The organism is Terriglobus roseus (assembly GCF_900105625.1).
Classification (GTDB): Bacteria; Acidobacteriota; Terriglobia; order Terriglobales; family Acidobacteriaceae; genus Terriglobus; species Terriglobus roseus_B.
In genome coordinates this window covers 1-55,991 of the sequence record NZ_FNSD01000002.1, presented here as the reverse complement: position 1 = coordinate 55,991, position 55,991 = coordinate 1, and the positions used below count along the sequence as shown (strand labels likewise).

General features: G+C 56.1%; 57 protein-coding genes and 3 pseudogenes (1 of these 60 running past the window's edge). 37 read left to right on the top strand and 23 right to left on the bottom strand.

The window, feature by feature from the left end; translation table 11 throughout:
• Both BLW03_RS20000 and mobF read left to right on the top strand, forming a co-directional pair.
• Window positions 1–472 carry the 3' end of a type IV secretion system DNA-binding domain-containing protein gene (locus BLW03_RS20000; protein WP_074656233.1) on the top strand. 1,640 nt of this gene lie to the left of the window's left edge, so 472 of the gene's 2,112 nt are visible here — the last part of the coding sequence; its start codon lies beyond the left edge, outside the window; it ends in the stop codon at window positions 470–472.
• A 6-nt stretch (window positions 473–478) separates the two neighbouring features.
• Complete coding sequence (gene mobF / locus BLW03_RS19995) at window positions 479–4,036, top strand: MobF family relaxase (protein ID WP_074656232.1); 3,558 nt, start codon at window positions 479–481, stop codon at window positions 4,034–4,036.
• Between the two features lie 1,123 nt (window positions 4,037–5,159).
• On the opposite strand, the gene arsB (BLW03_RS19985) is transcribed toward mobF, so the two are convergent.
• Together arsB (BLW03_RS19985) and BLW03_RS19980 are read right to left on the bottom strand one after the other, a co-directional pair.
• Complete coding sequence (arsB, locus tag BLW03_RS19985) at window positions 5,160–6,281, bottom strand: ACR3 family arsenite efflux transporter (RefSeq protein ID WP_074656230.1); 1,122 nt, start codon at window positions 6,279–6,281, stop codon at window positions 5,160–5,162.
• The gene (locus BLW03_RS19980) at window positions 6,281–6,694 is read right to left on the bottom strand and encodes an ArsR/SmtB family transcription factor (protein WP_074656229.1); all 414 of its coding nucleotides are present in this window, start codon (window positions 6,692–6,694) and stop codon (window positions 6,281–6,283) included. Before BLW03_RS19980 ends, arsB (BLW03_RS19985) begins: the two co-directional genes overlap by 1 nt.
• A 72-nt stretch (window positions 6,695–6,766) precedes the next feature.
• Between BLW03_RS19980 and arsM (BLW03_RS19975) the strand changes: the two genes are divergently transcribed.
• The 8 genes from arsM (BLW03_RS19975) (at window position 6,767) to merP (ending at window position 11,380) form a co-directional block, all read left to right on the top strand.
• Window positions 6,767–7,654 carry an arsenite methyltransferase gene (gene arsM, locus BLW03_RS19975; protein ID WP_074656228.1) on the top strand — a complete coding sequence of 296 codons (888 nt, stop codon included), beginning with the start codon at window positions 6,767–6,769 and terminating at the stop codon, window positions 7,652–7,654.
• 12 nt (window positions 7,655–7,666) lie between these two features.
• Window positions 7,667–8,161, top strand: a complete 495-nt coding sequence (locus BLW03_RS19970) for an arsenate reductase ArsC (RefSeq protein ID WP_074656227.1) — start codon at window positions 7,667–7,669, stop codon at window positions 8,159–8,161.
• Window positions 8,158–9,534: an FAD-dependent oxidoreductase gene (locus tag BLW03_RS19965; RefSeq protein WP_074656226.1), complete on the top strand. Its 1,377-nt coding sequence runs from the start codon at window positions 8,158–8,160 to the stop codon at window positions 9,532–9,534. The genes BLW03_RS19970 and BLW03_RS19965 overlap by 4 nt, the downstream gene beginning before the upstream one ends.
• Entirely contained in the window at window positions 9,522–9,923 is a 402-nt protein-coding gene (locus BLW03_RS19960; protein ID WP_074656225.1) for an arsenate reductase ArsC, read from the top strand. The genes BLW03_RS19965 and BLW03_RS19960 overlap by 13 nt, the downstream gene beginning before the upstream one ends.
• 64 nt (window positions 9,924–9,987) lie before the next feature.
• Complete coding sequence (locus BLW03_RS19955; RefSeq protein ID WP_074656224.1) at window positions 9,988–10,407, top strand: heavy metal-responsive transcriptional regulator; 420 nt, start codon at window positions 9,988–9,990, stop codon at window positions 10,405–10,407.
• Window positions 10,404–10,724: a DF family (seleno)protein gene (locus BLW03_RS19950; protein ID WP_074656223.1), complete on the top strand. Its 321-nt coding sequence runs from the start codon at window positions 10,404–10,406 to the stop codon at window positions 10,722–10,724. Before BLW03_RS19955 ends, BLW03_RS19950 begins: the two co-directional genes overlap by 4 nt.
• On the top strand, window positions 10,721–11,074 hold the full coding sequence (locus BLW03_RS19945) for a mercuric transporter MerT family protein (protein ID WP_074656222.1): 354 nt from the start codon (window positions 10,721–10,723) through the stop codon (window positions 11,072–11,074). Before BLW03_RS19950 ends, BLW03_RS19945 begins: the two co-directional genes overlap by 4 nt.
• 15 nt (window positions 11,075–11,089) lie before the next feature.
• Window positions 11,090–11,380, top strand: a complete 291-nt coding sequence (gene merP, locus BLW03_RS19940; protein ID WP_074656221.1) for a mercury resistance system periplasmic binding protein MerP — start codon at window positions 11,090–11,092, stop codon at window positions 11,378–11,380.
• Between the two features lie 3 nt (window positions 11,381–11,383).
• Here merP and BLW03_RS21235 read toward each other — a convergent pair whose 3' ends face one another.
• Window positions 11,384–11,797, bottom strand: a complete 414-nt coding sequence (locus BLW03_RS21235; RefSeq protein ID WP_212733259.1) for a MerR family transcriptional regulator — start codon at window positions 11,795–11,797, stop codon at window positions 11,384–11,386.
• A 43-nt stretch (window positions 11,798–11,840) separates the two neighbouring features.
• On the opposite strand from BLW03_RS21235, the gene BLW03_RS19930 reads away from it, so the two are divergent.
• The 4 genes from BLW03_RS19930 to BLW03_RS19910 all read left to right on the top strand — a co-directional run bounded on the left by BLW03_RS19930 (window position 11,841) and on the right by BLW03_RS19910 (window position 16,411).
• Window positions 11,841–13,985, top strand: a complete 2,145-nt coding sequence (locus tag BLW03_RS19930; RefSeq protein ID WP_074656220.1) for a TonB-dependent receptor plug domain-containing protein — start codon at window positions 11,841–11,843, stop codon at window positions 13,983–13,985.
• A gap of 65 nt (window positions 13,986–14,050) precedes the next feature.
• Window positions 14,051–14,608 (top strand): cation efflux transmembrane domain-containing protein, encoded by a 558-nt coding sequence (locus BLW03_RS19925; RefSeq protein WP_074656219.1) that lies wholly within the window; start codon window positions 14,051–14,053, stop codon window positions 14,606–14,608.
• 450 nt (window positions 14,609–15,058) lie between these two features.
• A complete protein-coding gene (locus tag BLW03_RS19915) occupies window positions 15,059–15,916 on the top strand; it encodes a hypothetical protein (protein ID WP_074656217.1) in 858 nt (285 codons plus the stop codon).
• A gap of 9 nt (window positions 15,917–15,925) precedes the next feature.
• Window positions 15,926–16,411 (top strand): heavy-metal-associated domain-containing protein, encoded by a 486-nt coding sequence (locus tag BLW03_RS19910; protein ID WP_074656216.1) that lies wholly within the window; start codon window positions 15,926–15,928, stop codon window positions 16,409–16,411.
• A gap of 521 nt (window positions 16,412–16,932) precedes the next feature.
• Here the strand turns inward: BLW03_RS19910 and BLW03_RS19900 are convergent.
• Together BLW03_RS19900 and BLW03_RS19895 are read right to left on the bottom strand one after the other, a co-directional pair.
• Window positions 16,933–17,400, bottom strand: a complete 468-nt coding sequence (locus BLW03_RS19900) for an HNH endonuclease signature motif containing protein (RefSeq protein WP_074656214.1) — start codon at window positions 17,398–17,400, stop codon at window positions 16,933–16,935.
• The gene (locus tag BLW03_RS19895) at window positions 17,397–17,942 is read right to left on the bottom strand and encodes a recombinase family protein (protein ID WP_244502226.1); all 546 of its coding nucleotides are present in this window, start codon (window positions 17,940–17,942) and stop codon (window positions 17,397–17,399) included. The genes BLW03_RS19900 and BLW03_RS19895 overlap by 4 nt, the downstream gene beginning before the upstream one ends.
• A gap of 301 nt (window positions 17,943–18,243) precedes the next feature.
• On the opposite strand from BLW03_RS19895, the gene BLW03_RS19890 reads away from it, so the two are divergent.
• The 3 genes from BLW03_RS19890 to BLW03_RS19880 are packed head-to-tail and all read left to right on the top strand — an operon-like array spanning window position 18,244 to window position 22,145.
• The gene (locus BLW03_RS19890; protein ID WP_074656213.1) at window positions 18,244–19,470 is read left to right on the top strand and encodes an N-6 DNA methylase; all 1,227 of its coding nucleotides are present in this window, start codon (window positions 18,244–18,246) and stop codon (window positions 19,468–19,470) included.
• A gap of 9 nt (window positions 19,471–19,479) precedes the next feature.
• The gene (locus BLW03_RS19885; protein WP_074656212.1) at window positions 19,480–21,240 is read left to right on the top strand and encodes an ORC-CDC6 family AAA ATPase; all 1,761 of its coding nucleotides are present in this window, start codon (window positions 19,480–19,482) and stop codon (window positions 21,238–21,240) included.
• Complete coding sequence (locus BLW03_RS19880; RefSeq protein ID WP_074656211.1) at window positions 21,237–22,145, top strand: hypothetical protein; 909 nt, start codon at window positions 21,237–21,239, stop codon at window positions 22,143–22,145. The genes BLW03_RS19885 and BLW03_RS19880 overlap by 4 nt, the downstream gene beginning before the upstream one ends.
• A 10-nt stretch (window positions 22,146–22,155) precedes the next feature.
• Here BLW03_RS19880 and BLW03_RS19875 read toward each other — a convergent pair whose 3' ends face one another.
• The 5 genes and pseudogenes from BLW03_RS19875 to BLW03_RS21090 all read right to left on the bottom strand — a co-directional run.
• Entirely contained in the window at window positions 22,156–22,851 is a 696-nt protein-coding gene (locus tag BLW03_RS19875; RefSeq protein WP_212733258.1) for a GIY-YIG nuclease family protein, read from the bottom strand.
• Window positions 22,852–23,464: 613 nt separating this feature from the next.
• On the bottom strand, window positions 23,465–24,160 hold the full coding sequence (locus tag BLW03_RS19870; protein WP_212733257.1) for a VIT1/CCC1 transporter family protein: 696 nt from the start codon (window positions 24,158–24,160) through the stop codon (window positions 23,465–23,467).
• A gap of 42 nt (window positions 24,161–24,202) precedes the next feature.
• A complete protein-coding gene (locus BLW03_RS19865; protein ID WP_074656208.1) occupies window positions 24,203–24,571 on the bottom strand; it encodes a sulfite exporter TauE/SafE family protein in 369 nt (122 codons plus the stop codon).
• Window positions 24,568–24,795, bottom strand: a complete 228-nt coding sequence (locus tag BLW03_RS21095; RefSeq protein ID WP_244502228.1) for a YgaP family membrane protein — start codon at window positions 24,793–24,795, stop codon at window positions 24,568–24,570. Before BLW03_RS21095 ends, BLW03_RS19865 begins: the two co-directional genes overlap by 4 nt.
• Before the next feature lie 27 nt (window positions 24,796–24,822).
• A pseudogene (locus BLW03_RS21090) lies at window positions 24,823–25,044 on the bottom strand (rhodanese-like domain-containing protein); the annotation flags it as partial.
• 66 nt (window positions 25,045–25,110) lie between these two features.
• On the opposite strand from BLW03_RS21090, the gene BLW03_RS19855 reads away from it, so the two are divergent.
• The 5 genes from BLW03_RS19855 (at window position 25,111) to BLW03_RS19835 (ending at window position 29,440) form a co-directional block, all read left to right on the top strand.
• Entirely contained in the window at window positions 25,111–25,449 is a 339-nt protein-coding gene (locus BLW03_RS19855) for an ArsR/SmtB family transcription factor (RefSeq protein WP_139285299.1), read from the top strand.
• On the top strand, window positions 25,446–26,831 hold the full coding sequence (locus BLW03_RS19850; protein ID WP_074656205.1) for an MBL fold metallo-hydrolase: 1,386 nt from the start codon (window positions 25,446–25,448) through the stop codon (window positions 26,829–26,831). The genes BLW03_RS19855 and BLW03_RS19850 overlap by 4 nt, the downstream gene beginning before the upstream one ends.
• 105 nt (window positions 26,832–26,936) lie before the next feature.
• Window positions 26,937–27,860: a YeiH family protein gene (locus tag BLW03_RS19845; RefSeq protein WP_139285298.1), complete on the top strand. Its 924-nt coding sequence runs from the start codon at window positions 26,937–26,939 to the stop codon at window positions 27,858–27,860.
• A gap of 93 nt (window positions 27,861–27,953) precedes the next feature.
• Window positions 27,954–28,907, top strand: coding sequence for a LysR family transcriptional regulator (locus tag BLW03_RS19840; protein WP_074656245.1), 954 nt, complete (start codon window positions 27,954–27,956; stop codon window positions 28,905–28,907).
• Complete coding sequence (locus BLW03_RS19835) at window positions 28,904–29,440, top strand: phosphate-starvation-inducible PsiE family protein (RefSeq protein WP_074656203.1); 537 nt, start codon at window positions 28,904–28,906, stop codon at window positions 29,438–29,440. Before BLW03_RS19840 ends, BLW03_RS19835 begins: the two co-directional genes overlap by 4 nt.
• Before the next feature lie 16 nt (window positions 29,441–29,456).
• On the opposite strand, the gene BLW03_RS19830 is transcribed toward BLW03_RS19835, so the two are convergent.
• The 7 genes from BLW03_RS19830 to BLW03_RS19800 form a co-directional block, all read right to left on the bottom strand.
• The gene (locus BLW03_RS19830) at window positions 29,457–30,215 is read right to left on the bottom strand and encodes a DUF2490 domain-containing protein (protein ID WP_074656202.1); all 759 of its coding nucleotides are present in this window, start codon (window positions 30,213–30,215) and stop codon (window positions 29,457–29,459) included.
• Entirely contained in the window at window positions 30,212–30,376 is a 165-nt protein-coding gene (locus BLW03_RS20750; RefSeq protein WP_170835115.1) for a hypothetical protein, read from the bottom strand. Before BLW03_RS20750 ends, BLW03_RS19830 begins: the two co-directional genes overlap by 4 nt.
• Window positions 30,373–33,078: a cbb3-type cytochrome c oxidase subunit I gene (locus BLW03_RS20745; RefSeq protein ID WP_083350771.1), complete on the bottom strand. Its 2,706-nt coding sequence runs from the start codon at window positions 33,076–33,078 to the stop codon at window positions 30,373–30,375. Before BLW03_RS20745 ends, BLW03_RS20750 begins: the two co-directional genes overlap by 4 nt.
• A 30-nt stretch (window positions 33,079–33,108) precedes the next feature.
• Entirely contained in the window at window positions 33,109–33,537 is a 429-nt protein-coding gene (locus tag BLW03_RS19815; protein WP_139285297.1) for a hypothetical protein, read from the bottom strand.
• Window positions 33,537–34,781: a molybdopterin-dependent oxidoreductase gene (locus BLW03_RS19810; RefSeq protein WP_074656201.1), complete on the bottom strand. Its 1,245-nt coding sequence runs from the start codon at window positions 34,779–34,781 to the stop codon at window positions 33,537–33,539. The genes BLW03_RS19815 and BLW03_RS19810 overlap by 1 nt, the downstream gene beginning before the upstream one ends.
• 84 nt (window positions 34,782–34,865) lie before the next feature.
• Window positions 34,866–35,270 carry a nuclear transport factor 2 family protein gene (locus BLW03_RS19805; protein ID WP_074656200.1) on the bottom strand — a complete coding sequence of 135 codons (405 nt, stop codon included), beginning with the start codon at window positions 35,268–35,270 and terminating at the stop codon, window positions 34,866–34,868.
• Between the two features lie 27 nt (window positions 35,271–35,297).
• Complete coding sequence (locus tag BLW03_RS19800) at window positions 35,298–35,522, bottom strand: hypothetical protein (RefSeq protein ID WP_074656199.1); 225 nt, start codon at window positions 35,520–35,522, stop codon at window positions 35,298–35,300.
• A gap of 180 nt (window positions 35,523–35,702) precedes the next feature.
• Between BLW03_RS19800 and BLW03_RS19795 the strand changes: the two genes are divergently transcribed.
• The gene (locus tag BLW03_RS19795; protein WP_074656198.1) at window positions 35,703–36,410 is read left to right on the top strand and encodes an LVIVD repeat-containing protein; all 708 of its coding nucleotides are present in this window, start codon (window positions 35,703–35,705) and stop codon (window positions 36,408–36,410) included.
• A gap of 17 nt (window positions 36,411–36,427) precedes the next feature.
• Here BLW03_RS19795 and BLW03_RS19790 read toward each other — a convergent pair whose 3' ends face one another.
• On the bottom strand, window positions 36,428–36,829 hold the full coding sequence (locus BLW03_RS19790) for an arsenate-mycothiol transferase ArsC (RefSeq protein WP_244502225.1): 402 nt from the start codon (window positions 36,827–36,829) through the stop codon (window positions 36,428–36,430).
• 16 nt (window positions 36,830–36,845) lie between these two features.
• Window positions 36,846–37,640: pseudogene (arsM, locus tag BLW03_RS19785) on the bottom strand (arsenite methyltransferase); the annotation flags it as partial.
• Between the two features lie 179 nt (window positions 37,641–37,819).
• Here arsM (BLW03_RS19785) and BLW03_RS19780 point away from each other — a divergent pair.
• From BLW03_RS19780 to BLW03_RS19725, 11 genes are all read left to right on the top strand, one after another.
• Window positions 37,820–38,230 carry an ArsR/SmtB family transcription factor gene (locus tag BLW03_RS19780; protein ID WP_074656197.1) on the top strand — a complete coding sequence of 137 codons (411 nt, stop codon included), beginning with the start codon at window positions 37,820–37,822 and terminating at the stop codon, window positions 38,228–38,230.
• Window positions 38,227–39,303 carry an ACR3 family arsenite efflux transporter gene (arsB, locus tag BLW03_RS19775; protein WP_074656196.1) on the top strand — a complete coding sequence of 359 codons (1,077 nt, stop codon included), beginning with the start codon at window positions 38,227–38,229 and terminating at the stop codon, window positions 39,301–39,303. The genes BLW03_RS19780 and arsB (BLW03_RS19775) overlap by 4 nt, the downstream gene beginning before the upstream one ends.
• A 22-nt stretch (window positions 39,304–39,325) precedes the next feature.
• Window positions 39,326–40,654 carry a transposase gene (locus BLW03_RS19770; protein WP_074656195.1) on the top strand — a complete coding sequence of 443 codons (1,329 nt, stop codon included), beginning with the start codon at window positions 39,326–39,328 and terminating at the stop codon, window positions 40,652–40,654.
• A gap of 352 nt (window positions 40,655–41,006) precedes the next feature.
• The gene (locus BLW03_RS19765; RefSeq protein ID WP_244502222.1) at window positions 41,007–41,459 is read left to right on the top strand and encodes a DUF6908 domain-containing protein; all 453 of its coding nucleotides are present in this window, start codon (window positions 41,007–41,009) and stop codon (window positions 41,457–41,459) included.
• Between the two features lie 134 nt (window positions 41,460–41,593).
• Window positions 41,594–41,935, top strand: coding sequence for a single-stranded DNA-binding protein (locus tag BLW03_RS19760; protein WP_074656193.1), 342 nt, complete (start codon window positions 41,594–41,596; stop codon window positions 41,933–41,935).
• 81 nt (window positions 41,936–42,016) lie between these two features.
• Entirely contained in the window at window positions 42,017–43,567 is a 1,551-nt protein-coding gene (locus tag BLW03_RS19755; RefSeq protein WP_074656192.1) for a ParB/RepB/Spo0J family partition protein, read from the top strand.
• Between the two features lie 833 nt (window positions 43,568–44,400).
• Entirely contained in the window at window positions 44,401–45,375 is a 975-nt protein-coding gene (locus BLW03_RS19745; RefSeq protein WP_074656190.1) for an ArdC family protein, read from the top strand.
• A gap of 131 nt (window positions 45,376–45,506) precedes the next feature.
• Window positions 45,507–46,136, top strand: coding sequence for a ParA family protein (locus tag BLW03_RS19740; protein ID WP_244502221.1), 630 nt, complete (start codon window positions 45,507–45,509; stop codon window positions 46,134–46,136).
• Window positions 46,120–46,401, top strand: coding sequence for a hypothetical protein (locus BLW03_RS19735; protein WP_074656188.1), 282 nt, complete (start codon window positions 46,120–46,122; stop codon window positions 46,399–46,401). Before BLW03_RS19740 ends, BLW03_RS19735 begins: the two co-directional genes overlap by 17 nt.
• Window positions 46,402–46,511: 110 nt before the next feature.
• On the top strand, window positions 46,512–47,489 hold the full coding sequence (trfA, locus tag BLW03_RS19730) for a plasmid replication initiator TrfA (RefSeq protein ID WP_074656187.1): 978 nt from the start codon (window positions 46,512–46,514) through the stop codon (window positions 47,487–47,489).
• 1,012 nt (window positions 47,490–48,501) lie between these two features.
• Entirely contained in the window at window positions 48,502–51,096 is a 2,595-nt protein-coding gene (locus tag BLW03_RS19725) for a CHAT domain-containing protein (protein ID WP_074656186.1), read from the top strand.
• 4 nt (window positions 51,097–51,100) lie between these two features.
• Here BLW03_RS19725 and BLW03_RS19720 read toward each other — a convergent pair whose 3' ends face one another.
• From BLW03_RS19720 to BLW03_RS19705, 4 genes are all read right to left on the bottom strand, one after another.
• Window positions 51,101–52,360, bottom strand: a complete 1,260-nt coding sequence (locus tag BLW03_RS19720; protein WP_074656185.1) for a S41 family peptidase — start codon at window positions 52,358–52,360, stop codon at window positions 51,101–51,103.
• Window positions 52,361–52,362: 2 nt separating this feature from the next.
• A complete protein-coding gene (locus BLW03_RS19715) occupies window positions 52,363–53,106 on the bottom strand; it encodes a hypothetical protein (RefSeq protein ID WP_074656184.1) in 744 nt (247 codons plus the stop codon).
• Between the two features lie 3 nt (window positions 53,107–53,109).
• Window positions 53,110–53,685: a sigma-70 family RNA polymerase sigma factor gene (locus tag BLW03_RS19710; RefSeq protein WP_212733256.1), complete on the bottom strand. Its 576-nt coding sequence runs from the start codon at window positions 53,683–53,685 to the stop codon at window positions 53,110–53,112.
• Window positions 53,686–53,810: 125 nt separating this feature from the next.
• Complete coding sequence (locus BLW03_RS19705; RefSeq protein WP_074656182.1) at window positions 53,811–54,089, bottom strand: helix-turn-helix domain-containing protein; 279 nt, start codon at window positions 54,087–54,089, stop codon at window positions 53,811–53,813.
• Between the two features lie 370 nt (window positions 54,090–54,459).
• Between BLW03_RS19705 and BLW03_RS19700 the strand changes: the two genes are divergently transcribed.
• The 3 genes and pseudogenes from BLW03_RS19700 to BLW03_RS19690 all read left to right on the top strand — a co-directional run.
• Entirely contained in the window at window positions 54,460–54,843 is a 384-nt protein-coding gene (locus tag BLW03_RS19700; protein ID WP_074656181.1) for a TrbC/VirB2 family protein, read from the top strand.
• A gap of 12 nt (window positions 54,844–54,855) precedes the next feature.
• Window positions 54,856–55,119 carry a VirB3 family type IV secretion system protein gene (locus BLW03_RS19695; protein WP_074656180.1) on the top strand — a complete coding sequence of 88 codons (264 nt, stop codon included), beginning with the start codon at window positions 54,856–54,858 and terminating at the stop codon, window positions 55,117–55,119.
• Window positions 55,100–55,991, top strand: a pseudogene (locus BLW03_RS19690) (VirB4 family type IV secretion system protein); the annotation flags it as partial. The gene BLW03_RS19695 and the pseudogene BLW03_RS19690, both read left to right, overlap by 20 nt.

The following is a 55,991-nucleotide window of genomic DNA, read 5'->3' as shown; positions in this document are numbered from 1 at the left end:
CGACGGCAAGCGTCAGGGTAAGAGCTTTACGCTTGACCGGCAGATCGAGCCGCTGGTGATGAAGTCCGAGATTGAAGGCTTGCCCGATCTTCACACCTTTGTGAAGCACAACAACTATGTCTCCCGCTTTGCCTTTCCGCACATGACGCTGCCCATCATCGCGGACGCGCTTCTTCCTCGCGCGATTCCGGAAAGCAAGATGTGGTTCGATCCACTCGCCCCCGCCGACAAGAAACCCCAACCATCAGCTCCCGACACTACTTCCACAAAGGCTGACGCTGATGAGGAAGAGGAGTGGCTGACCAACCCGGAAGAGAAGCCCAAGCCAAAGCGGAACGCGAAGCCGAAAACCAGCGCGGGCGCTCCCTTGAAGGAAGCCGAAGCCCTCGTGCCGCAGCTAGTCCCCGAGGCACCGAAGACCGTCGTTTCCACGCTGCAGGTCGAGTCAGCTCCACTCTCGCACAACCTCTAGGCCGCCATGCTCACCATCTCCAAAGCGATAAGCCCAGCTCAGGCGCAGACGTATCACAAGCTGGAATACACCAGCGATGCGCAGAGCTATTACAAGCAAGACGACACCGTGAAAGGGGAGTGGCAGGGCAAACTTGCCGCTTCCCTTGGCTTATCGGGTGAGGTATCTCCGCTGGAGTTCGCGCGGCTCACAGAAGGCCAGCATCCCCAGACTGAAGAACAGATGGTGAAGCACCGGGAAGGGAAGGAGTACACCAACCCAGACGGCAGCGTGACGAAGCCGGTCGAGCATCGCGCCGGATGGGACGCTACCTTTTCCGCGCCCAAGTCCGTCTCGTTGACAGCGCTCGTGGGTGGGGACGAGCGGGTTAAAGAGGCTCACCGCGCCGCCGTGACGACCGCACTCAACGAATTGGAGCGGTACACACACGCGCGGATCGGCGGCAACAACCCCGCCGAGCAGACCGGCAGTTTCATCGCAGCGAAGTTCGAACATGACACCGCTAGGCCGGTGAACGGCTACGCCGCGCCCCAGCTCCACACGCATGCCGTCATCTTCAATGTCACCGAGCGCGAGGACGGTTCGACGCGCGCCATCCAGGAGCGGACATTGTTTGAGTCGCAGAACTATGCGACCGCCGTCTATCAATCGGTGCTGACCCATAACCTTCGCAAGCTGGGCTACGAGATCGAGCCAGGGCAGAGCGGCGCACCGGAAATCAAGGGCTACTCGCAGGCGTACCTTGATGCGTCCAGCCCACGTTCGCAGCAGATCAAAGAGCAGATGGAGCGCGCCGGTTTCCAAGGACCAGAGGCCGCGCAGATCGCCGCACATGCGACGCGCGATCGTAAGCAGACCCTCACGCCCGCCGAGGTGTTGGCAGCGCATAAAGAGATGGCCGCGGAGTTCGGCAACCAGCCCGAACGAGTGATCGCGGAAGCGCGCGAACGCTCCTTGAGTCAGGCGAGGGGAGCAGGTCTACAGTCCGATGCGCGTGGAGCCGTGGCCTTCGCGAAGGACAAGGTGTTTGAGCGTGAGGCCGTCGCGGACGAGCGCATCATCATGCGAGAGGCATTACGCCGAGGCATGGGCGAAGTCAGCTTCATCGACGTGCAGAGTGAGTTCCAGCGCCGCCGCGAAGAGGGCGAATTTCGTTTGGTGCAGGGCCAAAAGCACAGTTCCGGCCGCAGCTTTACAACACCGGAAACGATCGCCGCCGAGCGGGCGAACGTGCAGCACGTCTTGAATGGACGCGGCGCAACGTCGCCCATGCTGAGTGAGGGCGCCGCCGAGCACCAGGCGCAATCACGGGTTTTTCTAAACGAGGGGCAGCGCACAGCTATCCGCGAAGTGCTCACCAGCACCGACCGCGTACATGGTTTTCAGGGGCTTGCAGGCACCGGAAAGACGACGACGCTTGAGGCCATTCGAGAAGGCGCGGAGCAGGGCGGCTACAAGGTCGAGGGCTTCGCCCCAACCTCGAAGGCGGCGGGCCAGCTCCGCGAGGCAGGGATCGAGGCGAATACGCTTCAAAGCTTCCTGGCGCGACAGAAAGACCCCGAGCCTGCCAGCAAACATCTCTACATGCTGGATGAATCCAGCCTTGCCAGCACGCAGCAGATGCGGGCTTTCCTCAATAAGATACGCCCGGAAGATCGCGTCCTTGTCATCGGTGACACCCGCCAGCATCAGGGCGTGGACGCCGGACGGCCGTTCCAGCAGATGCAAGAAGCGGGCATGCAAACTTCCAAGCTGGACACGATCATGCGGCAGAAAGACCCGGAGCTGCTTCGCGCAGTGCAGCATCTTGCGACGCACGAAACAGAGAAGGGAATTGCTCTACTTTCCGAACAAGGCCGTGTGACTGAGCTTGCCAGTGCGCCTGAGCGCATCGCGGCCATCGCGCGGGACTATGCTGCACGTCCAGAGAACACGATTATCGTTTCTCCAGACAATCGCAGCCGCCAGCAGATCAATGAGGCCGTGCGTTCCGAGTTGCTGAAAGCCGGCACGCTGGCCGACGATGGCAAGCAGTACCTCACACTATCGCACCGTTCCGATATGACCGGACCGGATCGCACATGGGCGGCCATGTACCGCCCCGGCGATGTCGTCCAGTACGAGCGCGGCAGCAAGGCCGAAGGTATCGAGCGCAACAGCTTTGTCGTGGTGCGGTCAAACGATGTTGCCAACAACCGGGTGACGGTCGAGCTTTCGAACGGGTCCAGCGTCGAGTACGACCCTCGCCGCGTCTACGGCGTAAACGTCTATCGCGACGTAAGCCGGGAGTTTGCGACAGGCGACCGCCTGCAGTTCTCCGCGCTGAACAAAGATCTGGGGATCTCGAATCGCGACATGGGCACCATCACGAAGATCGAGGCAGACCGTCTCACGGTCCTGATGGACGGCAAAGAGAAGCGTTCCATCAGATTCGATCCTGCAGCGTTCCGGCAGTTCGACCACGGCTACGCGGTCACGTCCCACAGCTCCCAGGGACTCACAGCAGATCGCGTCATAGCCAACATCGACACCGATTCATCGCGCAGCCTCATCAACAACCGGCTTGCTTATGTCGCCATCTCTCGCGCGTCAGAGGACGCAAGGATTTACACGAACAACGCCGAAACCCTCGGCTCACGACTGGCTACGGACGTGACCAAGACCGCTGCCCTGGACTTTACAGTGACCAGCGAGCAGCCCTCGTCTTCCCCAACGAAAGTTGCGAAGCCCGTCGCCATTTACGAATACAACAACGCAGATTCGCGGCTTGCCGCCGTCGCCCAAGAGTACGTCAGCAGACCACAGCAGAGCGTCATCGTTGCGCCCGATCGCGCGGAGCGAGAGGAGCTGACCCAGCTCATCCGGGCCGACCTTCACGTGCAAGGCAAACTCGGCCGCGACGCCCGAGCTGTGCCGGTGTTGATTGAAAAAGAGACCGGCAGCAAGATGCGCGTAGAGAGCTATCAGCCCGGTGACAAGATCCACTACAAGACCGGCAGCCCAAGCCTTGACGGGATTCCTAACGACAGTCAGGCCACCGTCGTTGGTATGAAGCCCCGAGGCAATGTGCTCATCGTCAAGGTCGATTCAACCCGCGAAGAGGTCTCCTACAACCCCGCCCAGCTTCGGCCGCAAACGCGAGAAAGTCGAGTCTTTCAGGAAGAAACCCGCGAGATTGCGGACGGTGAGCGCATCCGGTTCACGACCAACGATAGGGATATTGGCGTGCGTTCCGGCGATCTCGGCACTGTGACTCGGATCGGCCATGACAACTCCATGACCGTGAAGCTCGATTCCGGTAAGACCGCGGAGGTCTCTCCAGAGAAGGCCCGGCACATCGAATACGGCTACGCCGTCGATGGCATGAAGAATCTCCGCGCGGAACGGGTGATCGCAACGGGCGATGGCCTTTCCCAACAGACCTTCCAAGGCGTTTCTCCGAAAACGGATCTCGCTTTGTACACCAACCAGCCGCAGCAGGATTTCTCTGCCTCCAAAGAGATTGCGGCGCCTGAACTCGCACAGCCTGCAAGGCAGCAGCATGATTTCGGCATCGGCTTTTAGCCCCGACGCCTTTATGTCTTTGTGTCTTTACATAAATCACCCGTCGTCGAGGGCTGGGGTCCGGCATTTCCACGGCCCCTACTATGCGTTGTTCGTAACGGCTGCCTTTGGTAGGTAAAGGTGACCAACGGACTATGAGGGTGCATTGTAGAGGCCCTTTATGATCGAAGAGATAGCGCGGCGCGATTCGTCCCCACCCAAACCGTCAACTGATTGCCCCGCATTGTGCGGTTTAGCAGCTTGCCCTACAGCGGCAGTAGCAGAAAAGGAGACTCTGAGGTTGGCTTGGACTTCTCACATCTATGAGGGCAAGACGTACAAATTCGCTCATCTTGAGCCTCATACCGAGACGTTCGTACGGCCAGCCGACGGAGAACTGCCTTCGGAAAGCTTTACAGTGGACGTTCGATATACAGATCACTGTTTCACCCGGAAGCCAAAACCAGGAGAGGTCTACGACCCTAGCCTTGTCTACGCGAACGGTGAAAAGAAGATCCGGCTTTTCTGCCCGCGTCGTAACGAATTGTCGAAGCTCTTGCCTGAACTCATTCGCAGCCTTCCAAACAATAAGCCCCAGCACAACGGCGTCAACGGCAATTTCTTCACACGCGACCTCTTGGATCTACAAGGCAATCCTGTGAAGTACGTAATCATCTTCAGCGTTAGGAAGTCTGGAAAGGGTCGGATGGAGCTGCTGGTCGAGACGGCATACATTGAGGAGCCCGACTATCGATCGACGCCCTTGAACGGTAGGCGCGTCAGGTTTTGGATCATCCTCAACAACACGTACAAAGGACTGCGAATTCCACGCTAACGTGACAAAGCCCCCAAACATCGGGGGCTTTGTCAGACTTTCGCGCGCCTCTTGGATATGACCACACTCGTGGAAGCCATTGCTGGCGGGAACGACATCACGGCTTGAGCCGATGCACATAAATGTCGCTTTCAATATGATGCTCCTCTTTGAGGCAGAGTGCAACCCCCCCAACCTATTCTCCAAGCTCACGTCTGTTGTACCATTCCCAAAACGGCAAGTCCGACCCATCCTATTCATTCTAAAACGTTTACGTCTGATAAGGATAGTTCTGTATAGTCGAAGCGCCTAAGGCATTGTTGAACGCGGTTATGGCGCGTCTTCCGCTGGATGAACCTGAAAGCTCTTGGCTTCGGAACTGAAGTAGCGGCGACGCATCCAGAACGCTACGTTGACGAGACCGATCAGTGCTGGCACCTCGATCAGTGGTCCTACGACGCCTACGAAAGCCTCTCCAGAGTTGAGACCGAACACGGCAACAGCGACAGCAATAGCCAGCTCGAAATTGTTGCCCGCTGCGGTGAACGAAAGCGTTGCGGACTGCGCGTAGTCCGCACCCAACTTCTTGCCCATCCAGAAACTGACCAGGAACATGATGAGGAAGTAGATAACGAGTGGAATCGCGATCTTCACCACATCGAGTGGAAGCCGCACAATCAAATCGCCCTTGAGCGAGAACATCACGAGGATCGTGAATAGCAGTGCCACCAGGGTAAGAGGGCTGATGCGCGGTACGAAGCGGGTTCGGTACCATTCTTCACCTTTGGCGCGGATCAGGACAAAGCGAGTCAGGAACCCAGCGACGAACGGGACGCCCAGGTAAAGGCCTACGCTCTTCGCGATTTGGGCGATTCCGATAGGCACGACACTTCCCTGCAGCCCAAAATACCTTGGCAAGATAGTCAGGAAGAGCCAAGCGTAGAGGCTATAGAAGAGCACTTGGAAAACGCTATTGATAGCGACGAGGCCGGCAACATAGTCGGTATCACCTTCAGCCAGTTCGTTCCAGACCAGCACCATCGCGATGCACCGCGCGATGCCGATCAATATCAGACCGCGCATGTAGGCTGGCTCACTACGCAGACAGAGGATCGCCAAGAAGAACATCAGGACGGGTCCAATAAGCCAATTCTGTACAAGTGAGAGCCCGAGGACGCGCTTGTTGCGGAATACTTCGCCCAGCTTCTCATAACGAACCTTCGCAAGCGGCGGGAACATCATGATGATGAGGCCAATGGCGATAGGGATGTTCGTTGTTCCGCTCTGAAAGCGGTTCACGAAGTCGGCAGAGGATGGAACGAAGTGGCCGATGGCGACGCCGATCGCCATCGCCAGGAAGATCCAGAGCGTCAGGAATCGGTCCAGAAACGAGAGTTTCTTCCGTGCAGCAGGCGCACAGACTTGGCCGTGAGTAACAGGGGCGGTAGACACTAGCAGGCCTCGCAGGAAGCATCGTTGACTGGCGTGGGAAGCGGAGCCCCCTCAAGAAGGGCGTATTTCGACGGTGAGCAGCAAGCCTTGGTGAGTTTCGCCTTATCCGCCTGCATGGTTTTCTCGTCCTTGAGCCATGCAAGAGTTTGCCGGAGAACCTGTGTCGCTCCGATATGGGGTGGCATGACGATGCGGTAGTGCATCCACTTGCTCTCTCGTCTGGCCTCAACAATGCCTGCGCTCCGAAGGTACGCAAGATGCCGGGAAATCTTCGGCTGCGGACCGCCGAGGATTTCCACGAAGTAGCAAACACAAATTTCTTGATCGCCCATGAGGTTCAGCAGTCTGAGCCGGGTATTGTCTCCCAGCGCCTGAAAGAACCGCTCGATGTCATACGCCTTCTTTGCAGCCATGTTTTTATGTATACGCCTTGACGTATGCAAAGGCAAGCCATATAGTCGCCTAAGCGAATGTTTGGAGGCGGTATGTCAGAACAGCTATTGGATTCGGTGAAGTCGAAGTATGGAGCTGTCGCAGAAAGCAGCCTGTCGAGCGATCATGCAGGAGTAAAGGCCGTAGCGGAGGCCTTCGGGTACAGCGCCGAGGAACTGACGTCCATACCTGCAGAGGCCAACATGGGACTTTCCTGCGGTAATCCGACAGCGACAGCCCATCTCCGTTCCGGTGAGGTCGTCGTGGACCTGGGATCAGGTGGCGGGTTGGATGTGTTCCTCGCAGCGCGAATGGTTGGCCCTGAAGGCCGTGCCATTGGCATCGACATGACCACCGCAATGATTGAACGTGCAAGGGAAAACGCCGTCAAAGGCGGATACAGCAACGTTGAGTTCTACCAATCGACCATCGACCAAATTCCCTTGCCCGATGCCTCAGTCGATTGCGTCATCTCCAACTGCGTCATCAATCTTGCGCCCGACAAGCCAGCCGTTTTCCGCGAAATCGCACGTGTGCTCAAGCCGGGCGGCCGAGTGGCCTTGAGCGACATTGCCCTGAAACACGAACTGCCCGAGGCAGTAGCTCAAAGTATGGCAGCGTACGTGGGTTGCATCGCAGGTGCTGTCCTGATCGACGACTACCGCGCAGGTCTCGTTGAAGCTGGATTCCAACACGTTGAGATCGTGGACAGCGGAGCCGACCTCAACGCTTACGCCAAGGTCGAGAATCAGGCAGGTTGCTGCTCACCCAGCATGGACACCGGCAATCCGCTCCAGGTCCTTGAAGAGGCTTGCTGCACCCCAGCGTCCAGCGCGTCCCCTTCCCTGCACGAGGAACTAACGACCCTGCTCTCGCAGTACGACGTGAACGAAGCGGCCGCCAGCGTGAAGGTCTACGCTATCAAGCCCTCAGCGGTGTAGTAGAGGACGCGCATGCCACACTTCAACGTCTTGTTTCTTTGCACTGGCAATTCCAGCCGGTCCATCATGGCGGAAGCCATTATGAACCACCGAGGCGCACCGAACTTCACGGCGTTCAGTGCCGGAAGTCACCCATCAGGATCGGTGCGCCCGGAAGCTATCAGGCAAATCAAAGATGCCGGTCTCAACGCTGAAGGGCTTAGGAGCAAGTCGTGGGAAGAGTTCACCGGACCCCACGCTCCGCATCTCAGCTTCGTCTTCACCGTATGCGATAACGCCGCCAAGGAAGTCTGCCCGGTATGGCCGGGGCAGCCAATCACGGCTCACTGGGGCATACCCGATCCCGCCTGCGTTGAGGGCGATGCGGCGAACGTGGAGCGGGCTTACAAGCAGGCATTTGCCATGCTCTCCACCCGGCTCTCACTGCTGCTCGCCCTTCCTCTCGCAAGCATGGAAACCTTCGCCATCAAGAAGGAACTCGACAGCATCGGAAGGCTGCAGGGATGACGCCCCGGTTTCTCATCATTGGCGGCAGCGACGCGGGAATCAGCGCCGCCCTCCGTGCTCAGGAGATCAACCCAGAGGCCGAGATCGAAGTACTTCTGGAGGACGACTTCCCGAATTACAGCATCTGCGGTCTCCCCTTTTATCTGAGCGGGGAAACCCCCGACTGGCGCAGCCTTGCCCATCGAACGGAGTTCGCGGGCATCTCGGTTCGCCGAGGCCATCGCGCGACCAGGATCAATAGACACTCCAAAACCGTAGAGGTTGAGGCTGAGGTCAAGGGGCATCTTTCCCTTCCGTACGACAAGCTACTGATTGCGACGGGTGCAAGCCCCGTCGCGCCCCGGATTGATAGCTGGCAACTCCCGGGCATCTTCCTGCTCCATACGATGAAGGACAGCTTTGCGGTCCATGAATATTTGGACAGAGCGAAGCCACGCCGCGCGGTCATCGTTGGTGCCGGATACATCGGCTTGGAGATGGCGGACGCGCTCACGCATCGAGGGATTGAGGTGACCGTCGCCAGCCGCACAAAGACGGTCCTCGCAACTGTGGATTCTGAGTTTGGTGAGACGGTTCGCCAGGAGTTGGAACATCACGGCATAGCCGTCTCTACAAACGTCGAGGTGCAGCGCATCACCCAGGTCAGCGACCACCTCCACGTTTCCGGCAGTCAGGGCTTTGAGCAGGACTGCGAGCTGGTGTTGATTGCTGTGGGTGTAAAGCCCAATGCGACTCTTGGCATCGAGGCCGGCCTGCAGACTGGCGAGAAAGGTGCCCTGCTCACCAATCGCAAGATGGAAAGCGGTGCCCCTGATATCTACGTTGCAGGTGATTGTGCCGAGACCTGGCACCGTCTTCTCAAGCGCCACACCTATCTTCCGCTCGGAACCACGGCCCACAAGCAAGGTCGAACGGCTGGGGAGACTGCTCTGGGCCTTCACCGTGAATTCGCAGGCTCTCTGGGGACGCAGGTCGTCAAAATCTTCAACCGGGTGATCGCCCGGACAGGACTACGACAGGATGAGGCCCAGCGCGAAGGCTTCCGACCCTTTACCGTTGAGAGCACCCTGAACGACCACAAAGCTTACTACCCAGGAGCTACGCAGTTGCGCGCCCGCGTAACCGCGGATCTCACTACAGGTCGGCTCTTAGGTGCCCAGCTTATGGGTACATGGGGAGCGGAAGTCTCCAAGCGTATCGACATATTCGCAGCGGCACTCTTCCACGAGATGACGGTCGATGAGGTCTCCGATCTCGACCTAAGCTATACCCCACCACTCAGCAGCCCGTGGGACCCCGTTCAAATGGCAAGCCAGGCATGGAGCCTGCAATCCCAAAACCAACCAACAAAGGAATCTTCATGCGCAAGGTAATTTTCGCCTGCATCCACAACGCAGGCCGGTCTCAGATGGCAGCCGCATTCTTCAATCAGCTCGCAGATCCGACAAAGGCTCAGGCCGTTTCCGCCGGTACGGACCCCGGTGTGCGGGTGCATCCGGAAGTGTTGACGATCATGCAGGAGGTCGGCATTGATCTTTCCAATGCCAAGCCTCAGAAGCTCACCCAGGAGCTTGCGAATGACGCGAGTCTCCTCATCACCATGGGCTGCGGCGACAACTGCCCTTATGTCCCCGGCCTACGACGGGACGATTGGCCTCTGAAAGATCCGAAAGGTCTGCCTGTGGAGGAGGTTCGGGTCATCCGTGACGACATCCGGAAGAGAGTGCAGTCCCTGCTAGGCAAGGAAGGTCTTGCTCGCTAAAGCTATTGCACGCAGGCTTGACTCTGGAGTTGACTCCAGACTCTATGCTAATTGTGAGGCCGATATGCTGATCGGGGAAGTTGCGCAGAATACTGGTTTGAGCATCGACACGATCCGCTTCTACGAAAAGGAGAGCCTGATTGGGCCGCCACAGCGTAGCGCCGGAGGTTACCGGCTCTATGACGAGCATGCTGTGGACCGATTGCAGCTTATTGGCCGCGCACAACAATTAGGCTTCTCCCTTCAAGAGATCCGTGAGTTGCTGGTTATCGAAGACGGCGAGTCGGGTGAATGCTCGCATGTTCGTGACCTCATAGCCAGCAAGATTGAACAGGTTAAAGCGAAAATCGCCGGCCTCAAGTCGATCGAGAAGCGTCTAGCCAAGGCACAGCAGCAATGCAACGCAGCCCTCACCAATTCATGCGATGTGAAATGCCCGGTTTTACAGGAGCTGGAATCGGGGAAAGAGAAAGTGTCGAGATGACCGTAGAAGTTCTGTATTTCAAGGGTTGCCCAAATCATGAACCCGCTGTGGAGCAGGTCCGAAAAGCCTTGTCGATGGAAGGCCTCACATTGGCCGTGGAAGAAGTCGAAATTACCGATCCCGCAATGGCTCGGAAAATGAGCTTTCTCGGATCGCCAAGTGTTCGAGTAAACGGTCTGGACATCGAGCCTGAAGCGCGGGAGACGGTAACCTTCGGGTTTGGCTGCCGTACGTACGCCGATGCGGAAGGAAGACGTTCCGGCCTGCCTCCGCTTGAAGTCATAAGACAGGCCGCGCGTGAAAGTCAGAATGCATGAAGACAGAAGCTAAAGGCAGTTCGGGAGTCCTGGCGATGGGCGGCGTTGCCGCCTTGCTTGCATCATCCTGCTGTCTTGGACCGCTCGTGCTTGTGATGCTCGGGTTTAGCGGAGCATGGATCGGGAGTCTGTCTGCGCTGGAACCGTATCGGCCATTCTTCCTCGCTTTGAGTGTTCTTGCCCTGTGTCTGGCCTCGCTCCGCATCTTCCGAAAGCCCCCCGAATGCGGGGCCGACAACCCCTGTTTCACTCCGAAGGCCAAACGTTTCCAAATGATCTTCCTGGGTGTAATTGGTCTGCTGGCTCTCATCGGCTTCACATTCCCCTACATTGCTCCTTTCCTTTACTAACTCTTGAAAGGTTCTATGAAGATTGCTCCTTCCGCGCTCATCACTCTGCTCTTTGCTATGGCATCGCCTGTCTGGGCCGCACCTAGAACTGTGATCGTAAAAGTCCCAGGGATGAACTGTCCTACATGCCCTGTGACCATCAAGAAGGCTCTTCTGAAGGATAAAGGCGTGGAGAATGTTGCTGTCCGTTATGACAGCAAAGAGTTGGTTGTGTCCTTCGATGACGAAAGAACCACGCCCGACGCCATCATGAAATCGACGGCAGCCATAGGCTTTCCTTCTCAGATTGTGAATAGATCACGGTAACCCTCAAGTCCGAGCATCTTGAGTCAGAGCCTCAATAATCCGGCATTCGGACATAGGCAGGCATCCGCTACACGAAGCGCTAATCCTTCGCAGCTCTGCGGCGAGTCGTTCCAAGTCAGCTATCTTTTCTTCAATCGATTGCAGATGTGTTGCTGCCAAGCAGCAGACCTCCTCGCAAGAAGGCGCGTCTTCGGACGACAAGCGAAGGAGACCTCGTACCTGATCGAGCGTGAAACCGAGATCACGACCTCTACGGATGAATCCGAGCCGACTGGCGTGCTCTCGGTTATAAGCGCGGTAGTTCGCTTCCGTCCGTGCTGGAGCGGGCAGCAGCCCGATCTGCTCGTAATACCGAATCGTGACGACTTTTACGCCCGATTTCTTTGCTAGCTCACCAATACTCAGATGTTCCACCATAATCGCTTGACCCTATAGCGACTATAGGCTCTACGTTTAAACGATGAAAGCTGCCCTCGCGCTTCTGCTTCTGTGTGTCGCCACCACCGCTTCGGCGCAGTCGGCGGGCCCTACGATCCGCGTCGAGGTCAAGACTGACTTAGGCCCTGTAAACGATGCCGTCGTCACCACAAATGGCAAGAGTGTCAGTACGGGACCAGATGGAACGGCTGTACTGCCGAGTTCGCCGGGGCGGATAGCCATCGACGTGAGCAAGGACGGTTTCTTCCCTGTCCACACGATCGTCACCGTTACGGCCAATCAGCAGGCAGGAGTGGAGATCGAACTACAGCCTGCCAAGACCGAGGAAGAAGAAGTCACGGTGTACGCGACTCGTACGAACACCCGACTGCAGGATTCTCCGCTGCATGTTGAGGTCGTCGGCACCGATGAAATCAACGAAGAGCTGGCCATGAGACCTGGCGACATCAGCATGCTGCTAAACGAGATGGGTGGCATCCGTGTGCAGACCACCTCTCCAGGACTTGGAGCCTCCAGCGTTCGGGTTCAAGGTATGAGGGGCAGATATACCGCTTTCCTAACCGATGGCCTCCCTTTGTTCGGTCAGCAAGGAGCGGGACTAGGACTACTGCAAATTCCACCGATGGATCTAGCCCAGGTCGAGATCATCAAGGGCAACGCCTCTGCTCTTTACGGCAGCTCGGCAATGGCCGGCGTCGTCAACCTAATTTCACGCCGACCCGACAAAAAACCAACACGTGAATTCCTCTTCAACCGCTCGTCTCTCGGAGCAACTGACGGTTCCATGTTTCTCGGCTCCCAGCTCACGCCTCACTGGGGAGCGACCCTGCTTGCGGGAGGTTATGGTCAGGAACATCAGGACCTAAACGGCGACGGCTGGGCAGATGTCGCAGGCTACGGTCGCGGCGTGTTTCGGCCCCGATTCTTCTGGGATAACAAGAACGGCGGCACCGCTGTCCTAACAGCCGGAATCACGTATGAAGACCGCTCAGGCGGCACGATTGCCGGAGCGGTGCTGCCCGTGACCGGCCAGCCATACACCGAGGCGCTGAAGTCCGCTCGCTACGATCTAGGCGGGAATGCGCAAAGGATTCTCGATGGTCGTTATGTCCTTTCAACTCGCTTCGCAGCTTCCGATCAGGACCACCGTCACCAGTTCGGCGAGGATGTAGAGAAGGATCGTCACGGCCTAATCTTTGGCGAGGTGTCGCTGCGCGGATCGGCACGCAAGAACACATGGGTAGCGGGCGCTGCGGCTCAAAGGGATAGCTACCGGCCTCACGACGTTCCACGTTTTTCCTACACCTATGTTGTCCCAGGCATCTTCGGCCAGGACGACATCGAAGTAGCCCCGTGGATGAGCATTTCAGGCAGCGCCAGGGTCGATTTTCATAATGTGTACGGCACATTCTTCAGTCCCAGAATTTCGGTACTTCTAAGAAAGGCTGGGTGGACAAGCCGTCTCTCGGTTGGGCAGGGTTTCTTTGCGCCAACGCCACTCACCGAAGAGACCGAGGCGGCAGGGCTCGCCAAACTTCAACTGCTCGCGCCACTCAAAGCAGAACGCGGTCGCAATGCCTCTGTCGATCTATCGCGGAGCTTTGGGGCAATATCACTCAGCTCTACGTTCTTCGCTTCCAACATCGATCACCCGGTCTACACAGATCGCGGTGCAGTGTACGAGCTTCTCAATCTGACTGGGCCGACGAGGAATCGAGGCGTGGAGCTGCTGGCAACCTACCGGAAAGCGCCGTTTTCCGTGACCAGCACATATACCTACGTCCGGACCAGCGAACTTGAACCTGTAGGCGGCCGCGCCGATGTGGCCCTTACTCCGCGTCAGAACTTCGGCGTCGTAGGCACCTGGGAAAGGGAAGGCACAACCCGCATCGGGCTTGAGTGCTACTACACCGGAGAGCAGCGCTTGGAGTACAACCCTTACCGCGATGTATCCCGCCCCTACGTTCTGGTCGGTGCCATGGGAGAGCGCAAGGTTACCGCGCATGTGAAGCTCTTTCTCAACCTGGAGAATCTTACAAACGTTCGGCAGACGCGCTGGGATCCTCTGTTGCTACCGAGCCGGGAGTCGGACGGGCGCTGGACGGTTGACGCATGGGCTCCGCTGGACGGGCGGGTTGCTAATGGCGGCGCCAAATTCAGCTTCTAAAACGGGGACAACACTTGGAGCAGGTACTCACAAATACGTCGAAGCAGCAAGCCTCTACCGTGAGGATGCTCCAGCTCGTCACCATCGGATGGATGTGCGTCGAATTGAGCGTCGCACTCTTTGCTGGAATTCGGGCCCGCAGCGTTGCGCTGACTGCCTTCGGTGCGGATAGCGGGATTGAACTGCTTTCAGCTTTTGTCGTTCTCCAGCGTTTCGCCTCTGGATCGATTTCCGAACGCCTCGCTGCCCGAATCTCAGCGGCTCTTCTGTACGTTCTTGCAGCGTACATCGTGGTCACTTCGGCCCTAAGCCTTGTGAGTACCCCGCTCCAGCCGGAGCCTACAGTGCTGGGGATTGGGCTGCTTGTCGTCGCCGCGATCATCATGCCTCTGCTGGGACGGGCGAAGAAGAAGCTGGCAGCGGAGACGGGGAGCCGCGCTCTAAGTGCCGATGCAGCCCAGAGCAACATCTGCGCTTATATGTCGTGGATCGCTCTCGCTGGCCTTCTAGTCAACTTTTTCTTCAATCTCGCGTGGGCCGACTCCGTCGCCGCATTGCTTCTACTCCCCATCGTGCTGAAAGAGGCTAGCGAAGCCAGCAAGGGCGAGGTCTGCCATTGCTAGAGGCCAGAGGAATATAGTTAAGAGGTGCGCAGGCTTTCCAGCGTCGTGGCTGTTTTCATCATGCTCGTCATGATGATGCCGGTCCTTGCGTGCGCAGCGAGTCCGAAGATGACTCAGATGGAACAGGACTGCTGCCAGCAGATGCACGGCAAGTGCGGGGAAATGGCGAAGCAGGGATGCTGCCAGATCGAGGTCCGAAACGACCCTGGCCAGCTACCGGCTCATGTCGTGGCGGCTCCCGTCCTCCCTCTTGTTTTGGTAGCGCTCCTCTATCCTCTAGTGTTCGAACTGCCCGCCTCTGTCGGTCACTCCTGGCAGTTCCCGAGTCAGCATTCTCCTCCGGGTCTTTTGATCGCTTCGACCATCGTTCTCCGCATCTGATTCGCTCCCAGGCCAAATGACCTGCACGCTTCCGCGTGCCTGAAATTCATTTGCAACCAAGGAGTAACGATGAGACATCTCGCCACCCTGGCGGGTGTGTTGATGCTTTCTGCACCGCTCTGGGCCTCAGACCATGGCCCCGTATTCGGCTATGCAACGCCAGTCAATTCTCAAGGGGAGGTAAGCTGCGATGCCGGTATCTTCGGACGCAATGGGAGCCGGGGAACGCAGCTTTCCACCGGCACAGCATGTGGCTATGGCTTAACCCCACACCTCACTTTCACTGCCTTCCTTCCAGCCACCTTCGGTAGCGGATCACTGCCCGAGTCTCGCATCTTCCCGACAGGCGAATGGAGTGCAGGGGCGTCGTGGCGCTTCTTTCACTCCGTCACCCAAGTGGGGAAACGGCTGGAAGCAACAGGCTCACTCGCTCTTGTCGTGCCCGGACCGCAGCCTGATGCGGGCATCCTTGGAAACATCCACCGGGCTCCTGGAGTCGCCGGTACGCTGGCTGCGGGCTTTGCTTCGCGCAGTCAGTACCTCTGGCTTGGGGGCGGGTACACCGGCTTCTTCGAGAAGGGAGAAAGCAGGCGTCCTGACACCATCTCGTGGAGTACGGTGTACGGTTTCCGACCCGCGAAGCTGCGGCGCGGCTACGACCAGTGGGACTACCGTGGCCTCGTGGAGTTCACCGGCGAGCACACCGGGGGCGTACGTGTCCAAAACGCGGTCGTACCCGACAGCAGCTCTACCTCGCTTTGGCTCGGGCCTTCCGTACTCGCGATCTTTAAGAACGTGGCGATCGAAGGCGGCATACAGGCGCCGCTCTATCGAGACGTTTCCACGACCCGTTATGGACGCGAAAACGTCCGCTTCGCCCTCAACTTCAGCTATCTCCGGTTCTCGTCCAAGACGACCAAACACTAAGGACCAGTCATGAATAAGCTCATCGTTCTCGCAGCGCTCTCGCTTTCCACACTCGCCGCCCACGCCGAGTACAACCAAGTCAACATGACCGTCTTCGGGATGGATTGTGCTCCCTGCGCTCATGCGATTCACGTCTCGATGAAGGGCATACAGGGAGTCAATAAGGTCGATGTCGACCTGAACAGCGGCCTTGTTTCGATCCAGCTCGCGGTCGGCAACGGGGCTGGAATGCAGCAGTTCAATCAGGCTGTAGAGAAGAACGGATTCACTCACAAGGACGCGAAGATCGTCGCCAAGGGAAAGATCACCGGCACGGCCGATGCACCTGTGTTTGAGGTGGCCGGCACGAACGATAGGTACTCGCTGAGCGGGTCAGGGACGAACGTCTCTTCCCTGCTCGGCAAGACTGTCAGCATCACCGGCACGCTCCCACAGGCTCCCAAGGGTAAAGTCCCAGACACGCTCAAGTACGACTCCATCTCGGAGGCGAAATGAACGCCGCAACAACCTCGATCGCATCAGAACGCAGGGCCAGACGAGCGGCCCTGCTCAACTACTTCTCCCTGTTCAGCTCGTTCAGCACGCTCATTTGCTGTGCCCTGCCTTCCGTCCTGGTGCTCCTTGGGATGGGAACCGCCGTGGCTTCCCTGCTCTCCGCGGCTCCGTGGCTGGTCAGTCTATCCAGGCATAAGGCTTGGACCTTTAGCGTCGCGGGAACTCTGATTGCATGTAGTTTTGTCATGACCTACGTGATCGCTCCACGCCTTCGTGACGGAGAGACTTGCGATGCAGATGACCCAACGACATGCGGCGAAGTCAGCAAATTGAGCCGGTTCCTGCTTTGGGGTTCGGCGCTTATTTATGGTGGAGGCTTTTTCGTAGCGTACTTGCTTGGACCCATCCTAGAGAGAATGGACCGTTAGCATCAGTTCTGACGAAGGGAGCCTCTCGGCTCCCTTCGCACTAGCATCACCTTCTGAATAACGTCAATTCGTCAATACGAAAATACGCAAAAGCTACCGCTGTCGCGTTCGTTTTGCTTCCGGCCGATCATCCATCTCTTTGAAGAGCAATACGTTCTTCGCTTGAGGCGTCGTCGTCACGAAATCTAAAGCGCCCTGCTCATGCCCCTCAGGATGTTGTTCTCGCCACAGCACTCGCAAGAACTCCGGCCAGTCGTCCTGCACGTAAAAGGTGCGTGTCACCTTCGCGTGACATGGCAAGCACAGCGTCAGCATCTTTGCCGGGTCGCTGTTCCCCGCTTCCCTGTGATGTACCGCCACCGAGCGCTTCCCACGCTTCAGAGTTGTGCATCCTGGAACGCGGCAGCGATAGTCGTCACGCTTCAGCACTTCCTCACGATGACCGCCGAAGTACTCCTCATCCTGGCGCTTCAGCGTATAGCACGTCGAGCACAGGCCCTTTGCGAGAACCTTGGCGTTCCCACAGGGGCAATGCATCACGATCTGCTTCGGCTTCGTCATGAGGAGCCCGCGCCGATCGCTTTCGTTCTATAGCGATGCAGAGTCATTCTCGAAACCCCAAATTCTCGCGCAAGCACCGACGGCTTTTCCCCGGCTTCAAACCTTTGGACGAGCGAAGCGACGACTTCCGCACTCAGCGTTCTTGGCCTGCCTTTGTAAACGCCGCGCTTTTTCGCAAGCTCAATTCCCTCTCGTTGGCGCTCACGAATCAGTTGCCTCTCAAACTCTGCAATGGCTCCCATAACGCTCAACAGCAGATTCGCCATCGGCGAGTCCTCGCCGGTGAAGATGAGATTTTCCTTGCGGAACTCGACGCGTATGCCTCGTTCTGTCAAGCCGAAGACCAGCTTGCGAAGATCATCCAGGTTGCGGCCCAGCCGGTCCATCGAGTGACACACCACGGTGTCTCCCTCGCGGACGAACGAGAGCATGGCTGTGAGCTGCGGCCGTTTTACGTCTTTGCCTGAAACGTGATCCACGAAACGGCGGTCCACCGTCACGCCTTCGAGCTGCCGATCCTCACGTTGGTCGAGCGTGCTCACTCGGATGTATCCGACGCACTGCCCCTTCGAGGGTCGAGCCGACTTTGCGGCTTTTGCCGGTGGTGTGGACCGAGCCGATTTCGCAGCCTTCGTCGGCTTCGTCTGTCTCGCGCTCTTTTTTGTAACAGTAAGCTCTTTGACCCGCACCATTAGCCGTATCATAAAGGAGAATTCAACCTTTTCGATACGGGATTTCGATAGAGGCTGTTACGTATCGTTGAGGTATACCCGTTGATACGTCGCCTGTCGCTCTCAATTTTGAAATAAACTAGGTGTTTTGACGAACCGACCTGGAACGGAAATGTCCTTGCTACCGACAACATCGACGAACCATCTCGGTCAGTTCTTCACGGCGCCATACGTCGGAGAGATCCTGGTCTCGAGAATCAAGACCAACCCGAAGCTCGTTATCGACTTGGGGTCAGGAAGCGGCGTCCTTAGTTCGGCAGCCTTACGGCGCTGGCGGCATGCGAATCTCGTGAGCGTCGATATTGACGCTCGGATCGCAACGAAACACCCTCACCATTTCACAAAGGCTGAACTGGGACGCTTTGCTCATGTCCATGCTGACGCTCTATGCCTTGATGTCAGTTCACGTATAGGGGTCCGGCAGGGCAGTGCAGACGTCGCCGTTTGTAATCCTCCTTACGCAAGACTGCGCTGGAGGAAGCATTTCGATGCACTTTTGGATGAAGTTGGGCTGAGAGTGCTGCCTGCCTCCTCTGACATACCGGCAGAGTTGATGTTTATCGCTCAGAACCTACGGCTGCTGAGTCCCGGTGGGCAAGCAGGCATCATTGTGCCCGATGCGTTAATCTCAGCTCAAAAATACGCTCCTCTTCGGCGAGCATTGATTCGAGAGCATTCCGTCAAATCTGTAATCCAGCTACCGATTGGGTCCTTCAGGGGAACCGAAGCTCGTGGCCACATCCTACTCTTGGCAAAACAGACTCCAAGCACGCGAACGATTGAGCTAATCGAACTTGTGAAAGGAAAGGGGCTTAGCCGCTCCGTACACATAAACTTCGATGAAGCCGAAGCCCGCCTAGACTTCGACTATCATGCCGTTCGTCGGGCTGATGCCTACTCTTCGGGTATAAAGCTGGCTGATGTGACTGAGGCCGTGAGTCGCGGCACCTTTAGTTCGGCGGAGATAAAAGCGCTACAGGTACCAACCTTTCATTTGGCAGACTTTGCTGCTCAAGACAAACATCGAAAGGTACACCTTTCTGGGAACCTCAGCTTGATCTCAGAGTTCCCAAAGAGCACAGTTGCCAGACCAGGTGACATTCTGCTTGCTCGGATCGGACGTCACCTTGAGCGTCAGCTCTGTCTAGTGACAAGCGGATACGCTGTTCTGTCAGATTGTGTGTACCGCCTCGAGGTTCCTCGTCAGCACCGCACTCGAGTGATGCGCTACCTGTCCTCAGATCATGGTCGCGCCTTGTTGGGTTCGGCGGCGCACGGATCAGCGGCACGACACCTGTCCAAAGCTGATCTTCTTTCTATGCCACTCGATTCGCTGTGAGGAGATGGATTGCCTAAGCAAACTGCACATCGTGATCTAAAAGGCTCGCAGGTCGAAATTGACCAGGACCAATTCGAGGTAGTTGAGCAGCGCGCAGACTATATACCCGCCGCGCAGCTCATCGACGGTACGGCCACTGCCGACTTGCTCAACCGTGTTCATCATGCCTTGATGGCGAAAGGTACCACGTTGATTGTCGGGCCTCGTGGCTGCGGCAAAACGCACATGATGCGATACACATCGGTCGTCTGTCAGGATTCCAAAGACTTACCGTTCTGTGTGTACGTGAGTTTCAACCGCTATTACCGTCTTGAGCCGCTCACAAAGGCTCGGTCAAACGCCATAGATCTTTTCCACGCATGGGTACTCGCACGCATTGTGCTAGGTGTTAATGAAACGCTTTCGTCCATCACCTTCCCTTCCCTTTTCCAGCAGCAGTCTCTCAACCTGTTGGAGTTTCCCGCCCCTCGGTACCAATCTCTTGTAGACAAGCTAGAGCGCGGCTTGGGTTTGGATGACCAGGAAGAGGAAGTGTTCAACAGCCTATCAATAGAACGATTAAAGGTTCTGATCGATTCGGCTGCTCACGCTTCCGGTCGGAAGCGATCGGTTCTCCTGCTCGATGACGCAGCGCTGACGCTCACCCCCGAGTACCTGCAAGAGCTGTTCGACATCATCAGGTCCATCAAGAGTCCTACCATCGCACCCAAAGCCTCGGTGTACCCAGGAACAACCGAGTATGGCCCCCGTTTCCATGCAACGCAAGAGGCTCAGATCTTATCGGTATGGCTTTCAATTGATGATCCTGAATACTCAGAAGTGATGGGGGCAATTGCGAGGCAGCGGTATCCGGAATTCGACAAGATTCCACCCGATGCTTCTGAATACCTCAAGTTTGCTTCGTTCGGCATTCCTCGCGCTTATCTGATGATGTTGCATCAATACCGGCTTTCGTCGGAACGCTCCCAACAAAGTTTGAATCGGATCGTCGAGGAACATGCGACTGCGCGAGTTGAGGAGTATAGGTCCTTGGCTCTGAAGGCACCGCGCTTCGCCACTCTAATCCGAAAGGGAGAAGAAGTTTTTAGGACCACAGTGAGGGCGTTGAAAGATCAGAATGACGTTCTGGAAAACAGAAACGAAAAGCAGCTTCTAATCGGCATTTCGGGGGCCGAACCTTATCCGCTTATAGGGCGCATGCTTCATCTCCTCATGGAGGCAGGTTTGCTCTTCGAACATCCCAAGGTTTCTCATGGGGGACCAGATCGCACCTATGATCGCTACACCCCTCATTTGGCTGCGCTCCTGCAGGTCCGTGCGTTTTCTGGCAAGGAGCGCGGCACGTCCCCTCGTCAGGTCGTTGAAGCCTTAAAGAGACGCTCAACAAAACATCCATTGCGGCGAAGTCTGACCAGCCTAATCGACAAGAGTGAGCTAGATGCTCTCAGGCTCGACCTTCCCCCATGCGCTAAATGTCATACCCCACGTCTTTCGGAGGGGCAGCGCTTCTGCCATCAGTGCGGAAACGAGCTTTCAGATGTTTCTACTTTTGCCCGTTGCATGTCACTGTCCCTAACGCAAGTGCCTGGACTCACCTCGTGGCTGCGGGAACGAATCGAAGAGGATCTGTCACAGATCAAGACAATTGGTGATCTTCTTGCGCACCAGGACCCCGGCACCGAACTCCGAAAGATTAAACGAGTCGGGCAAAAACGAGCAGCAAAAGTCATCGATGCAGTAACCATTTTCGTAGACGAGTTCTTGTCATGAGCGGACGCCGCACTACAAGTATTGCTGGGGACTTCTCTGATATCTGCAGCGTCTCGCCGCCTGCTCGAAAGTTGGAGACACACGAGCTGTTCGACACGACGAATGCCGCTCCTACTAAATCGCCTCTCGATCTCTTTTTGGGGAATGCAAACCGTCTCAATTTGCTGTACCTTCCTGGCGCACAGCCATTCGATCCTCTAATGGGAACGCTGATTCTCCTTGGCTATGTGTCTGCCGTCGAAAGTTATATTCGCGCAGTCGTCCGCGGACTGATCAACATCGACGCGTATGCCAAATGGAGTGCAAAAGAAAGGCAGGTTTCCTTCGGAGCTGCGTTGTCCTATAGCCATGATCTGCTTCCTGAGGCCCTCCTTGAACGAACGTCTCTCGCTAGCGGAGATCAGATCAAAAAAACATTTAAGGATCTGATCGGAGTTGACCTTCCCGTGAGTGAGCTGAAGGCACCCTTAGACACCTTTGAGAGGGTTTGCCAACTGCGACATTGCTGCACGCACCGATTTGGCCGATTAGGCACCTACAATGCTGAGAAGCTGGGTCTCGATTTGCACCGTGTGGCTTTAGACAAACCTCTGAAGCTCGACGCCGCCAGTCTCACTGAAATAGCTGACAATCTTCGAATCCTAGTGAAGACGCTAAACCGCAACACATTTGCGGCTGTACTGAAGCGCACAGCACAGTATGCGCCTTCGGCTCCAGGAAGAACTCCACGAGATCCTGACGCTTTCGTATTTGATGTTGACTGGAATTGGAAATTCCAAAAGGACAGAACACGGTTTCTGAAGTATTACAACCTCTTCAAGACCGAGGACGATGCCGTTCCATCGCTGCCTGCAAGAGACCTATACGACCGTTTCAAAGCCTTTCACAATAGGCCGCGCGGATAGCGTCACCGCTCTAAGCGTGGGCTGAGGTCAGCCGACGCAACCCGCCAGCCGAAGGGTCGTACACAAACTCGGTTATCGATTCATCCTGGATGCGCTCCATGATCTCGTTGATAACGGGTAGCGGAACCACGAACCACTCTCTTGGCTCTACCGGTATGCCAAACCGGTCAGGTACGTGAAGCTGAAGCTGGGCCGACGCCAAGATGCGGTGGATTGTTTGTTCAAACTTGAATTGCTTGATGTTGGCGAGTTTCCAAGTGGCAACAATCTCCACTGGGGCGAGCAAGTAGGTTGGGTCTCGTTCGGCGTTGCCGATTCTGTCCTCGACACGGCCTCCTGTCACCCCAATTTTGAAGAGCACATCGCGCATCGCCGCAATCTGCGGTTTGGTCGAGAGGCTTCGCAGCACGTAGATCGTTCCACTTGGAATGTCCCCGTCTTCCAAAGTGCCTCCGAAAAGTGGACCCATGCTTCCCTGGGTGAGACGGCGGCCTTGTCTTTCCGGCTCATAGAGCGCGCGCTGTAAGGATCGCTGCAGTAGTACGCCGCCAACTACGTCACTTTTGTTGGAGTCACCCTTACGCAGGCGCTTGAGCGTGGTCTCTTTTTTATCGAAAGCGGCTAGAAACTGGAATGGAAACTCCAGAGCATTGAACTGCTCCGCTGCGAGATCCGTTACCGCCGCCTCAATTTCAACTGCGTTCATAGCTAAGTATCGCAGAGCCACGTGCGCGATATTCATCTCCCTCGGGGCCGTAACTTACTTGCAAACGGCAGGTTCAGCGGGATCGCACCTTCGGAAGCTCGTCCCGGCAACAAAACCCCGGCCTCCTGTCTTGGAGACTCCCCATCCCAGCGGGCCTGTTCGAGTCTGTTACGAAACTCAGAAAGCGCTAAACAGAGGTGTTTGCAGCCCCATTGAATCTTTGGCGATTTCCGACTGTGCTTGGCCTAATGCGCGGGAAGTTCTCGCAACCGCCGACGTTCAGCGATTTGCCCGTCGGAGAGGCGTGCATCGTAGATTGACCGGGGTTCTATAGTTCGAGAGGTCAGCGTCGCGATGCAGACGATCAAGAGCAACGGAAGTACGAACGAGCGGTCACGGGCCGCCGATAGGCACCGATTCCAAGAGAAATCCATGAAGCCGTGGCAAGATGCATGGCCGCCTCCTAGCCTTCGGATTCCTCACCTCATCGATTCGTCGCACTCAGTCCTACAGACGGCCCGAGTGAAGGTCAGGTCGAGAGGATCATCGTGGGATCGTGCGAGTTCTATCCCATGGTATTCGCCTGACACTGATTTTTTTGTTATGAGCGTAGTCAGATACCTCTGTTTCCTATCAAAGCGCCGATGCCGGCGGTTACTGCCATAGCGAACGCTCCCCAGAAAGTGACTCGCACTACGCCCTTCCAAATGGAAGCTCCTCCAACGTATGCGGCTAGTCCACCTAGGACGGCCAGGGTGAGTAGTGAGCCGATCACGATCAAGGGTGTGGCGTGCAAGACGGGTGCAAGAAGTGCGAGACAGAGCGGAAGTGCCGCACCTACAGTGAAGCTCGCTGCCGAAGCGAGTGCAGCTTGTACCGGCCGCGCGTTGCTCTCATCGGTTATCCCCAGCTCATCGCGCATATGAGCGGCGAGAGCATCGTGGCGCATAAGCTCTTGCGCAACCTGCGTGGCCAAATCAGCGCTTAGGCCCCGCCGCACGTAGATTTGAGATAACTCCGCCTGCTCACCGATTGGGTCTTCAGCAAGCTCTGATCGCTCGCGTTCGAGTTCCGCGGCTTCGGTGTCGGCTTGAGAATGAACGGAAACGTACTCTCCGGCCGCCATAGACATGGCACCAGCAGTAAGGCCAGCAACTCCAGAAAGAAGGATGCTGCCACGCGAAGCCTGCGCACTTGTGACTCCAAGCATAATGCTTGAAACGGAGATTACACCGTCATTTGCACCAAGGACGGCAGCACGTAGCCATCCAATTCTGTCTTGCTTGTGGTGTTCACGGTGTCTTCGCATTGTTCGTGTTCCTTTCATATTGGCTTCTGATCTGAGAATCCCTTACTGGCCAAATGCCAGTTTTGCGGCAAGCAATACCAGAAGAACAACAAAGCCTCTTCGAAGTACGATGTCAGGCAGGTGCTGGGCCCAGGCTCCTCCGAACCAACCTCCAATAGCAAAGCCAACGCCGATGAGCATCGCCAGTTTTACGTCGACATGTCCAGCTTTGTAATAGGTCAAGAACGCGAAGATGCCGATGGGCAAGAGAATAGTAGCAACTGACGTGCCTTGCGCCCGCTTTTGAGACATCCCGTAGAAAAAGGTTAGAGCTGGAATCAGGAACGCCCCGCCTCCAATGCCGATCAGACCAGAGATGGCACCGATCACCACACCGATAAGCAGACCTCCCAACATTGCCAAGGGAGTCATGCGGTGATCTTCTTCGGCTGGTTCCAGGGCATCCGCCCCAGTACCGAAGCCATCATGCAGGTGTTGCTGACGCCAGCGAAGATCAACCCCACTCCTACCAGTCCGGCTGCTGCGAAGAAATACTTCCACACGAGCGAGCCGAGCAGCACGAAGAGCAATACCAGGGAGCCCGCGACGACCCGCACCTGCCGCTCCATGGCCCAGGGCTTGTGTTGTGCGGTCAAGATGGAGCGCCCCGAGTGCTTCCAGGCTTCAATGCCTCCGTCGAGAATTTCAACGGAGAGAAATCCCTTCGCGCCGAGAAGCTGCTTTGCTTGCGTCGCGCGCCTACCACTTCGGCAGACGAGTTTTAGGGGCTGCGAACGGTCCCATGCCTCGCACGTGACTGTCAGCTTTCCGAGGGGGACGAGCTCTGAACCTTCGATATGTTCTGCTGCATACTCTGGGTATTCTCGAACATCAATCAGTCTCATCTGCCTAACCTCAATGGTGACTATATGACCGTATGGTAATATAGTCAAATGAAGACCACGCATGGCATGAGTGAGAAGATGCTGGACCTGGTTGCCCGCCGCTTCCGGATGCTGGGCGAGCCCTACCGTTTACGAATCCTGCAAGAACTTGAGGTGGGAGAACGTTCTGTCGGCGAATTGGTTGCCGCGCTGGACGGAAATCAATCGAATGTCTCGAAGCACCTGCAGGTTCTGTATGACGCGGGTTTGGTTGGCCGCAGGCGTGACGGAAACTCGATCCTCTATGGCATCAGCGATCCCATGGTGTTTAAGCTCTGCGCCTTGGTTTGTCAGAGTGAGGCAGATAAGAAGCGCCGCGATTTTGAAGAGCTGGGTAAGCCCGTAGCTGCAAGGAGCAAACGATGAACGTGAAGCAATTCGAAATCCCAGGCTTATCTCAATACGCCTACGTGATCTCGTCCGAAGGCGAAGCCATCGTCATTGACCCCATACGTGACTACAACCGCTACCTTGAGTACGCCGAAAAGCAAGGGCTAACCATCAGGTATGTAACCGAGACCCACATCCACGCCGACTTCGCATCAGGAGCCGCCGCGTTGGCAACAGCTACGGGCGCGGAACTTGTCTTGAGTGGACACGATGAGGGAGAGCTATACCGCTATGCCATGCCGCACCGTACGCTCCGCGATGGTGAGGAACTGTCGCTTGGCAAGATCAAGGTAAGAGCGATACATACTCCAGGGCACACCCCGGAGCATCTTTCCTTCCTTCTGCTTGGTGAAGGCACAGATACGTTCGAACCGACGGCACTTTTTTCGGGTGACTTCCTCTTTGCCGGTTCTCTAGGAAGACCGGATCTTCTGGGGGGTGGAGAAACACAGCGACTCGCAAGGGAGCTATATCGGAGTGTGCATGAGCGGATCGCAATGCTGCCTGACGAAGTCCGTGTTTGTCCAGGTCACGGTGCGGGGTCGCTCTGTGGCTCTGGCATGAGCGATCAGACGGAATCGACTCTGGGTGAGGAACGAAGGACGCAGCATCTCTTCAGACTCGATGAAAATGAGTTTGTCCGTGAGATTCTGGCAAGCGCTCCTCCACTGCCAACCTACTACCCACGGATGAAGGCACTCAACTCTTCCGGAGCGGTCGACGTTCACGAAGTTGCATCACCGAAGCCGTTGTCACCAGGCCAGTTCAATCTCCACATGAAGAATGGTCATGTCACGCTGCTCGATCTTCGTAGACCTGAGGCGTTCGGTGGCGCGCATATACCAAATGCCATCAACATTGGAGCCGGACAGAATTTGTCACTCTGGGCTGGTTGGTTGCTGGACCCCGAGACCCAGATTTTGCTGATCGGAGACTCTGGAACTATCGAAGAAGCTCGCCTTTCTCTCTTGAGGGTTGGCCTCGATTGTGTTGAGGGATATCTTGCGAAGGGCTTTCCAACCTGGATCGAATCCGGCCTTCCTATCGCTCGCACGAGGCAGCTTTCGACGCAGGAAATGCACGATCGTGCGAGTAGCGTGGAAGTTGTGGATGTACGGAGCGATCAGGAGTGGAAAGCAGGCCACATCGCAGGAGCGAAGCACATCATGCTGGGCGATCTCACCAAGCGCCTTCAAGAACTGCAGAGCAGTCTCCCACTCTACGTCGCGTGCGGCTCGGGTTACAGGTCGAACATCGCAGCAAGCTTGTTGCAACAGGCTGGCTTTACCGATGTCAGCAGTATGGCAGGTGGCATGATGGCCTGGAATGCCCAACACCTTCCCCTGGGAGATGTTTGAGGCACATGACCCCATCTCTCACCGATAAGTTCACCTTATTGACCAGAAGAACTTGATCTTGGACTGCGCCTCTCCACAGAGCCACACTTCATATGGAGAGAAAACGTGGATTCCAAGAAGATTTTCTTTGTCGGTGTGATCATCGCTGCCAGTGGCCTGGTGTCGCCGCCGCTGGCTCTTTTGGCGGGCATCGTGTTCGGCTTTTCCGTGGCGCATCCCTATCGGGCTGAAAGCCACTCGCTCGCGAAGTTCCTGCTTCAGGCCTCGGTCATTGGCCTTGGCTTTGGGATGAATCTGCATGAGGTGATTCACGCCGGCCGGTCCGGTTTTGTGTACACAGCCATCAGCATTACCTTCGCCATTGCTCTGGGCTTGTTGCTTGGCAAGTGGATGAAGATCGCCCCCAAGGCTTCCTTCCTCATCACCTGCGGGACTGCGATCTGCGGTGGGAGCGCCATTGCGGCACTCGCTCCCATCACAGATGCAAGCGAAGAAGACATGGCCGTCTCTCTCGGAACCGTGTTCACCCTCAATGCGGTGGCGTTGCTCGCGTTCCCCCTGATCGGCTGGTGGCTTCATTTCACGCAGGATCAATTCGGCCTGTGGGCCGCTCTGGCCATCCACGATACGAGTTCTGTTGTGGGGGCAGCAGCGAAGTATGGTCCCCAGGCTCTTGCGGTGGGAACAACGGTTAAGTTGGCGAGGGCGCTTTGGATCGTCCCCCTGTCGTTTGCGACGGCGATGTTCACGAAGAGCAAGGCGAAGGTTCAGTTCCCGTGGTTCATTCTTCTATTTCTGCTCGCGGCAGTTGCCAGCACGTACCTCCCATCATTCTCCAGCATGTATATGCCGCTCAACCATCTGGGCAAGATCGGCCTGACAGTAACGCTGTTTCTTATCGGCACGGGGCTCTCCAGGGAGACCTTCCGCCAGGTCGGGGTGCGCCCAATGGTCCAAGGAGTCGTGCTTTGGGTGGTTGTTGCAACCCTCTCCCTGCTGGCAATACGAAGCCACCTCATCGGGATTTAGAAAGCGACGGGCGATAGACTTATGAAGGAATCAGACAGGTTCGTTGCTAAAACTTCCAATGCTTCGTGCAACACGCCGAAGGAGCGTCATGCGATGGAAAACTTTCGTCTTAAGGTGTTCCGGACTGTTGCGCAAAGCCTGAACTTTCGAAAGGCATCGGAGGCGCTCTTCATCTCGCAACCGGCGGTGACTCAGCAGATCAAGGCGCTTGAAGATGAGATCGGCACACCTGTCTTCGATCGCACCAAAGGAAAGGTCACACTCACCGAAGCAGGTACAGCACTGCTTGGCTTCGCCGAACGCCTGAAGTCTCTTGCGGATGAAGCAGCGCAGACAGTTGCTGAGATCTCTGGGCAACACCGCGACGAGCTTCGCGTTGGAGCCTCTCAGACCATCGGGCAATATCTTCTGCCGAACCTCTTGGCAGGTTTTCTGAAGTCGCACGGCAACGTCGCATTGTCTGGAGCTAGCGGCAACACGGATGAGGTGTTACAGGAGCTAGCGGATCATAAGATCGATCTTGCTTTGATTGAAGGTCCAAGTTCGCGCGGCGATGTGAAGAGCGAGCCATTCATGGAAGACCACATGGTGCTCGTTGTCCCGCCAGACCACGAGTGGGCGGACAGCGAGGTCGATGTTGCCATGCTACGAGAGATGCCATTGATTACACGCGAACTTGGTTCCGGTTCACGACGCGTCGTCGAGAATGCGTTGACAGAGGCTGGGATACGCGTACAGAGCATTCATATCGCATTGACCCTCGACTCGACCGAGGGCTTGCTGAGTGCTGTTGAAGCTGGACTTGGCGTGGCGTTCGTATCGCGCTGGGCCGTGAGGAACCAGCTTTCGCTGGGTACATTGAAGCTTGCACGAGTCAAAGGCGTCAAACTGTCTCGTGTGTTCTCCGTGGCCTATCGCATCGGCCCAGTGCCGGTCGGTAGCGCAGGAGCCTTCCACCGCTTCCTGCTCCAAAACGCCTACGACGTTGTGCCTCGCACTACCGGAAAGGCATCCGAGAAGACAGCGCGAAAGAGGATCACGAAATGACGAGGACGCCCCCAACCCGTCCTTCGGAAGACAATTTGCGCGTCTGGTGCTGCGGCTATCTGTCGGTTGCCGAAGTCGCAATCTACGTCATCCTGGGCGTACTGCTTTGTGCGGCGGCTGCGGTCGGCATCGCCGGTGCCGTGCATCTTCTGTGGGTTTCTATCAAAGACTGGACCGGAACGAAGGCCGTCTTCGAACTCATCGACCGATTGCTCTTTGTCCTCATGCTGGTCGAGATTCTCCATACTGTCCGTATCTCGATCAAGTCCCACATGCTGGTCGTAGAGCCGTTCCTGATTGTGGGGCTCATTGCCATCGTGCGGCGTCTTTTAGTGCTGACGTTGCAGGCAGAAGCGCTCACCTCGAACAATTCCGGCGCACAGAACGGGGCCATGTTCCACTCCGCGATGATCGAGATGGGCGTGCTAGGAGGTCTCGTGGCTGTGCTCGTCACAGCGATTTACGCCATGAGGCGAACACGACCGAAGGCAGCCGATGCGGAGTTGAAAGACATCGTCGCCGACACACAGTAGCCTGCCGGGTTCATCTCTACCGAAATAAATCCCGCAGGCTCTTGTCTGAACTGATGGTGAACTGAATCGAGTGATTTTGTTCGGCTACGATTCCATTGCTCAGCGGGCGGTACTGAAACATATAGCCAAATTCCAGGTTCGTTTTTTCGGCGATGCGCCAGCCCAGTCCGCCATACGTTCGATTCTGATTCAATACGGTGAGCTCATTCGTTGGAGCAATGCGGAACGCGACCTCGTCGTAGGCCTTGTAGAAGTCTGGCAGTGGCCCGTTCGACGCGCTGGCTTCAACCTTCGCTTCCAAGCGGTAGCGAACACGTTGCCGAAAGGAGTAGCGGATGTCAACGTGCTCCCGTCTGCTTCCTGCGAACGTGTTCTCCAGACGTGCCGATTGCTTCAGCTTGATCCGACCGAGCTTGTCGTCACGGTCGTATTGCGTGTAGACGGTGTGTCGCGGCTCGACGCCAAGAATCGTTGCACTGTTCGCAGGAGGTGAGTTGCGAACGTAGGTGTAGCCCACCGTGATGCGCTGAGATTCTGCGACCTTGCGAAAGAGGCCGGGACGAAGGAGCAGTTGTTGGCTGTTTGCGACAAACGGTGATCTGCGAAGCTGGCCCTCAAGGTGAAGCCCCCATTTGCCCTCACTGGGCTTCCTGGCAAAGGTGTGATCGCCAATGTAGGCGAACCATGCGCTTTGCATCACGCCGTCATTTGGGTAGCTCTGGGCGGCTAAGACTCCCGTAGGAAGCAAAAAGGCGAGAATGAGGATACGGCTCACCCTCGCTGATTCTCCTCAGCGTGTTTGCGATACATCTCTTCCTTTTCAAGCATGGTGTATTTGGGTGCTTCCACCCACTTCCGGAAAGATGGTCTCAATATCCACACCAGCACGAAGGCAAGAGCAAAGAGTGTCACGACGATAACGATAGCGTTGATCATGGATGGGCCATCTCCATTGGCTTGCCGTACATACTCTGGATGTACGGGATGAGACTCTCGATCTCCTGCTGCGTCAGACGTGACTTCCATGCTGGCATGGCGCTTCCAGAGATGCCATCATTCAGAACGATCCGAGCACGTTCCGTGGACGGCTGGCGAACTTGGAAGTTCACAGGAGAGGGTTTCAGAGCTCCTGCTGCGGGACCATCGCCACGTCCCGTTGCGCCATGGCAACTAACGCAGTTCGCGGCATACAGTTTTGCCGCTCCCGCCTGTTGATCTGGAGACAGCATTGGTGAAGCTGTTTTCGCTTCGAGCGAGCGGACATAGGTCGTCACGTCTTCCAGATCACTCTTTTCCAACTGTCTCCAGGTCGGCATGGCAGAGCCAGAGACACCGTCCCACAATACGGTAGCGAGGTGTGCCTCCGAGAAGTGCTCCATGTGCAGGTCGATGGCGCGTGGACGCAACGCGGCACCCGCGAGGCCTTTGCCGTCCGCATTGTCTCCGTGGCAGCCAGAGCAGTTATGGGCATACACATCATGTCCATGGGCCAGACGGTTGGGATCGGGCGACTGCGCCATCGCAAAGATCGGGGCAGCATCATCCAGGCCAAAGGCAGTGACGCGAGGGTGGGTGTCGGGAACACCTTGGGAGCCATAGCTGGAGCTCATCTCCATCGCCATGCCGTGGTCTACTTGTTGATCGCCAGACTCTCCTGCATTGTTGCGCTCACGGCCTAGCGATTGGAGGTAGGCGACGAGATCATAAGCGTCCGAGCCGGGCTTCGCTGCATCGCCGTGGAACATCCATGTGTAGCCGGGCATGATGGAATCAGGCACGGTGCTGCGCGGATTGTAGAGATGAGCGTATTGCCAGTCTTCGGTGCGGATGCCGTTTTCACGCGCGAGATCGGGACCGATTCGGCGGGTTCCCCAGAGCTGCGGATAATCATATTGGGTCTCCCACGCCGCCGTTGGCGCGCCGAAGCGCTGCACGTCGGAAAGAATGGTGCGCACCTGCTCCGTGTGGCAATAGGCGCATCCCTCACGACCATAAAGCTGTCGGCCATGTTCTTCCGACGCGGTGAGACGCTGCATGGACTTGGGTGCGGTGCGGTCGATCTCCGCTTGCAGGTTTCGTCCGGGGATGATCGCTAGCACAACGAAGGAGAGTGCAAAAAAGCCGAAGCCCGCAACGAACGCAACAACGAAGGCATGGCTAAGGATCGACGGCACACCATGATCGACTGCGTTCGGTTCATGGCTTTCATCCTGCAAGGGCTTCGCATCGGTGCGCGTCAAGTCGGCCGCTGGTTGCGCCGCGGGGTTCCGTGGACCGGTAACAAGCCCAACCCAAAAGAGGATGAAACCTGCGATGATCGGGAAGCCCGATAGGATACGCGTAAACCAATAGGGATACGCGGCTCGAACCGAGTCGATCCATGGAGCGCGGCTTACCCACATCTGCCCCTCAACCAGCCCTGCTGCAGTCAGGTCAACAACCATCAGGCCGAGGCCAATCGTAAGCAGCCAGAAGGCCCAATTCATCGCACGGCTGCTGTAGCGTACGCCCGGTGTGTTGCTCCAGACGTGGGCTAATGCACCCGCCGCGGTGAAGCTCGCAAAGCCGATCATCGCAAGATGCGAATGACCGATTACCCAGTCAGAAAAATGGATGAAACGGTTGATGGGCATGAATGCCTGCATTGAACCCTGCAGGCTGACGACGAGGTAGGCGACGACGCCGAACCAAGTAAAACGCAGCGCGACATTGCCACCAACCTTGTCACCAGAACCGCGCAGCGAGAGGAGCAGGTTCGTGACGACAAGGATCACGTCGAGACCGAGGTATGCAGAGGCGATGATCGCGCCTCGCTGAGCACTCATTGGAATGGCGGAATAGACGTAGTGGTGTGTGCCATTCAGCGGATAGATAAAGAACAGCAGCCAGAAGCCCAGCATCGAGATGAAGTGGCTATAGATAGGGCGCCTGGTTGTGGCCGGGATGACGTAGTAGGCCATCGCGACGGCAAGCGGAGTGACGAAGAGACCCACAGCATCATGAATCCAGAGACCGCTGAAGGCAGCTCCCTTCGCTCCGGGCACAAGCTCTGGGACGATGTTGCCGATGGTATAGGCGAATGTTGTGAAGACGAGGCCACCGATGATGTACCAGCCGGAGACATAGAGTTCTCCCGCAGGCACCCGGAAGAATGGCTTCACAAACTGGTACAGCAACAGGCAGAAGGAGAGGATGACAAAGACATCCACGATGAGCGGGAATTCCGCCCACTCCAAAGGCTGACTGAAGCCGAGACATACCAGTACCCATCCTGGCAGTACTACTACGAAGTTCCAGACCCAAAAGATGGTCCATCCCAGCTTGCGGCTGGTTACGGGCCTGCTCGTCAACCGAGGTACCACGTAATAGAGGAACGCGATGAAGGCGTTGCCCAGCCATCCGAAGAATATCCCCTGCGTGTGGTTGTACCGAAGACGTCCCCAAGTCTCCCACGCGTGACCGCCCATGAAGTTCGGAAAGTTGAACTTCGTCGCAACGAGTATGCCGAACAACGCCGAGATCACGACTGTGATCAGAGCTGCGTGTCCGTGCCAGCGGATCAGATCGTGTTCCGTGCGCGGCAGCGCAAGCGTTCTCTTGTTCAGGCGTGTGTCCGCCCCGTAGGTTGATTCCTTCATGCCATCCGTCCTTGCGTGGTGCTGGCCAAACTATTTTGTGTTCTGTGTCGGAGCTGCGGGCGGGTCTTCCTTGCCGTGCCAGGCCACCAGATAATCGACGATCGGCTTCTGCTCCTCAGGCGTAATGGGAGCACCGTACGCCTTGACCATCTTCGCGACCTCAGTCGTCCATGTCTTCCGCGGGAAGATCGGCTGGTTCAAGACGTAGCGTGGCGAATGGCAGATAACGCACTGGGTTACGAACTGTTCGCGGCCTGGGCCCGCCGGCATATCCGGCTGGTGATACTCCAACTGGATGTCCTTTACGGGTTGCAACTCGGTGAGCTGCGAGACAGGGATAGCCTTTGCTGCAGGCGCGGGCGGTAGCGAAGCCTCCCGACCAGAACGGCCCCAAAAGGCATAGCCGAGGATGAGCAGCGCAAAGATGCCGAGGATGCCGAGAACGCGAAAGGTCTGCATTACACCACCTCCACGGCAAGCGATTCGACGACACGGCGGCGATAGCCGCCATGGTTCCACTCATAGTCGGGCTGTGTCTCGCCATTTGCATTGGTCGCTCTGCATTTCAGCGTGGCCGTGCCCGTTTCTGTTGGCGTCCACCGAGCCTTCCAGCGTCTCCAGGAATACTTGTCGATGACAGCGTCAAGCTGGGCATCACCCCATGTCCTGCCACCATCCGTAGACACTTCCACGCGACGGATGCCTGCCCCGTCGTCCACAGCGATTCCCTCGACAATGCACGGAGAGCCTTTATGAAGCTTGCCGCCCGCTTCCGGCGAGACAAAGATCGCTCGTGTCGGATAGTTCGTTAGCGGAGTTGTCGTCTCTGTCGGATGCTTCGGGTCTTCGGTAAAGCCCGGTGTCACCGGAATGCGATAAGCAGTCTTCACCCAGAAATTGTCGAGCGGCTCCGTACGCAAAGTGATCTGAGAAAGCGCCTTCACCCAGTAGGTAGCAAACCAGCCCGGGACGACCAATCGGATCGGAAATCCGTTCAACATCGGCATGGGCGCGCCGTTCATCTCATATGCGATCATCGCGTCGCCCTGCAGTGCATGATCGATGGTGAGCGGCTTCTCGAAATGGGGAGAGCTTTGCAATGGCGGCTCATCCAACCCACGGAAGCTTGCTTCGACGGCGTTGCCCTGTACTCCAGCCATCTTCAACACATCGCGCAGGAGAACGCCCTTATAGTGGGCATTGCCCATCGCACCATTTGTCCACTCCGCGCCCGGAACCTGGGGACGAAAGAAGCTACGAGAGTTGCCAGCGCATTGGCTGAAGACCGTGGCACTGACGGGCTCAAACTTGGTAAGCAAATCCTGGAACGAAAGCTGCAACGGCGTCTTGACCGCTCCCATGAAATTGAGGCGGAAGGTGCGCAGGTCAACATGCGTGGGAAGCCCAGCGTAATGCCAGCGGACAAAGTAGGCGTCGTTCGGCGTCAGGTCCGTCTTGAAGTAATGCATGGGCGTTTCAAGCAACGGGGGCCGATCCGCGAGCATGATCAGGTCAGCCTTCTCGGGATACCGCGCCCACGGCCTCATATCTACCGGCCCTTGGCCAAGGTGGTCGGGCAGACCTGCCTCTGTGAACCGGCGGAAGAGCGAACCCGAGGAGCAGCCTGCCAGCGCAGTTGTTGCACCCGTCGCGAGCATCGCCTTCAGAAGCCGCCGTCGCGCTACCTGGATTTCTTCGTTCATCGGACTCCTCGACGCTACCTGCGAAGTTGCAATGTTACGTTGCCGTGAACGCTACCGGCCAATCATTCCTTCTTATGACTCGCCCTAGTCCATCTGCCCGCGAAACTTCTCGAGAGCGTAGGTATCGAGAAGGAGCTGGAAGAAACCAATCTTGCCGCCCTCAAAGCGGATCAGGATCGAGCAAGGCGACCTGAAGGTCCGGGGATGACGCTGGATGTGGATGGCGCCCGAAGCCATGAGTTCACATCCGTTTTCGAAATAGCGATGGATATTGAAGGTAGTCTTTCCGCACAGCCGCTGCACATCGGATGCCCAGGAAATGAATGCTCCGACGCCACTGCGCTCGGCTGTCAAATCAACGTCGCGTGCGCCAGGCACCTGCAACTGGACATCGTTCTCACAGAGAGCACGAATCGTCTCTTCATCTACCTCAGAGATGGCTTTCAAGAGTCGAAAGCAAACTGCATTTTGAGATTCTGCTTGCACCATGTTCAGCCTCCTTTTGTTCGATGCACTCTAGCGAACGGTATACACAGCGATGGCAACAACCGCAGCGACGAGAAACACTCCGATAAATCCCATCAAGCCGAATGCAATGCCATCGAAGTGACGCTGCACAATAGAACCGCACTGAGACGGATCGGCGATATGCTTCCCTTCCGCCTTCGCATCCTGCGCGAATGTGTGAGCGGTGGTCTGTAGATTCTTGCTGAGATCGTTCTCGAGTGTCTTGAGGTTCATGGTGGTACTCCTTTCGCGGAGTCGTTACCGCTAGAAACAGCTTCTGCCCTTATCAGTCACGAATCCAATCGCAAAACCTTATGGACGATAAGCTAAGTAGCCTTATCGAGCATCACTTTTTCTTCTTGGACTGGCCCCGACGACAAGGCGCACAGTCAGTGATGAAAGAGAGGTCCTTCAATGAACTTCATCGAAAAGAGCATTACCCGTTTCGGCATCGCAGCAGCGCTCGCTGCTCTGGCAGCACTTCCAGTACAGGCTCAAATTCAGTCGCACAACAAGGAGCTGGTCGTCGAGAGCCCCAACCGCTTGCCCGAGCAAGCACAGGCAGGTGGCAACTCGCTATTCCTTCACTCCGATGATGCTGGAAGCACCTTCCTCTACGTGGAACAACTCGATGGAAAGAGACTGGTAGTGTTCGACGTAACCGATCCCGCGCGTATCAAAGCGGTCTCGACACAGTCTCTCGAAGACCGGGGCGCGTTCGATTTCGTCAGACCGCTCGACGGTCGCGCTGAACTCGTACGATTCCGCCAGGGTGGGACCGTAGGAGTGCTTGACCTGCGCAAGAGCAAGATGCCGACCCTCCGCATGGTCAACGCGTTAATCAATCCCGGCCAGAGCCAGGCTCTCGGAGAATCGGGTTATCTCGGCATTGATGAGCCATACAACTATGTCCGCGCAGTGCCTCGTGACTACCAGGTCGTCGATATCTCAGTCCCATCTGAACCGGCGCTTCTAACGACCGTCAAAGCCGTCAAACACCACGTCACGAACAACGACACAGGCACAACCTTCCTGCTAGGTTCGGATGGTCTAACGGTGATTCGCCGCATGAGCGTGGAAGAAGACTACAAGACGCACCAGATGCAGATGCAGGGCAACTAAGCACTCCTTGAAGCGGGCTAGGCCAGAGCTCGCGAAGACACAAGGTCTTCCACTCTGGCCTTTACTTCATCCCGGATTCTTCGAACCTCTTGGAGGGGCAATCCCTTCGGATCGCGAAGTGGCCAGTCATCTCGACGAAGTCCAGGCACATAGCGGCATTTGTCCCCGCAGCCCATCGTAATCAGAAGCTGCGCATCCTTCGCCAGTTCCTCAGTCAGCTTCTGAGGTCGTGCAGTGCTGAGGTCGATGCCGACTTCCGACATGACTGCTTGCACCTCAGGATGCACGTGTTTGCCAGGTTCAGTTCCCGCCGATAGTCCAACTGCCTTGCGTGAATCTACGAGCTGATTGAAGAACGCAGCTGCCATCTGCGACCGTCCTGCATTGTGAACACAAGCAAAGATCACCTTGATCATCATCTCTCCTCTGTTGCGATCAGCAGCATCCCGGTGGGCAGCAAGGCGCGGTGGCCGTGCCCACACTTCCACCCGGCTTGAGTGCATAGACCTTCACACTTGCCGCAGCCGTGTTCACGTCGTATTGGCTGAGGAGTTCGGACAGTTCTGCGTGCAACGTTGGGTCTGAAGCCGCAGGCGAGCAACACGTGGTTTCATCCATGGCAGGCGAACAACACCCAGATTGATTCTCAACTTTGGCGTAGGCGTTAAGGTCGCTGCCGCTGTCGACGATCTCGACATGGCTAAAGCCAGCGTCGAGCAACCCTCTTCGGTAGTCCTCAATACGGATCGCTCCTGCGATGCACCCCACGTAGGCAGCCATGCTGCGCGCAACCGCTTCGGGTAGTTCACCCTTCAGAGCGATGTCGCTAGCAGCGAGGCGGCCACCCGGCTTCAAGATGCGTGCAATTTCTCGAAAGACCGCAGGCTTGTCAGGAGCGAGATTCAGCACGCAATTGGAAATCACGCAATCAACGGAGGCATCAGCCAGCGGGATGTTGTCGATCATCGCTAGATAGAACTCAACATTCGTGAAACCACCTGACACAGCGTTGGCCCGTGCGCGCTCAATCATAGCCGGAGTCATATCGATGCCGATGGCTCGACCTTCCGGCCCAACCTTCGTTGCAGCAAGGAAGACATCCAGCCCACCACCGGAACCAACATCCACGACGACTTCACCGTTCCGGAGATGAGCAGTTGCCGTCGGATTGCCGCAAGACAAGCCCATATTTGCCTCAGGCGGGATCGATGTCAGTTCTTCTGCCGAGTAGCCGAACGCTTCGGCAACTGCCTAGACTCCCTCATGCTTTGTTGAAAGGGTGCTCTCTGCGACCGCGCCATATTTTGATCGAACCGATTCCAGGATGTCCGCCATTCTTCACCTCAAACATAATCGTTTAGGCAAATGTATCTCTTGCATACGCATGCGTCAAAACATATCTGTAATACATGCCCCGCACACAGTTTGATTTGCCGCGCTTCTTCCAAGCCTTAGGCGACAGGACGCGCCTTCGACTTCTGAACCTTATGGGAGAGCAGGAAGTCTGCGTTTGCTACTTCGTGGAGATTCTGGACGCGCCTCAGCCGAAGATATCTCGCCACCTCGCGTACCTGCGGAGCGCTGGTATTGTTTCGGCGCGGCGTGAAGGCAAATGGATGCACTATCGCATCGAGGTTCCCCCGCACATCGGCGCTGCTCATATTCTCCGTCAGACACTCCACTCGTTGAAGAACGATAAAGCCATGCAGAGCGATCGGAGCCGTCTTAGCAAGGCTTGTTATTCCCCAGCTCGATATTCCCTTGAAGGTGCGCCGCTGCCAATGGCTGTGTCAGAAGTCTGCTGTGATGTGCGCTCATGACGCCGACTCCAACGCAAGGACGCAGCTGTAGACCTGTTCAAAGGAAGCGCCTGTCTTTCCTAGATCGTTACCTGACGCTCTGGATCTTCCTTGCAATGGCAGTAGGAATCAGCATCGGGCACTTCGTTCCCGGTTTCGCTGGTTTCATCTACCACTTCCAATTCGGAATGACGAACGTTCCCATCGCCATTGGACTCATTGTGATGATGTTCCCTCCACTGGCGAAGGTGCGTTACGACAAGTTGGGTGAGGTCTTTCGGAATCGTCGCGTGCTGGGCTTGTCGCTCCTGCAGAACTGGCTGATTGGGCCGGTTCTGATGTTCGTGCTTGCCTTACTGTTCCTTCGGAACGAACCCGCGTATATGCGCGGGCTGATCCTCATCGGTATCGCTCGCTGTATTGCCATGGTGCTGGTATGGAACGAACTTGCTGAGGGTGACACCGACTACGTTGCTGGTCTCGTTGCCATCAACAGCGTCTTCCAGGTGCTCTTCTATAGTGTCTACGCTTGGGTGTTTCTGACGATCGCACCGCGATGGTTTGGTCTTCAAGGCAGCGTCGTGCATGTCGGCATTGCGCAGATCGCCCAAAGCGTCGGGCTTTATCTGGGCGTGCCCTTCGCAGCCGGTTTTGTTGCTCGTTACTTACTGCTTCGAGCCAAAGGGGACGAATGGTACACCACTCGCTTTGTTCCGCTGATCAGCCCGTTTACACTCGCTGCGTTGCTCTTCACGATCCTGGTCATGTTTTCTCTCAAGGGTGATCTGATTGTTAGGCTGCCCTTCGACGTTATTAAGATTGCGATTCCGTTGGTGATCTATTTCTTGGTGATGTTCCTGGTCAGCTTCCTGATGGGGCGCCGCCTTGGAGCAAACTACGCACAGTCCGCGACGCTTTCCTTCACTGCCGCAGGGAACAACTTCGAACTCGCGATCGCGGTGGCAGTCGCAGTGTTCGGACTGAATTCCGGTGAAGCATTTGTCGGCGTGGTGGGGCCACTGATCGAAGTCCCTGCGCTCATCGGATTGGTGAACGTGGCCTACTGGCTCCGGGATCGCTTGACTTGGGAATAACACGTGTAAGGAGGTCGCGCGGATGGCATATATAGAAGGAGAAGGACGACATCAGGGCACGCTCTTTCCTGTTTTGCTGGATGACCTCGTGCCGCCCGATCATATGTGCCGTGTCATCGATGCTTTTGTCGGTCGGCTAGCCATGTCCCAGCTCGGATTCGAGAGGTCGGAGGCGGCGGACACTGGCCGCCCAGGGTACGACCCACGGGATTTCCTGAAGTTGTATCTGTATGGATATCTCAATCAAGTCCGTTCTTCCCGTCGGCTCGAAGCGGAATGTCGCAGAAACGTAGAACTGATGTGGCTGATTGGTCGCTTGTACCCAGACCACAAGAGCATTTCAGAGTTTCGCCGTCTTCACCGGGAGGCGATCACGGCGGCCGGAGCGCAGCTCGTTCACTTCGCGCGACAGTGCGGATTGATTCGTGGCGAATGGATTGCGATTGACGGTTCCAAGTTCAGAGCTGTCGCGAGCGTTGATGCCACTCGTGAGCGGGTTGAACTGCTGCGTTATCTCGACAAGATGCAAAAGGCAGATTACGAACAACGGACCGAGATCGACGATTCTGCAGTTCAGAAGGCCCTTGAGAAGTTGAAACAGCATCCCGAGCCTGAGGCCAATTTTATGTTGGTTCGGCAGATGGCGCTTCCCGCATATAACGTTCAAACCGCAGTGGATGCGGAGCATGCTCTGATCGTCGCTCACTCAGTGATCGTTGATGCCTCTGATATTCGAAGCTTGAAACCCATGGCTGATGCTGCAAAGGCCGCGCTTGAAGTGGACACGCTCCAAGTCGTCGCCGATGCTGGGTACTCCAACGGAGAACAGATTGCTCAATGCGAGGAGGCGGGCATCACGCCCTTTGTCCCTGTCATGCGCACGGTGAACAATCAAGGCGATGGAACTCTCTATGGCCGAACAGACTTCAAATACGACGCGGCGTCAGACAGCTATGTCTGTCCCGGACAAAAGCGTTTGCTACGGAAGCATACAAACTTTAAAGACCGTTACACGATGTACAAAGCATCAAGTGCAGACTGCGGACCGTGTTCATTGAAATCCCAATGTACCCTTGCTCCGCGACGAGGTTTGGCACGCCATCTCTATGAGGACGCCTTGAATCGTATGGAGCAACGCATGACTCCGGCGTCCATGCGACTCAGACGCCAGACGGTGGAGCATCCATTCGCGACGATCAAGTACCGGATTTTTGGGCATCCGCGCCTGTTGGTCCGTGGGCTAAGTGGAGCACGAAGTGAGATTGCCATCGCAACGATGGTCTATAACCTCAAGCGCATCACAAAAGTTCTTGGCGCGGCCAGCTTGGTCTCACGGCTAGCGGCTGACTAACAGAATCTCGCCCCAAAACTTGCGCTCTCGTTACCGAAAGTCTCTGCATCACTTCTTCAATTTCCAATCTCTGTTGAGTTTCGTAACGGTCTCGTTCCTGCCCGCAACGCCCACTCTTTCAATAGGCGTGCTATGCACGCGAATAAGGAAACCAAACCTTGCTGAGGGCTCTGCCCTGGCGCAGCGCAAGGGGTATCCCGCAGTCTTCCGCGCTTCGCTTGTGCAGACCTTCGCTACGCTCGTCCTTTCCGCTTCAGCTTCGCTTCCGCTGCAAGGATGGGTGATTCCCCTCCCCTTGCGCTTTGCCGCCCCGCCGTTCGCCACGTAGGCGTTCGGCATGTAGGTACATGCCGTGTTCCACGACCTGCAAAAGCAAAAAACGGAGGCAACAATGCTTTTTCTTACGCACCTAACCACGCTCGAACCCGCGCTACTCAATCGCACCGGAACCGCCGTCAAGATTGTCAATGAGCCTTACATGGCTTTGACTGTCGAGAATATCGGGCTAGGGCCTCGCGGCCTCCCCGCCCTCTCCATCTGTCACTACGGCGAGCAGAATGGCGACCTGATGCGTGACCCCGAAATGTGCTTCGAGCTTGAGATCGAAGGCGACCGCCTCAAAGAGGCACATCCCTACTACTTCCGAAATGACTACGCCGGATTTGAGCAGAATGCCATTGATGAAGACACCAAAATCATCTGCGCGAGGATGATCCGAGAGCAACGCGCATTCTCCGAGACCTGGAGCCGGAACCTCATCGAGCAAGGTTTCTTACGGGCGCACCAAGCGACAAAATCCGCCTGAAGTGTCACAAAACCCGCGTCTCAACACGCCCTAAGAGTAACGAACAAACAAAAATAACTACTCTAAACGCGCAACTTTCTAGACATCTAAACGTCTAAACATCTAGAAGTACAAAACAAGTCAGGAGAAAAACCATGATTAACGACCTCAACAAGACCCTTCAGATTGGACACCTCGGAGCCGATCCGAAGCAGGCAAGCGAGAACGCTCCAGTCACCTTCAGCATCGCGACCTCTGAGAAGTGGACAGACGACGAAAAGAACTGGCAGACCCGTACCGACTGGCACACCATTGTGGTCTTTGGAAACCTTCGCTCTTACGCAAAGAAGCTCAAGAAGGGCGACCGGATTTTCGTCGAAGGAAAGCTGAGGAACAACAACTATGAGAAGGAAGTTGGTGGCGAGAAGGTGACCATGTACAGCGCCGAGATTCTTGCTTCTGCGATTGAGCTGGTCACCGCGAAGGATACCGAATAACGAGGGCTTTCAGGTGGGGCAGTGCGGGAACACTGCCCCTAACCGCCACGCTGCACAAACCCAAGTCAGGAGAGACAAGGAATGAACACCGCGACGATTTCACAGACAGACTACCAGACCCTTCCGATTGCTAGCCTCTTCGAATCAGCCACAAATCCTCGCCGCACGTTCGATCCGGCCAAGCTGCAGGAGCTTGCAGGAAGCATCCGCACCCACGGCCTCATTCAGCCCATCACCGTTCGCCCGAAAGCAGAACGCTTCGAAATCGTCGCCGGTGCTAGGCGTTATCGTGCAGCGCAGATCGCAGACCTGGCTGATGTCCCGGCCAGAATCATCGACCTGAGCGACGCCCAGACCCTTGAAGTTCAGATCATCGAGAACAGCCAGCGTGAAGACGTTCATCCCTACGAAGAGGCCAGCGGGTATAAGCGGCTCCTAGAGGTGCCCGGATACGATGTAGCCGCTCTCGCGTCGAAGTGCAGCAAGAGCCAGAGCCATATCTATGCGCGGCTCACGTTGCTATCACTCATTCCCGAGATTGCCGAGGCATTTCAGCAGGACGAGATTACGGCTAGCCATGCGAACCTTCTCGCCCGCCTGTCCTCTGACCAACAATCCGAAGCCTTCCCTAATGCGTTCCGCAAAGACTACCGTGATGACGAACGCCACTTGCTCCCGGCAAAACACCTTTCGGCATGGATTCAGGAGAACCTGTTTCTCGGCCTATCGTCAGCTCCCTTCCCTGCCGACGACGCTGACCTGCTCCCCGAAGCAGGATGCTGCCTAACCTGCCCAAGCAGGACCGGTTTCAACACCGCCCTCTTCGCGGACGTAAAGGATGACAACTGCACGAACGCCATCTGTTTCCGTTCCAAGATCGCGGCCCATATTGAGCGAGCGAAGTCACAAAATGCAGCATTAGTGCAGATCAGCACCGGATGGCGACCCGAGAAAGACCGCCCGACTGGGGAACTTGCCCCTTTCGAGTACACCGTTATCGCTGGCGAAGAGGCTGAGGAGGGTGACGTTCCACCGCATACCTGCCCAAATGCAGCAGTTGCAATCGTCACCTATGGTTCAGGCCTCGGACAGCAATACACCGTCTGCACAGACAAGAATTGTTCGGTTCATCATCCGCGCCGCCGCGCCGACACAGGCGATAGCGAGGAGGATTCGGACTTCGAAGAGCGGATGCAACAGGCCCAGCTTGAACGCGAAAAGCTACAAAAGCAAAAGGAGCAAAGGGAAAAACGATTCAGGTCGCTCATCCTTCGGTTCCCTTCTGTAGGTTCTGAAGCTCAAACGCGGCTCATCCTCACGGCTCTTGTGCGCGGTGATCTTGATGACGCTATGGAACGAATTGCCTTGCGATTCGAAGACGGCTCACCAGACGGAGATAAAGGTAGTGATGATGTATGCGCCGATGCAGTTTCTTCGTGCCCTTCCTCCAGCTTATTCGGTTTTCTGGCTGAACTGGCCCTTGGAAGCTGGCTGGGACTTCCCCGTCCCGGGGAGCCTGACTATCTGTTGGAAGCCGAGAAGTTGTTTCCTAAAACCGCTCGCCCTACTCGCGAAGGCAAGAAGACCACTCCACGAAAGTCTTTGAAAACAACGACGAATCGCAAGGCATAGCCGGATGAGGGCCGGGGTTTACTCGGCCCCACCGCGCGACGGAGACCAGTACCATGCTCAAATTCACGCACAAAGTTCAGCTTCGCGAACGTGTCACAGCAAAGTGCGACCGGCATCCACGCTACAACCCTGAGAAGGACGGCCGCAGCGGAATCAAAGGCGGCTGCTCTACTAGCTGGAATCTTTATGACCTACTCCAGGCACGTCAGAAGTTGGACGATGCTCTGAAGGAGTTTCTACGTCGTTCCTCTCCGTGGTCGCGGCCACGACTCACCCAAGCTCGTCCCCGCGATCAGTCCCGAAGATCAGAACTCTAGCCATCTCAACAGCTAAGACTCTAGCCATCTAACACTCTAAGGCTCTGAATGTTCAAAGATGCAGAAGTTTACGCGTCCATCGTTTTATGTAGCTTGAATGCCGAAGGCTTTGAGGCTCAAGACCGCGACTGAAGTTCTAGATGCTCAAATGGCTAGAGCTTCAAGGCTCTAAACATTCAATTCCCTGAGGGCTGCGCCCTGGCGCAGCGCAAGGGGTTTCCCGCAGTCTTCCGCGCTGCGCTTGTGCAGACCTACGCTTCGCTTCGTCCTGAGAAATCTGAGGATGGGTGATTCCCCTCCCCATTGCACTTTGCCGCCCCGAGTGCCTTTCTCTCATCATTCCGGCATGAAGTTTCATGCCGTTCGTCACGACGCCCAAACTCAACCTGCTAAACATCTAGAAAAATAACACTCTAAACGCGCAACCTTTTAGACATCTAAACGTCTAAATATCTAGAAGCCCGGTGCGGGAACACCGACGACCTCAACCTATCAACCAGAGTCAGGAGAGACCCAATGAGCAAGCCTAACGGAGACAAACTCAACATCTACCAGATCGTCACAGACCGGATTATCGCAAGTCTCGAAAAAGGCGTCGTCCCATGGGAGAAGCCTTGGAAGACCCCTCGTTATGCAGGCGGTGTCTTTCCGCGAAACTTCTGCACCGGCAAGCCATACCGAGGCGTGAATATTATGCTCCTTTGGGGCACGGGGTTTAGCTCTCCGTTCTGGCTCACTTTCAAACAGGCCCAGGAGTTGGGCGGTTCAGTTCGCAAGGGTGAGCGCAGCGAGCGGATCGTTTTTTACAAGCAACTTGCACAGCGCTCCAAAGCGGATCAGCAGGGCGAGGATGAGACCGAAACCAAGCGCCCCCCCTTCATGCTCACCTATTACAACGTCTTCAACGTAGAACAATGCGACGGCCTCGACGTGCCGACCATTGAAGAGCCTCTGCCGAACATGGTTGAGACGGACAGCGCCTGCGAGGCTATCGTGAACAATTGGGCCGGACGGCCCAACATTCGGACAGAGATTGAATCAGAAAGCCGAGCTTACTATCGCCCAAGCACTGATTCCGTTCATCTGCCCGCTCGTTTTCGTTTCATCGATACGGCCCACTACTACAAGACCCTCTTTCACGAATTGATTCATAGCACCGGCCACGAGAGTCGCCTCGCTAGGGCTTTCGGAGTGAATTTTGGCGATGAGCTTTACAGCAAAGAGGAGCTGATTGCAGAGACAGGTGCAGCCTTTCTCAGTGCTATCGCTGGAATCGCCACGGAACATTCCGAAGAAAACACCACCGCGTACATCCAGCACTGGATCAGCGCTCTGAAACAGGACAACAGGCTGATTGTTCAGGCAGCGGCCTCTGCGCAACGCGCGGTGGACTTGATCAAAGGTGAAGGTGCTGCGGTTGAGCAGGGAAGCGAGGGGGAGACCGACGAGACGGGCTTCCCATCGACTGATCGAATGCTTCTAGCAGCCTAAACGTCTAGGCTTCTAAGCGTTCAGCTTGAAATCGCCTTATTTGCCCCAAATCTCGTATCTCTTGGGGTACATCTGAGCTTTTAGACATTCAGAGTTCTAGGTGTTTAGAGCTTTTCCTATTTACACTTCTGATGAGGGAACGAAACGTCATGCATGTAGCCATCGCCAGCTTCAAGGGGGGAGTAGGCAAGACCACGACGGCAATTCATATTGCCGCCTACCTCCAAACACTCGCGCCGACGCTTCTACTTGATGGAGACGCTACCCGCAACGCGACGGAATGGTCAGAACGTGGCCCAGGACTTCCGTATCGAGTTGCTGATGTGCGCTCGGCTATGAAACTAGCCAAGCAGTTCGAACATAGTGTGATCGACACAGGCCAGCGTCCAAGCGATGCGGACCTCAAGGCTTTGGCTGAAGGATGCGACCTGCTTATCATCCCCGCAGTCCCGGCCACAATGGACAGTGACGGTCTACGGCTGACTATCTCTGCACTTCAGACACTCGGAGCAGAGAACTACCGTGTCCTCATCACGAAGATGCCGCCGCCGCCGGAGCCCGAAGGCAACAACCTTCGGGCCGCGCTAGAGCGCGCAAACGTTCCCGTTTTCTCCGTCGGCATTCCCAGGCTGAAAGCATTCGAGCGTGCCGCCGCAGGTGGATTGCTCGTTTCGCAAGTCGATGATCCACGCGCCAAACGCGCGTGGGAAGCCTACCTCACAACTGGAAAGGAAGCCTTGAAATATGCCAACCGCCACTAAAACGTCCGGTAGCCAATTCGACGCGATTCTCGCACCCCGTCGGAAACCCCTTTCTGAACCGGTAGCCGAGCGTGGTATCGAAGCGCCATCGAAGAGTGCTGGCAAGCTTGCCAAGAGCAAAGATCCTGACTTTCGGACCACAACTCTTTACCTCCGTAAAAAGACCCTCGCGAACTGCGAACACCGTTTAAAGATCAACGACGACGAGCGCGATATGTCCGAATTGGTTGAGGAATTGATGAACAACTGGCTCAAAGAGAACTAAACATCTAGCCGTTCAGACGTTTACATGTCTGAGGCTCTAAAAAAATTAGCGCCATGGGTGTCAAAAATCCTGACTTTCAACGCGCTAAGGGTTTAGAAGGGATGACATAGATGATCGTTAAGAAGGTACCTTCGCAACTTCCCATTTGGCCCGACGCCGTCCGTGGCGGCCCAAATGTGTTGTTGCGCTCAGCCTTTTTCGCCGGGATTCAAAGTTCAAAGCGCAAAACATTGGGCGAACAACGGAGCCCGGATACTGAGCCCGAGGGCGTTGTGATCGCAGCCCAAGACGGCCAGAGCATCAAGTACGCAGGCACTCAGCTCAACCAGTACGACGCTGATGTTTTCTTCGAAGTGTTGCACCGTTCTCGTCGTCACCCCTTGGGTAACGAGGCAATGTTTAGCGGAGCCGACTTTCTAAACAGCATCGGCAGGAGCCGTAACAACCTCAACTATGACGACCTGGACAACTCGCTCCGTCGGCTCAAGAGAGGAACGGTCGATGTCTCTTGGAACATCAACGGCCATCGCTACGTCTTCACCGGCAGCCTAATCGACTCTTACACGCGCGAACTCGACAGCAAGCTCTATCGGATCTCGCTGTCACCCCAGATAAAACAGCTCTTTGCGCCCGCGAGCTGGTCGGTGATCGAGTGGGATGAGCGCATGAGGTTGAAAGGGAAGCCGCTGGCGCAATGGCTCCATAGCTATTTCACTACCCACGCCCGCCCATATCCCGTTACCGTGTCCTTTCTGAAGGACAAGACCGGCAGCCCCACGAAGTTGCTGAAGCACTTTCGGGTTGAACTGCGTAACGCTCTGACCACTATCCAGGACGCTATCGGGTGGACCTTTGAGATCGAGGATGACCTCGTCAAAATAACGAGACCGCCAACAGACGCCCAGGCGCGACATCTCTCTCGCGTGGACACTCGCCGCAAGGCGATCGAGGACATGAAGAAACGGGACAAGGAGCGCACGATTCTCCCAGTGCGTGCAACAACAAACGTGACGGAACGCAAGCCGGAGATGAGTTCGGCTAAGGACGTTCTGGGGTCGCTGTTTGATTCAAGGTCGCGGAAGCGCTAATCGAGCATTCCGCCCGACCCGAAATAGGTGATTTTGCCCAGTTTCCGGCATTTTCATCGTGGCCAGTCGTGAGCATTCTGCCCGACCGCGAGAGCATTTGGCCCGACTTAAGGCGAGCATTTGGCCCGACCAGGAGGCGTGTGCTCCCGTTTCAGCGAGCATTTGGCCCGACCGAACACCCCAAGATCTACAGAAAAACTGGCTTTAAGCCTGTTGCAAGGCATTCGCGAGCATTTGCCCCGACCAAGTCATTGCGCCAGAACCCGAGCATTTGGCCCGACCGAGGGAATTTGTTCGAACTCCGGAGCATTTCACCCGACTGCTTACCAGCGATAAGCGCCGGTAAGAGCATTTGGCCCGACCAGATCAGAACCAGAGGTCTGCAAACGAGCACTTTGGAGCGCAGATGCGAGCATTTGGCCCGACCACGATTCTACGAAACACCCGTATTTATAGGGTTTTTCGAGGATTCCCTAGGGAGTTCGACGAGCATTTGGCCCGACCGAAAGTTTTCCACAGTTGTGGACGTGGCGCATTTGGCCCGACCGAGGCGAGCATCCTGCCCGACGACCCCGAGCATTTGACCCGACGAGCGGAGCATTTGGCCCGACCGCGCTACGAGAATTATTCTCTTAGAGAGTTGATTCTAAATGGTTTATAGACTCTGTGGAAATGCGCTAATAGCTTTTTAATAGCTTCTTAAATCAAAACTTAATCCCCCGGCTGGCGCCGGGTTTTCATAAATCTCATTTTGATCTGTTCTCAAAACGCAAAGCAAAAGCTCCAGAGCCGAGAACCACACATCAAAAACGGCCTTCTGATCAATCGCTGAAGGCCCCGAGCCTATTACAACCTCGCCTCAGAGTGGCACGCAATGAGCCCTGAGCGGCTCGCAGAGCGACTGATGACCTCAAAATGACCTCCTGCATCCTCCGAGGGGGCCAGCGCGTCCTAAGAGCTGCAACATTTCTCATACCCACAAAAGTGTGAACAGGAACATAACATCAAGAACATGCTGAGATCCTGGGCCAGAAACCTACTTGTTGTTTCCGGCGTTGTTATTGCCGTACTTGCAGGCGGCTACGCATACATCGTCACCCCACACCACAGTTCCGCGCCGCCGGAGTCCGCCTCCGGTCTGCTGGACCGAGCTGACACTCTGGCCTGGGGAAATCGCTGGGCCGATGCAAAACCTGTTTACAAAAAGGCCGAGGAAGCATTCCAGAGAGAACACAGGCTCGATCTTGCACTCTATGCCCGCGTCAGCCAGATTCCTGCAGATGAAACCGGGAGCGTAGAAGGCAAGATTTTGCAGCTTACCGATGACCTGGCAAGGCCTGAAGCTCAAAATCCCGAAACTCATCTTCGCATTCTGACAATTCGCGGGATGTTGGAGACCAACTATGACGCTGGCTCGGCGCGTTCAACTTGGCAAGAGGTGCAGAAACTCGCTCTAAAAACGGGCCAGGTACAGCTTGCTACGCGAGCGGTCGGGGAGCAGGGAATTGCCGCCTTCTTGCTCGGCGACACGACCACAGCCAAGAAGCAAGTTGTCAGAGCTTGGGGACTCTCCAAAGTAGAGCGAGACACTGCAGCCACGGTGAGATACGCGAGCGTTTTTGGGGCTGGCTTGGTCCAGGTGCATGACTACAAGGAAGCTTTGACTTTTCTGGACCAAGCGATCAAGTTGGCAAACTCAAACCCAGCGCTTGCGTATCCGACAATCGCAATTTACGCCAAGATCGACGCTCTATCAGGGCTAAAGAACTATCACGATGCCCTTTCTTTGGCTAACGCCTCTCTCGAAAGAATCGAGAACACCCCTTACGAAGAACACAAGGCCCAGGTGCTCATCTCGCGAGGTTCAATCTTTGGAGAAACGGGAAACTGGAAAGCTGCAATTGCCGATTACAAACGGGCCATATCGATAGGGATCGCAACGAGCAACTATCGCGACATCACGGATGCTGGCGGAAAGCTCGCCCAGGCGCTTGAACGTACCGATGACTTGACCGAAGCGCTCGCTGCGATCAACAGCGCCATCGAAGCAAACACTCATATCCCGGATGAGTTGTACTTGGTTCCGCGAAATCTCGTGATCAAAGCAGAGATCACAGAAAAGATGGGCAAGGCGACCGAAGCCGAAAGCCTCTACCGAGAAGCGATCGCGTCGGTCGACATTATGCTCACGCACGCCGACACCACGAATACACAGCGATACCTGCTGAGTGAAATGAGCGATGTTTACTCGGGGTTCTTCACTTTTCTTTCCAATAGGCATCGCTACAACGAAGCCCTACAAGTGGTGGAGCACATTCGCGGCCGGGTTGAGGCAGAAGCTCTTGAGCATCACGCTTCACAGCCCCCTCATATTCCAACACCGGAAGAGAAGAAGCTCACAGCGCTCAACATCTCGCTCATTGCAACAGACGACCCTGGCAAAAGAGAAGCAATTCTGAACTCCATTCGGAGCGCAGAGCTTGCAATCAGTCCGAGCGCAATCGCACAGGAGGCCATGACTCACCCAGTCACGCTCACTGCTCTCCAGAGAACACTGCAACCATCGGCAGTAGTGATCGAATACGTGCTTGCAGAGCCTGCCTCACACGCGCTGGTCATCACTAGCAACACAGCCACACCGTATCTGTTGCCAGCAAAGAGTGTCATAGAAGCCGATGCAGTTCGGTATCGAAAGGAGATTCGCGGGCGCAAGGATGATCGCACCCTGGGGCAGCAACTCTTCAACGAGCTGCTCAAGCCGATTCCGGAGTACAGCATTAAGACCGATCTCGTTGTCATACCGGATGGCTCATTGCATCTCCTACCGTTCTCGGCCTTGGTTGACGAAAGCGGTACATATGTACTCAAGACGCACACAGTCGCCGTTGCACCATCGAGCACCGTTTATGAGCAGCTTGAACAAAGAGTGAAGGGCAGGGAAGCGACGAATATGCCCTATCTGGGTGTTGCCGCCTGGACTCAACAGAGCTCGCAAAGAAATCCCGTTGTCAGAGCTTTCTTAGGGCCTACTCGCAGCGAGTTGGTTCCTCTACCCGACAGTCAAAAAGAAGTCGAAACCATCGGCCAAGAGCTTCCTCAGCCAGGGACGATCCTTCTCGGGTCCGCAGCAACGGAGACGAAGTTCAAGGAAATTTCGTCAACAAGCACTGACGTGGTTCATCTAGCTCTTCATGGGTACGCAGACTTGGACTATCCGGACCGTTCAGCACTGGCCTTTGCGCCGGAGCCTGACCATACGAATGACGGATTACTCCAAGTCCGGGAGATCCGGGATCTGAAACTCAACGTGAAGCTGGTGACTCTGTCGGCCTGTGACACCGGCGTCGGCCCTGTTGGCGAGGTAGGAGTGGCAAACCTAGTCAACGCATTCATAGAAGCTGGGGCAGACTCGGTGGTTTCAACACTATGGGAGCTTGAGGATCACACGACGGAACATCTGATGGCGGCCTTCTACGGCAAGCTCGCAACCGGAGCGCCAAAGGTCGATGCGCTCCGGTCAGCTCAACTGGAATTGCTCGATAGCGGCCTGCCCCCATACTTCTGGGCAAGCTTTCAGGTGGTTGGTGATGCGCATGGAAACATCTAGACTTCTAGACGTTTAGAAGTTCAATTGCCTTAGCAAGCTGCGCATCCACCCCGTCACGGCGTTCTTCCCAGGCAAACTCTTCAAGGTAGTCAGGTTCGATCGGACTTCCCTCCAGAGCGGTCCCGTTCCATGTGTAGTACGCCCCGGTTGGGAGAGCCAAACGGAAGCCGTGGCCTACCTTCGCCGATGTGGCAGACAGCAGACGGCCCGCGGTTGGTTCTCCAACGATAGTCGCCAAGTGGTTTTCCTTGGCGAATATCGTGACCATCTCAGCAGCACTGGCAGTGTGGCGATTCACTAGGAGAACCACCCTTCCGTGATACGGCTTAGCACCAAGGCCTTCCGTTTCAAGAACGACAGGTGACTTGGTGATGAGAGTAGGCAGGAAGCGTAGAGCGAGAAGCCATAGGAATTGCGATTTCTCGGGGATGCTGTCGAAGCGGGGAAATGATCCTTTCAAGCCGGAAAGATCTTTTTCGGCCCACTTCTTGTCAGCGGCGAAGCCCACCGGAATCTTGCCATCTGTCAGAAGGCTCATGAGCCTGAGCGAGCCAGCTCCCCCGCCAGTATTTCCGCGTAGATCAACTATCAAGCCCTTGATAGCCCCTAAATCTCTGATCGCCGCCGACATGGCATTTGCGATGTCAACTCCGACCATGCCTGGAAACATGGCGACCTTCAGATAGCCAATGTTTAGGGCTGGTGTCTTCGCTATAACGAGGGTCGGCTCAACATATTGGAGCTTCTTACCCTTTGGTCTGGCCACTGTCACGCTCACCGTTCGCTTTGCACTGTCACTTCCAACAACAACCAGTTCCGATGTCTTACCCATCGGAAAGACCGGGTGTTCAGGTGGGGCGATGTCACGACCGTCCACGGCCAGAAGTATGTCTCCCGGTTTGATCCGAGCGGTGGCAGCAGCGCCGCCTTCATGGACATCCTGGAAGACCCACCGTTGCCCGTGCGTGCCGGTGTCCGTTAACAGGTACGTCGCGCTTAGAGCAGCGCGGCTAGACGCTCTACGCGCGTCCCCGTGAAAAAAGCCCAGATGAGAGGTTTTGAGTGTTTGAAGTAGATTTGAGACCTCCGACTCGAAGGCATCAGTCGTCGGGGCATCTTCAATCGACCCACGATGAGTTGAGACGGCATCCTGCCACGTAGCGCCAAGCAATTCAGGCTTGTAGAACTTGTTTTCCAGAGTCTTCAGGACATTCTTGAGAACATCGCGCTTTACTTCGGGGAGCAGGGTGTTCGTCTTCGTCATCGTCACCTAATTTGAAGCGGGTAGTAATACGTTCCGTTGTCAGTTCCACGCACAGTAGCCAAGAAATACGCTCCTGCTTTGGCGTCTCGCAGATCAAGCGTCACCGGCAGAGTGATCTTTTCACCATCACTCTGCACCGCTTCGCCTGTTCCACTGGCAATTACGTTTTTCCCCTGTTTATCCGTCGAAACGTTCAGCCTGTAGGTGCCTTTGTCACTGAATCGCGGAAGTACGACAGAGAGATGAACGACAGAAGCCGGCAGGGTGACTTGGTTCAAAGGCGTGAGCGATTCTTCGTCGCCGCCGCGCAATGTTCCGCTCTCGAAAAGATCGACACGAGCGGATACCGGCTGCGAATCACTGGAATGAGCAGTCATTGCTACCTGTTCTGTTTGATTAGAGCCCCTGTAAAGAACGTAGCCGCCCGAGCAGATTACAAGCAGGGAGGCGGCGATTCCCATAGCGACGAGACGCGAATGTGCTCGCTGAGGAGCCACCGTGATTCGTGGAATCTCTACCGGCTTCAGCGGAGCCGGTGTCTCATCAACGCTTTCCTCCCAGTCCTTCCGGAAGTTCCTGTACTCCGCATAGCACTCAGAGCAAGAACCGATATGCATACCGACCGCTTCGGTCAGCGGCGCACGATCTTCAGCGATTGCCTGGATCGTCTTTTCATCCGGACAGCCTTTTCTGTCTGGGTTCGGGAAAGTCTCAAGAAGGAAATCCTTCATCAGATCCGGGTTCAAGGCTTACCCTTTCGTCTCGCAAAATTGCGATGGGAGGCGGCCCTCTCCATCGTTCTTCCGGGGGCCACGCAACGTGTTCGCAATTCGGTCTTTGACCCTCTTTATGGCTTGCGCCGCAGCAGGGTAGGAAGTGTTCAGTACAGCCGCAACATCTTTGGGGCTCGTTTTGTCTTCGAGGAGAAGATACAGAATCATCCGATCCCGCTCATTCAATACTTCTTTTAGTTGCTGGAACAGTATGTGGCGTTCGACCGATTTTTCAAATGACCCGCTCGTGCCAGCCAACCTCTCCAGGTCAAAGCCAATACCCACAACCTCTTCTCTTGCTGTCGCACTTCGAAGCCAATCATGCACTTTCCCTTTAAGGGCGGCCTGCGCATAACGGATAGGGGAGGATATTTCGTCTGCACGGCACTGCATCGCGGCAGCCACGTCTTCAGCCCAGTTCGCAACCAGAGCGGAATCAACATGTGGGTAATCTCGGATCACCCAGACGAAGGCTCGTTTAACAGCGTTCTCAATCTCTGCGCTAACCGCGCTCCCATCGGCATTCACGAGATGTAGGGTCATCCGGTTCATGGGTTCAGTCATTGTTCGTTTACTCAGAAAATAAACACGACGAACGGTGTCAAAAAAAGGCCCTCTCAACCCGCTAAGAGGATAGATGCAACTTTACTACTCCGACACTGTTGCGGTCGAAGGAGCTACTTCTTTGCACCCTTTGAAATCTTCGGACGTGAGTCAGAATCTTCAACTAAACCAAGGCCTGCGACGAGTTTTTCAAGGGGCATTTGGAACACCTCGGCTATGCGCAAAAGTGTCGGCACTGACACACCCTCGCCCTTTTCTATTCGCTGGAACTGGGTCAAATGAAAACCATGTTCAACGATCATTGCGCGCAAAGTCAGCCCGCGCGCCTTGCGCAGTTCTTTGACCTTCTTACCGAATGCCGCTGAAAACTCTTTGTAGTCGTACCGGAGCATGGAATCGATGAACCTGGACCTCGCGTTGAGAAGTGCAGAAGCCCCTGAAGCCCTTACAGCCTAGCGACTCCTGACGAATCTTAGCAACCGCAAACGCACACACACAAATGTGGTGACACTTCTTCGTGTCTTGTACACAGAAATGTGAGTATCTACATTGTGTTGACAGTGGTGGGCGGTTGGTCTATAAACGGTTCGAGATGTACACAAGTTTGCGGTAACACAACAACGTGTACACGGCGGCGGATTGGCCCGCGTGGCGTTCCGCTTGTGGCCGCAAAACCTAATTGAAAGGAGGAGAAGTACCCAACGCCTTGAAGGCTCTCCAGACAGAGCAAACCATTCACTTCAACCCTCGCAGGAGAATTTCGTGAACAACGCCCTTCACTCTCGCTTCGCCCGTCTTCGCAGCCTCACCGTCACCCGCCAGCAGGTAAAGCAACAGGCCGCACTTGCCGCACGCACCGCAGCCCCTCTCTTCATTGCTCTGACGATTTCCAACATCGCTCACGCTCAGGGCGGAAGTATCGACATGAGCGGAGCGACCAACGTGATGAACACCTTCAAAACATTCGCTGAATACGCAGGAGCCGTGATCTGTCTCGGCAGCCTCATTTTCGCGGGCATTCGCATGATGGGCGGCCGCTTCCAGGAAGCTATTCCGGCCCTCTTCGGTGCTCTCTTTGGTGCCGGTGTGCTCGGCTGGGGCGCCGGTTGGATTTCTTCTCTCACCGGCCAGTCGGTCACGCAGTAGGAGTTGCTAGTCATGCGCAAGCGAGGAACACCGCAACCCATCAACGGAGCATTAAACCGGTCCAGAACCAAGCTTGGCTTGGAACTCGGAACGTGGATGGTGATCGTCTTTGTGTCGATCACGGTGTTCCTCGTCGGCTTTCGCATGTTGGCCCTGGCGAGCTTTCCGCTTTTAGTCACAGCGGCATGGCTCGTTGTCCGCAAACACCCCAAGATGTTCCAGCTTTGGGGGCACAGCCTCCAGCAGAAGAGCTACTATGACCCGCGCAAGTTCTGAGCAGTCCCGTTTGTTGCCGTGGTACGCGAAAGCTGGCGCGGCGTCGAGCATCATCCCGCTATCCCGTTGGGTCTCCCCAACGATCTTCGCCTTGAAGAATGGTGGCTATGGCATTCTCGCCTCCCTAACGGGCATCGACGAAGAAAGCCTTACCGACCAGGAACTCGAAGTCCGCACCCGCGCCATTGAAGGCGCGTTGCGTGGCCTGCCTGAAGGCGCTTGCCTCTACCAGTACAGCCGTGTGCTCTCCGGTTATGAGATCCCGCGCAAAGAAACCTACGGCGATCCTGTTCTCGACTCGTTTGTGAATGACCGGCTTGAGTATCTAAACGCCAACGCAGGATTCCGGCGCATCGATCTCTTCTGGTGCATCACTTTTGAGCCATCGGAAACGAACCCTCTGAACCGCAAGCCCAAGGATGCCGAGGCCGACAACACTCGTCGTCTTGCGATGCTGCGCAAGACTGCCAGCATCCTTGAAACGCAGTTGGCATCCGTGATCGGCCTTCGCGTACTGGACAAGGCCGAAGCTTTTCCATTATTCGCCTACCTCTTCAATCTTGAGCCGTGGGCCGACCACGCCAAGCTCAAGACCGATGCGGGACTGGATCGCCAGATCGTACAAAGCCCCGTCGCCATCGAGGGCGACCACCTGCGGGTAGGGAAGCGCTACGTCCAGATGTTCTCCCTGATGAACACGCCGGAGGTCTCGCGGCCATGCCAGTTTGCGGGTTTGATGACGCTGGACTGCGATAGCGTCCTTTGCACGACCTGGAGGCCGAAGTCTGCGGCAAAGGTACGCGCCGAGATTTCACAACAAGAAAAGTTCATCAGCTTTTTCAAGGTGGGCGTGTTTGGCCGCGTCATGGCTG

Coding starts and splice junctions, on each gene's coding strand:
- mobF (WP_074656232.1), top strand. CDS start 479: ATGCTCACCATCTCCAAAGCGATAAGCCCAGCTCAGGCGCAGACGTAT.
- BLW03_RS19980 (WP_074656229.1), bottom strand. CDS start 6,694: ATGGCTGCAAAGAAGGCGTATGACATCGAGCGGTTCTTTCAGGCGCTG.
- arsM (WP_074656228.1), top strand. CDS start 6,767: ATGTCAGAACAGCTATTGGATTCGGTGAAGTCGAAGTATGGAGCTGTC.
- BLW03_RS19970 (WP_074656227.1), top strand. CDS start 7,667: ATGCCACACTTCAACGTCTTGTTTCTTTGCACTGGCAATTCCAGCCGG.
- BLW03_RS19965 (WP_074656226.1), top strand. CDS start 8,158: ATGACGCCCCGGTTTCTCATCATTGGCGGCAGCGACGCGGGAATCAGC.
- BLW03_RS19960 (WP_074656225.1), top strand. CDS start 9,522: ATGCGCAAGGTAATTTTCGCCTGCATCCACAACGCAGGCCGGTCTCAG.
- BLW03_RS19955 (WP_074656224.1), top strand. CDS start 9,988: ATGCTGATCGGGGAAGTTGCGCAGAATACTGGTTTGAGCATCGACACG.
- BLW03_RS19950 (WP_074656223.1), top strand. CDS start 10,404: ATGACCGTAGAAGTTCTGTATTTCAAGGGTTGCCCAAATCATGAACCC.
- BLW03_RS19945 (WP_074656222.1), top strand. CDS start 10,721: ATGAAGACAGAAGCTAAAGGCAGTTCGGGAGTCCTGGCGATGGGCGGC.
- merP (WP_074656221.1), top strand. CDS start 11,090: ATGAAGATTGCTCCTTCCGCGCTCATCACTCTGCTCTTTGCTATGGCA.
- BLW03_RS21235 (WP_212733259.1), bottom strand. CDS start 11,797: ATGGTGGAACATCTGAGTATTGGTGAGCTAGCAAAGAAATCGGGCGTA.
- BLW03_RS19930 (WP_074656220.1), top strand. CDS start 11,841: ATGAAAGCTGCCCTCGCGCTTCTGCTTCTGTGTGTCGCCACCACCGCT.
- BLW03_RS19925 (WP_074656219.1), top strand. CDS start 14,051: ATGCTCCAGCTCGTCACCATCGGATGGATGTGCGTCGAATTGAGCGTC.
- BLW03_RS19915 (WP_074656217.1), top strand. CDS start 15,059: ATGAGACATCTCGCCACCCTGGCGGGTGTGTTGATGCTTTCTGCACCG.
- BLW03_RS19910 (WP_074656216.1), top strand. CDS start 15,926: ATGAATAAGCTCATCGTTCTCGCAGCGCTCTCGCTTTCCACACTCGCC.
- BLW03_RS19900 (WP_074656214.1), bottom strand. CDS start 17,400: ATGACGAAGCCGAAGCAGATCGTGATGCATTGCCCCTGTGGGAACGCC.
- BLW03_RS19890 (WP_074656213.1), top strand. CDS start 18,244: ATGTCCTTGCTACCGACAACATCGACGAACCATCTCGGTCAGTTCTTC.
- BLW03_RS19880 (WP_074656211.1), top strand. CDS start 21,237: ATGAGCGGACGCCGCACTACAAGTATTGCTGGGGACTTCTCTGATATC.
- BLW03_RS19875 (WP_212733258.1), bottom strand. CDS start 22,851: ATGAACGCAGTTGAAATTGAGGCGGCGGTAACGGATCTCGCAGCGGAG.
- BLW03_RS19870 (WP_212733257.1), bottom strand. CDS start 24,160: ATGCGAAGACACCGTGAACACCACAAGCAAGACAGAATTGGATGGCTA.
- BLW03_RS19865 (WP_074656208.1), bottom strand. CDS start 24,571: ATGACTCCCTTGGCAATGTTGGGAGGTCTGCTTATCGGTGTGGTGATC.
- BLW03_RS19855 (WP_139285299.1), top strand. CDS start 25,111: ATGAGTGAGAAGATGCTGGACCTGGTTGCCCGCCGCTTCCGGATGCTG.
- BLW03_RS19850 (WP_074656205.1), top strand. CDS start 25,446: ATGAACGTGAAGCAATTCGAAATCCCAGGCTTATCTCAATACGCCTAC.
- BLW03_RS19840 (WP_074656245.1), top strand. CDS start 27,954: ATGGAAAACTTTCGTCTTAAGGTGTTCCGGACTGTTGCGCAAAGCCTG.
- BLW03_RS19835 (WP_074656203.1), top strand. CDS start 28,904: ATGACGAGGACGCCCCCAACCCGTCCTTCGGAAGACAATTTGCGCGTC.
- BLW03_RS20750 (WP_170835115.1), bottom strand. CDS start 30,376: ATGATCAACGCTATCGTTATCGTCGTGACACTCTTTGCTCTTGCCTTC.
- BLW03_RS20745 (WP_083350771.1), bottom strand. CDS start 33,078: ATGAAGGAATCAACCTACGGGGCGGACACACGCCTGAACAAGAGAACG.
- BLW03_RS19815 (WP_139285297.1), bottom strand. CDS start 33,537: ATGCAGACCTTTCGCGTTCTCGGCATCCTCGGCATCTTTGCGCTGCTC.
- BLW03_RS19810 (WP_074656201.1), bottom strand. CDS start 34,781: ATGAACGAAGAAATCCAGGTAGCGCGACGGCGGCTTCTGAAGGCGATG.
- BLW03_RS19805 (WP_074656200.1), bottom strand. CDS start 35,270: ATGGTGCAAGCAGAATCTCAAAATGCAGTTTGCTTTCGACTCTTGAAA.
- BLW03_RS19800 (WP_074656199.1), bottom strand. CDS start 35,522: ATGAACCTCAAGACACTCGAGAACGATCTCAGCAAGAATCTACAGACC.
- BLW03_RS19795 (WP_074656198.1), top strand. CDS start 35,703: ATGAACTTCATCGAAAAGAGCATTACCCGTTTCGGCATCGCAGCAGCG.
- BLW03_RS19790 (WP_244502225.1), bottom strand. CDS start 36,829: ATGATGATCAAGGTGATCTTTGCTTGTGTTCACAATGCAGGACGGTCG.
- BLW03_RS19780 (WP_074656197.1), top strand. CDS start 37,820: ATGCCCCGCACACAGTTTGATTTGCCGCGCTTCTTCCAAGCCTTAGGC.
- arsB (WP_074656196.1), top strand. CDS start 38,227: ATGACGCCGACTCCAACGCAAGGACGCAGCTGTAGACCTGTTCAAAGG.
- BLW03_RS19770 (WP_074656195.1), top strand. CDS start 39,326: ATGGCATATATAGAAGGAGAAGGACGACATCAGGGCACGCTCTTTCCT.
- BLW03_RS19760 (WP_074656193.1), top strand. CDS start 41,594: ATGATTAACGACCTCAACAAGACCCTTCAGATTGGACACCTCGGAGCC.
- BLW03_RS19755 (WP_074656192.1), top strand. CDS start 42,017: ATGAACACCGCGACGATTTCACAGACAGACTACCAGACCCTTCCGATT.
- BLW03_RS19745 (WP_074656190.1), top strand. CDS start 44,401: ATGAGCAAGCCTAACGGAGACAAACTCAACATCTACCAGATCGTCACA.
- BLW03_RS19740 (WP_244502221.1), top strand. CDS start 45,507: ATGAGGGAACGAAACGTCATGCATGTAGCCATCGCCAGCTTCAAGGGG.
- BLW03_RS19735 (WP_074656188.1), top strand. CDS start 46,120: ATGCCAACCGCCACTAAAACGTCCGGTAGCCAATTCGACGCGATTCTC.
- trfA (WP_074656187.1), top strand. CDS start 46,512: ATGATCGTTAAGAAGGTACCTTCGCAACTTCCCATTTGGCCCGACGCC.
- BLW03_RS19725 (WP_074656186.1), top strand. CDS start 48,502: ATGCTGAGATCCTGGGCCAGAAACCTACTTGTTGTTTCCGGCGTTGTT.
- BLW03_RS19720 (WP_074656185.1), bottom strand. CDS start 52,360: ATGACGAAGACGAACACCCTGCTCCCCGAAGTAAAGCGCGATGTTCTC.
- BLW03_RS19710 (WP_212733256.1), bottom strand. CDS start 53,685: ATGAACCGGATGACCCTACATCTCGTGAATGCCGATGGGAGCGCGGTT.
- BLW03_RS19705 (WP_074656182.1), bottom strand. CDS start 54,089: ATGCTCCGGTACGACTACAAAGAGTTTTCAGCGGCATTCGGTAAGAAG.
- BLW03_RS19695 (WP_074656180.1), top strand. CDS start 54,856: ATGCGCAAGCGAGGAACACCGCAACCCATCAACGGAGCATTAAACCGG.